The 57,671-nt window shown below is 29.2% G+C and carries 59 protein-coding genes (1 of these 59 running past the window's edge); 7 read left to right on the top strand and 52 right to left on the bottom strand.

Translation table 11 applies throughout. From position 1 onward, the window contains the following. The 9 genes from C7U54_RS07275 to C7U54_RS07245 all read right to left on the bottom strand — a co-directional run. A protein-coding gene (locus C7U54_RS07275; RefSeq protein ID WP_107029841.1) for a glycoside hydrolase family 1 protein crosses the window boundary here: on the bottom strand, positions 1–589 show its 5' portion. 779 nt of this gene lie to the left of the window's left edge; only the first 589 of its 1,368 coding nucleotides appear in the window; it begins with the start codon at positions 587–589; its stop codon lies off the left edge, out of view. Then, positions 582–1,871 carry a PTS sugar transporter subunit IIC gene (locus C7U54_RS07270; protein ID WP_107029840.1) on the bottom strand — a complete coding sequence of 430 codons (1,290 nt, stop codon included), beginning with the start codon at positions 1,869–1,871 and terminating at the stop codon, positions 582–584. Before C7U54_RS07270 ends, C7U54_RS07275 begins: the two co-directional genes overlap by 8 nt. A 136-nt stretch (positions 1,872–2,007) precedes the next feature. Next, the gene (locus C7U54_RS07265) at positions 2,008–2,808 is read right to left on the bottom strand and encodes a MurR/RpiR family transcriptional regulator (protein WP_107029839.1); all 801 of its coding nucleotides are present in this window, start codon (positions 2,806–2,808) and stop codon (positions 2,008–2,010) included. Positions 2,809–2,886: 78 nt separating this feature from the next. Then, positions 2,887–3,069: a hypothetical protein gene (locus tag C7U54_RS14455; protein ID WP_117574953.1), complete on the bottom strand. Its 183-nt coding sequence runs from the start codon at positions 3,067–3,069 to the stop codon at positions 2,887–2,889. Beyond that, positions 3,017–3,250: a hypothetical protein gene (locus C7U54_RS07260; RefSeq protein WP_107029838.1), complete on the bottom strand. Its 234-nt coding sequence runs from the start codon at positions 3,248–3,250 to the stop codon at positions 3,017–3,019. The genes C7U54_RS14455 and C7U54_RS07260 overlap by 53 nt, the downstream gene beginning before the upstream one ends. A 160-nt stretch (positions 3,251–3,410) precedes the next feature. Beyond that, positions 3,411–3,581 carry a nucleotidyl cyclase domain-containing protein gene (locus tag C7U54_RS14575; protein ID WP_155522449.1) on the bottom strand — a complete coding sequence of 57 codons (171 nt, stop codon included), beginning with the start codon at positions 3,579–3,581 and terminating at the stop codon, positions 3,411–3,413. Further along, positions 3,578–3,994 carry a diguanylate cyclase gene (locus tag C7U54_RS07255; RefSeq protein WP_162297498.1) on the bottom strand — a complete coding sequence of 139 codons (417 nt, stop codon included), beginning with the start codon at positions 3,992–3,994 and terminating at the stop codon, positions 3,578–3,580. Before C7U54_RS07255 ends, C7U54_RS14575 begins: the two co-directional genes overlap by 4 nt. Before the next feature lie 169 nt (positions 3,995–4,163). Next, positions 4,164–4,673 (bottom strand): Gx transporter family protein, encoded by a 510-nt coding sequence (locus tag C7U54_RS07250; RefSeq protein ID WP_107029836.1) that lies wholly within the window; start codon positions 4,671–4,673, stop codon positions 4,164–4,166. Continuing rightward, entirely contained in the window at positions 4,657–5,016 is a 360-nt protein-coding gene (locus tag C7U54_RS07245) for a NusG domain II-containing protein (RefSeq protein ID WP_107029835.1), read from the bottom strand. The genes C7U54_RS07250 and C7U54_RS07245 overlap by 17 nt, the downstream gene beginning before the upstream one ends. Positions 5,017–5,055: 39 nt before the next feature. Here C7U54_RS07245 and C7U54_RS07240 point away from each other — a divergent pair, with 39 nt between their 5' ends. After that, complete coding sequence (locus C7U54_RS07240) at positions 5,056–6,027, top strand: FAD:protein FMN transferase (RefSeq protein ID WP_022002170.1); 972 nt, start codon at positions 5,056–5,058, stop codon at positions 6,025–6,027. Positions 6,028–6,046: 19 nt separating this feature from the next. On the opposite strand, the gene C7U54_RS07235 is transcribed toward C7U54_RS07240, so the two are convergent. The 30 genes from C7U54_RS07235 to C7U54_RS07090 form a co-directional block, all read right to left on the bottom strand. Beyond that, complete coding sequence (locus C7U54_RS07235; RefSeq protein WP_241522585.1) at positions 6,047–6,823, bottom strand: RnfABCDGE type electron transport complex subunit B; 777 nt, start codon at positions 6,821–6,823, stop codon at positions 6,047–6,049. 11 nt (positions 6,824–6,834) lie between these two features. Then, positions 6,835–7,407, bottom strand: a complete 573-nt coding sequence (locus C7U54_RS07230; RefSeq protein ID WP_107029833.1) for an electron transport complex protein RnfA — start codon at positions 7,405–7,407, stop codon at positions 6,835–6,837. Then, complete coding sequence (gene rsxE / locus C7U54_RS07225) at positions 7,404–8,102, bottom strand: electron transport complex subunit RsxE (RefSeq protein WP_107029832.1); 699 nt, start codon at positions 8,100–8,102, stop codon at positions 7,404–7,406. Before rsxE ends, C7U54_RS07230 begins: the two co-directional genes overlap by 4 nt. A gap of 4 nt (positions 8,103–8,106) precedes the next feature. Further along, on the bottom strand, positions 8,107–8,709 hold the full coding sequence (locus C7U54_RS07220; protein WP_107029831.1) for an RnfABCDGE type electron transport complex subunit G: 603 nt from the start codon (positions 8,707–8,709) through the stop codon (positions 8,107–8,109). Continuing rightward, positions 8,706–9,623: an RnfABCDGE type electron transport complex subunit D gene (locus C7U54_RS07215; protein ID WP_107029830.1), complete on the bottom strand. Its 918-nt coding sequence runs from the start codon at positions 9,621–9,623 to the stop codon at positions 8,706–8,708. Before C7U54_RS07215 ends, C7U54_RS07220 begins: the two co-directional genes overlap by 4 nt. A gap of 9 nt (positions 9,624–9,632) precedes the next feature. Next, on the bottom strand, positions 9,633–10,940 hold the full coding sequence (gene rsxC, locus C7U54_RS07210) for an electron transport complex subunit RsxC (protein ID WP_107029829.1): 1,308 nt from the start codon (positions 10,938–10,940) through the stop codon (positions 9,633–9,635). A 164-nt stretch (positions 10,941–11,104) separates the two neighbouring features. After that, on the bottom strand, positions 11,105–12,079 hold the full coding sequence (gene bsh / locus C7U54_RS07205) for a choloylglycine hydrolase (RefSeq protein ID WP_107029828.1): 975 nt from the start codon (positions 12,077–12,079) through the stop codon (positions 11,105–11,107). Positions 12,080–12,187: 108 nt separating this feature from the next. Next, positions 12,188–13,618: a pyruvate kinase gene (gene pyk / locus C7U54_RS07200; protein WP_022002178.1), complete on the bottom strand. Its 1,431-nt coding sequence runs from the start codon at positions 13,616–13,618 to the stop codon at positions 12,188–12,190. A gap of 207 nt (positions 13,619–13,825) precedes the next feature. Next, on the bottom strand, positions 13,826–14,584 hold the full coding sequence (locus C7U54_RS07195) for a Nif3-like dinuclear metal center hexameric protein (protein WP_107029827.1): 759 nt from the start codon (positions 14,582–14,584) through the stop codon (positions 13,826–13,828). Beyond that, positions 14,571–15,260 (bottom strand): tRNA (adenine(22)-N(1))-methyltransferase, encoded by a 690-nt coding sequence (locus C7U54_RS07190; protein ID WP_107029826.1) that lies wholly within the window; start codon positions 15,258–15,260, stop codon positions 14,571–14,573. Before C7U54_RS07190 ends, C7U54_RS07195 begins: the two co-directional genes overlap by 14 nt. Next, on the bottom strand, positions 15,260–16,501 hold the full coding sequence (gene rpoD / locus C7U54_RS07185; RefSeq protein ID WP_107029825.1) for an RNA polymerase sigma factor RpoD: 1,242 nt from the start codon (positions 16,499–16,501) through the stop codon (positions 15,260–15,262). The genes C7U54_RS07190 and rpoD overlap by 1 nt, the downstream gene beginning before the upstream one ends. Before the next feature lie 3 nt (positions 16,502–16,504). Further along, positions 16,505–18,256, bottom strand: coding sequence for a DNA primase (dnaG, locus tag C7U54_RS07180; protein ID WP_107029824.1), 1,752 nt, complete (start codon positions 18,254–18,256; stop codon positions 16,505–16,507). Between the two features lie 14 nt (positions 18,257–18,270). Beyond that, the gene (locus C7U54_RS07175; RefSeq protein ID WP_107029823.1) at positions 18,271–19,644 is read right to left on the bottom strand and encodes a glycine--tRNA ligase; all 1,374 of its coding nucleotides are present in this window, start codon (positions 19,642–19,644) and stop codon (positions 18,271–18,273) included. Between the two features lie 121 nt (positions 19,645–19,765). Further along, on the bottom strand, positions 19,766–20,680 hold the full coding sequence (locus tag C7U54_RS07170; protein ID WP_107029822.1) for an alpha/beta fold hydrolase: 915 nt from the start codon (positions 20,678–20,680) through the stop codon (positions 19,766–19,768). Further along, positions 20,677–22,509 carry a YgiQ family radical SAM protein gene (locus C7U54_RS07165; protein ID WP_107029821.1) on the bottom strand — a complete coding sequence of 611 codons (1,833 nt, stop codon included), beginning with the start codon at positions 22,507–22,509 and terminating at the stop codon, positions 20,677–20,679. The genes C7U54_RS07170 and C7U54_RS07165 overlap by 4 nt, the downstream gene beginning before the upstream one ends. 78 nt (positions 22,510–22,587) lie before the next feature. Next, entirely contained in the window at positions 22,588–23,337 is a 750-nt protein-coding gene (gene recO, locus C7U54_RS07160; protein WP_022002186.1) for a DNA repair protein RecO, read from the bottom strand. Continuing rightward, positions 23,327–24,223, bottom strand: a complete 897-nt coding sequence (era, locus tag C7U54_RS07155) for a GTPase Era (protein ID WP_107029820.1) — start codon at positions 24,221–24,223, stop codon at positions 23,327–23,329. The genes recO and era overlap by 11 nt, the downstream gene beginning before the upstream one ends. Next, positions 24,220–24,615 carry a cytidine deaminase gene (gene cdd, locus C7U54_RS07150; protein ID WP_022002188.1) on the bottom strand — a complete coding sequence of 132 codons (396 nt, stop codon included), beginning with the start codon at positions 24,613–24,615 and terminating at the stop codon, positions 24,220–24,222. The genes era and cdd overlap by 4 nt, the downstream gene beginning before the upstream one ends. A gap of 1 nt (position 24,616) precedes the next feature. Beyond that, positions 24,617–25,078, bottom strand: a complete 462-nt coding sequence (gene ybeY, locus C7U54_RS07145; protein WP_107029819.1) for an rRNA maturation RNase YbeY — start codon at positions 25,076–25,078, stop codon at positions 24,617–24,619. Beyond that, the gene (locus tag C7U54_RS07140) at positions 25,056–27,116 is read right to left on the bottom strand and encodes a cysteine peptidase family C39 domain-containing protein (protein WP_107029818.1); all 2,061 of its coding nucleotides are present in this window, start codon (positions 27,114–27,116) and stop codon (positions 25,056–25,058) included. The genes ybeY and C7U54_RS07140 overlap by 23 nt, the downstream gene beginning before the upstream one ends. A 66-nt stretch (positions 27,117–27,182) precedes the next feature. Then, positions 27,183–28,367, bottom strand: coding sequence for an aspartate aminotransferase family protein (locus C7U54_RS07135; RefSeq protein ID WP_107029817.1), 1,185 nt, complete (start codon positions 28,365–28,367; stop codon positions 27,183–27,185). Between the two features lie 2 nt (positions 28,368–28,369). Then, a complete protein-coding gene (locus C7U54_RS07130) occupies positions 28,370–29,500 on the bottom strand; it encodes a M20 metallopeptidase family protein (protein ID WP_107029816.1) in 1,131 nt (376 codons plus the stop codon). Between the two features lie 9 nt (positions 29,501–29,509). Further along, entirely contained in the window at positions 29,510–30,214 is a 705-nt protein-coding gene (dapD, locus tag C7U54_RS07125) for a 2,3,4,5-tetrahydropyridine-2,6-dicarboxylate N-acetyltransferase (protein ID WP_022002193.1), read from the bottom strand. An 11-nt stretch (positions 30,215–30,225) separates the two neighbouring features. Further along, complete coding sequence (dapF, locus tag C7U54_RS07120) at positions 30,226–31,056, bottom strand: diaminopimelate epimerase (protein ID WP_107029815.1); 831 nt, start codon at positions 31,054–31,056, stop codon at positions 30,226–30,228. Positions 31,057–31,449: 393 nt separating this feature from the next. Next, complete coding sequence (locus C7U54_RS07115) at positions 31,450–33,051, bottom strand: ABC-F family ATP-binding cassette domain-containing protein (protein WP_107029814.1); 1,602 nt, start codon at positions 33,049–33,051, stop codon at positions 31,450–31,452. Positions 33,052–33,512: 461 nt separating this feature from the next. Next, positions 33,513–34,457, bottom strand: coding sequence for an NAD(P)H-binding protein (locus tag C7U54_RS07110; protein WP_022002196.1), 945 nt, complete (start codon positions 34,455–34,457; stop codon positions 33,513–33,515). Between the two features lie 84 nt (positions 34,458–34,541). Beyond that, positions 34,542–34,970, bottom strand: a complete 429-nt coding sequence (locus tag C7U54_RS07105; protein ID WP_270440285.1) for a flavin reductase family protein — start codon at positions 34,968–34,970, stop codon at positions 34,542–34,544. A 647-nt stretch (positions 34,971–35,617) separates the two neighbouring features. After that, a complete protein-coding gene (locus C7U54_RS07100) occupies positions 35,618–36,034 on the bottom strand; it encodes a type II toxin-antitoxin system PemK/MazF family toxin (protein WP_107029812.1) in 417 nt (138 codons plus the stop codon). 528 nt (positions 36,035–36,562) lie between these two features. Beyond that, positions 36,563–37,006 carry a sigma-70 RNA polymerase sigma factor region 4 domain-containing protein gene (locus tag C7U54_RS07095; RefSeq protein ID WP_107029811.1) on the bottom strand — a complete coding sequence of 148 codons (444 nt, stop codon included), beginning with the start codon at positions 37,004–37,006 and terminating at the stop codon, positions 36,563–36,565. 147 nt (positions 37,007–37,153) lie between these two features. Further along, the gene (locus C7U54_RS07090; RefSeq protein WP_107029810.1) at positions 37,154–38,524 is read right to left on the bottom strand and encodes a PTS sugar transporter subunit IIC; all 1,371 of its coding nucleotides are present in this window, start codon (positions 38,522–38,524) and stop codon (positions 37,154–37,156) included. Between the two features lie 240 nt (positions 38,525–38,764). Between C7U54_RS07090 and C7U54_RS07085 the strand changes: the two genes are divergently transcribed. From C7U54_RS07085 to C7U54_RS07075, 3 genes are all read left to right on the top strand, one after another. After that, complete coding sequence (locus C7U54_RS07085) at positions 38,765–39,484, top strand: 6-phosphogluconolactonase (RefSeq protein WP_022002201.1); 720 nt, start codon at positions 38,765–38,767, stop codon at positions 39,482–39,484. A gap of 128 nt (positions 39,485–39,612) precedes the next feature. After that, positions 39,613–40,200 (top strand): RDD family protein, encoded by a 588-nt coding sequence (locus C7U54_RS07080; RefSeq protein WP_234697827.1) that lies wholly within the window; start codon positions 39,613–39,615, stop codon positions 40,198–40,200. Positions 40,201–40,246: 46 nt separating this feature from the next. Further along, positions 40,247–41,026 (top strand): MurR/RpiR family transcriptional regulator, encoded by a 780-nt coding sequence (locus C7U54_RS07075; protein WP_107029809.1) that lies wholly within the window; start codon positions 40,247–40,249, stop codon positions 41,024–41,026. A gap of 37 nt (positions 41,027–41,063) precedes the next feature. Here C7U54_RS07075 and C7U54_RS07070 read toward each other — a convergent pair whose 3' ends face one another. Both C7U54_RS07070 and C7U54_RS07065 read right to left on the bottom strand, forming a co-directional pair. Next, entirely contained in the window at positions 41,064–41,651 is a 588-nt protein-coding gene (locus tag C7U54_RS07070) for a histidine phosphatase family protein (RefSeq protein ID WP_107029808.1), read from the bottom strand. Beyond that, on the bottom strand, positions 41,651–44,596 hold the full coding sequence (locus C7U54_RS07065; RefSeq protein WP_107029807.1) for a glycoside hydrolase family 2 TIM barrel-domain containing protein: 2,946 nt from the start codon (positions 44,594–44,596) through the stop codon (positions 41,651–41,653). The genes C7U54_RS07070 and C7U54_RS07065 overlap by 1 nt, the downstream gene beginning before the upstream one ends. Before the next feature lie 181 nt (positions 44,597–44,777). Between C7U54_RS07065 and C7U54_RS07060 the strand changes: the two genes are divergently transcribed. Beyond that, positions 44,778–45,593 carry a PocR ligand-binding domain-containing protein gene (locus C7U54_RS07060; protein WP_158548265.1) on the top strand — a complete coding sequence of 272 codons (816 nt, stop codon included), beginning with the start codon at positions 44,778–44,780 and terminating at the stop codon, positions 45,591–45,593. Between the two features lie 294 nt (positions 45,594–45,887). Here the strand turns inward: C7U54_RS07060 and C7U54_RS07055 are convergent, their stop codons facing one another. From C7U54_RS07055 to C7U54_RS07015, 9 genes are all read right to left on the bottom strand, one after another. Beyond that, a complete protein-coding gene (locus C7U54_RS07055; protein WP_107029805.1) occupies positions 45,888–46,127 on the bottom strand; it encodes a hypothetical protein in 240 nt (79 codons plus the stop codon). A gap of 3 nt (positions 46,128–46,130) precedes the next feature. After that, positions 46,131–46,322: a hypothetical protein gene (locus tag C7U54_RS07050; protein WP_107029804.1), complete on the bottom strand. Its 192-nt coding sequence runs from the start codon at positions 46,320–46,322 to the stop codon at positions 46,131–46,133. Between the two features lie 450 nt (positions 46,323–46,772). Next, a complete protein-coding gene (locus C7U54_RS07045; protein WP_107029803.1) occupies positions 46,773–47,069 on the bottom strand; it encodes an RNA polymerase sigma factor in 297 nt (98 codons plus the stop codon). Between the two features lie 427 nt (positions 47,070–47,496). Further along, positions 47,497–49,380 carry a BglG family transcription antiterminator gene (locus C7U54_RS07040; protein ID WP_107029802.1) on the bottom strand — a complete coding sequence of 628 codons (1,884 nt, stop codon included), beginning with the start codon at positions 49,378–49,380 and terminating at the stop codon, positions 47,497–47,499. Positions 49,381–49,480: 100 nt separating this feature from the next. After that, a complete protein-coding gene (locus C7U54_RS07035) occupies positions 49,481–50,515 on the bottom strand; it encodes an SIS domain-containing protein (protein WP_241522584.1) in 1,035 nt (344 codons plus the stop codon). A 1-nt stretch (position 50,516) separates the two neighbouring features. Continuing rightward, positions 50,517–51,794 (bottom strand): 6-phospho-beta-glucosidase, encoded by a 1,278-nt coding sequence (locus C7U54_RS07030; RefSeq protein ID WP_107029800.1) that lies wholly within the window; start codon positions 51,792–51,794, stop codon positions 50,517–50,519. Positions 51,795–51,809: 15 nt separating this feature from the next. Further along, complete coding sequence (locus tag C7U54_RS07025) at positions 51,810–53,045, bottom strand: PTS sugar transporter subunit IIC (protein ID WP_107029799.1); 1,236 nt, start codon at positions 53,043–53,045, stop codon at positions 51,810–51,812. A gap of 442 nt (positions 53,046–53,487) precedes the next feature. Then, on the bottom strand, positions 53,488–53,643 hold the full coding sequence (locus C7U54_RS15535) for a transposase (protein ID WP_396129921.1): 156 nt from the start codon (positions 53,641–53,643) through the stop codon (positions 53,488–53,490). 188 nt (positions 53,644–53,831) lie between these two features. Beyond that, positions 53,832–54,311: a hypothetical protein gene (locus C7U54_RS07015; RefSeq protein WP_146137619.1), complete on the bottom strand. Its 480-nt coding sequence runs from the start codon at positions 54,309–54,311 to the stop codon at positions 53,832–53,834. Between C7U54_RS07015 and C7U54_RS15530 the strand changes: the two genes are divergently transcribed. Then, positions 54,295–54,636: a tyrosine-type recombinase/integrase gene (locus C7U54_RS15530; RefSeq protein ID WP_107029796.1), complete on the top strand. Its 342-nt coding sequence runs from the start codon at positions 54,295–54,297 to the stop codon at positions 54,634–54,636. The two genes, C7U54_RS07015 and C7U54_RS15530, sit on opposite strands and share 17 nt — an antisense overlap. Before the next feature lie 89 nt (positions 54,637–54,725). Here the strand turns inward: C7U54_RS15530 and C7U54_RS07005 are convergent, their stop codons facing one another. Together C7U54_RS07005 and C7U54_RS07000 are read right to left on the bottom strand one after the other, a co-directional pair. Then, positions 54,726–56,387 (bottom strand): DAK2 domain-containing protein, encoded by a 1,662-nt coding sequence (locus C7U54_RS07005; RefSeq protein ID WP_107029795.1) that lies wholly within the window; start codon positions 56,385–56,387, stop codon positions 54,726–54,728. A 12-nt stretch (positions 56,388–56,399) separates the two neighbouring features. Further along, positions 56,400–56,756 (bottom strand): Asp23/Gls24 family envelope stress response protein, encoded by a 357-nt coding sequence (locus tag C7U54_RS07000; protein WP_022002208.1) that lies wholly within the window; start codon positions 56,754–56,756, stop codon positions 56,400–56,402. A gap of 286 nt (positions 56,757–57,042) precedes the next feature. On the opposite strand from C7U54_RS07000, the gene rpmB reads away from it, so the two are divergent. Then, positions 57,043–57,228, top strand: coding sequence for a 50S ribosomal protein L28 (gene rpmB / locus C7U54_RS06995; RefSeq protein WP_022002209.1), 186 nt, complete (start codon positions 57,043–57,045; stop codon positions 57,226–57,228). Positions 57,229–57,671: the final 443 nt, after the last annotated feature.

The raw sequence follows: 57,671 nt of genomic DNA, 5'->3' as shown, positions 1-57,671 counted from the left end.
TCATTACTTTCTTTTCTGCTAATGAAGCATGATATGACATTTGATACATATTTTTTGTTTGTAATACTTTATCATTTTCATGATTTCCATTTAGATCACTTGCTGCCATAGCAATCAATTGTTCATTGATTGTCACCCAATGCTTGATCGTACCTTGCCATTTTTGAAAGCAGATTTTAGCATATTCAACAAAAGCATCGATACATTTTCTACTTTTCCAACCACCAAATTCGTCAACTAATGCTTGAGGCATTTCAAAATGATAAAGTGTTGGAATCGGTTCAATATCATTTTCTAAACATAATTGAATAATTTGATCATAAAATTCAAGACCCTCTTGATTGACATGATGTCCATCTGGCATAATTCTTGCCCAACAAAAAGAGAAACGATATGCTTTTAATCCCAATTCTTTCATCAAAAGAATATCTTCTTTAAAATGATGATAATGATCACTTGCTACTTTTGTATCAGCAATACCTTCTTTAACATGACGTACATCTGTTGTTGAAAGTCCCTTACCACCTAAATTGTAGCCTCCTTCTACTTGAAAGCCACTGGTTGAAGCACCCCATAAAAATTTATGCATGTTGATCTCCTTTTTCATTCATTAATGCTTGATTATCAAGTGTTTTAAAGAATGGATAATAAATAATAATCGAAATAACAACAGCAACTAATTGGAAAATACCCCAAGATAAACTACCTTGCATAATTCCTGAAATAAGTGGTGGCATTGAACCCAATCCTAAAATTCCAATTGGAGCGGTCACAATTCCAAATTGAATTAATGCATATCCTAAACAAACCAAAACAATTGGACAAAGAATAAAAGGAATAAGCATAATTGGATTTAAAATAACTGGTAATCCAAAAATAACAGGTTCATTAACACTAAAGATTCCACATGGTAATGTTAGTTTTCCAAATGATTTATATTGTTCACTTTTAGCTTTAAAGAACATTAAAATAACAAGACCAATTGTAGCACCTGAACCACCTAAATTAGCTAAATCCCATAATCCAATATTTAATACATGAGGAATTGCTTTCCCTGCAGCCATGGCTGCTGTGTTATCTCCAATATAACTAAGCCAAATTGGAAATAAAATAGGTAATACTGTCATTGATCCATGAATTCCAAAGAACCATAATAATTGTGCAATTAAAATAATAATGATAAATGCAGGTAAATTCCCTGTTAATGATTGAAGCGGTGTTTGAATAATTGTATAAATGCAATCAGTTGCATTTCCATAAGCTGTCATTGCAAATAACGCTCTTAATACTAAAAATACAATGGTAATGATAACTCCTGCTAATAAAGATGATAAAGATTCACTGACCATTTCTGGTACAGAATCAGGTAATTTAATAACAATATTTTTTTCAGTAATTAAAGCTAATAATCTAGAAACCACTAGTCCTGCAAGTAATGCTACGAAAACTCCTTTTGTTCCTAAATAAGCTGTATTAAAGAAACTAATTCCACTATCTGCTAAAGTTGTACTATCTAATGGAATAAGTAACATATAAGCAAATAAAGATAAAAAACCTGATGTTAAAGTATATTTTTTATTTCCAAATACAGTTGCTCCACGATATCCTACTGCAAAAGCCATATAAACAGCTAATAAATTTGTAGTAACATTTTGAACTCCTGTAAATAACTGACCTAACCCTGTTTTAGCAAGTAAATCTGTATAAGGTTGCCATGAAATATTCGTTAAAATTGTAAAAACTGCACCTAACATGATTATTCCAAGAGTAGACATACATCCACCACTAATTGCATTTAAATATTTGTTTTGTGATAATTTATTAGCAACTGGAACAAGTGTTTTTTCTATAATAGATATTAATTTTTCCATTTCCTATTCTCCTTTATGTATCTGACATTGGCCTTTGTCTACATTGAGTATAACAAGAAAAAGAAAAAAATAAGTCATCAAAAAACCAGTGCTATTTTCAAAAATAAACACTGGTTTTCATAATCTGAAAATTTTATTAATAAGTAAAATAAATACAATAATACATGATGATTATTTCTAGTGTATAAAGTAATGATATGCGAGATTCAGTATTTGTATTATCTTGACTGCATAAAATAACTTCTCGATCAATAAATTCATTTATCATTTTTTGATGTTCATTCATTGTTAAAACAACAAGTTTAACTTTCTTTTCAAGAAGAATTTGTATAACTTCATTATGACGATAAAAATAGCCACCTTCAACACTTAAAATAATAACAGTACTACCTTCTTTTAAATCATGTGCACTTTCTAACTGTTCTTCATTAGAAATAGCTACAGAAATATACTTATTCATTAAAGCAAAACGATTTTGTACATGTTGAGCTAGTAAAGTTGAAAACTCTAATCCAAGAATTAAAACGTCATCACTATCGTGTATATAAGAACAAATACGATCTAATTGTTCAAAATCAAGATGATCATAAGAAAATTGAATATTATTTATTACACGATTTGTATAATGCTGAAGAATTTCCTTAACATCATTTTTATTTGCTTTTATCACTTTAGGAGAATAATCAGTTTTTGAAATATCCAATGTATTCAAACAGGCGTTTTTAAATTCTTGAAAAGAATGAAATCCAATAAGTTTAACAAAACGTGAAATTGATGCTGGTGAAACATAGCATAAATCTGATATTTCATTAATTGTTTTTTTAGGAATCTCACTATAATGTGTTAAAAGAGCTAGTGCTATATCATAATTTGTATCTTTTTTATATTGACCATTAACATATCTTAATAATATTGATAATACTGAATTTGTATCCATAACTACTCCTCTATATCATATGATGATATTATTTTAACACATTTTTTTATTTTTATAAATTTTCTGCTAATAATTCTACTAAATGAATCGTTCTATACCACCTATTTTAAGTCCTTTTTCACAACCATTACAATAAACTAATATATTATTTTTATAATGTTTGACCCATTCTTTCATTTTCTTTTCTTGAATATTTTGTGGTAAAAGTTCAATATAGTGTTCTTTTAATCTTTGCATTGTTTGAGGTGCAATTTTGAACAAGTATATCTCCTTCCTTTAAAAAATCATCTTTACTTCGACAACACTTATCAATAATAGCGCCTTGTTCTTGCATATATTTTGTAATTTTATGAATAGCTTGTTCATGATTTTTTCTTACATCATAACCTCCTTCATATTGATTAGCAGCACTTGTTCCACCCCATAAAAAATCTTTATTCATCTTTTAACTTCCTCGTTTTTTTATTTTATATATTACTTTAATATATTAAAAGAACGGTTATAAACTATGGTATAAGATTTCGGTTTTTATTTAAAATAACAAAAAAAAGCGAAATTTAAGTTCGCTTTTAATCCAATTCATTAATAATGAAAGATTTTCTTCATACATCCTTTGCTTCATACATAGACTTATCTCCTAAACGAATTAATTCTGTATAATCTGCATCCTTACCTTTCATAATAGCAATACATATACTGCAAGATACTGAGATAGTTTGTTGACTATTATTATCATAAAAACCACTTTTTAATAATTGAAGAAGTCTATTCATCTCTTTTTACCAACAAAACAAAAAATAAATTCATCTCCACCAACACGCCCTATTTTACCTTTAAGTTGTTCTTTTAAAACAGCCGATACAAATTGAAGTACCTTATCTCCAACTTGATGTCCAAAATAAGTATTAAAATCTTTAAAATGATCAATATCTAAAAACCCTAAAGTAATTTGTCCATCTTTTTCTGCTTGAGCTTGCAATATTTTTTGTTTTTCTTGATCTCGATTTTTTTCTTTTTCTATGTAATCTAATAATTCATTAATACTTATAGCAAGTTTACTAAATTCATCTTTTTGATTGATTTCTAATCTAATTGAATAGTCTTGTGTACGTTTGATTTGTTCAAAAGCTTGTATTTCTTTTTGAATAAGAAAAGTTATCTGTTTAGCAAAGAAACTTTGAATCAATATTGCTCCTATAACTAATAAAATAAAGACCAATAAATAATATATTCTAAAAGATTGAATACTTTCTTTTTGTCTTGTATCACCTTCTTATCAAGTATAAAGTTTGCTACTTACTTTTGGGAAGTTAATAAATGTATTGTTTCTAATTTTTGAATAATTGACATGATTTTCACCCCATTTTGGTAATTCTTTGACCTATTTTTAAGTAGATTAGTTCACCTATCATTCCGATACCTACCCCTGATAAAATACCAAATAACATTAAATAGGGTAAATAATAAATAAATACAGAAGAATTAAAGAAACACATAGCAACGAGTAGTTGTCCAATATTATGAAATACACCACCCATAATTGAAATAATAAGATGTGAAAATAGTTTTATTTTATTAAATATAAACATTATGAATAATGATAAAATACCACCTGCTAAACTATAAAGAAACGTATAAAGATTTGTAAAAGCCATAGCTACAATCATAATTCTAAGTAATAAAACAATTAAAGCTTCTTTAAAACCAAAACATAAAAGCAACGTAAGGGTAACAACATTAGCAAGACCTATCTTAGCTCCTGGAATTCCTAGATAAAAAGGAAATAGTGTTTCAATATAACTTAAAACAATTGCAATTGCACAAAACAAAGAAAGATAGCATAATTTTCTAATAGACTTTTCCATCTTGTACTTCCTCTTTTCCTTCTTTTATTTCTATTATTAAATGATGTGGTAAACAAACAATTGTTGATCCTTTTTTATCAATTGTTCCTTGTTTAATACATAAATGATCTGGACAAGTAGCTTGTATCATTTTTACTTTTTGATTTTTTATTTGAATTGTATTTTCTTGATCTATTTTTATGATTTGATCTTCATTTAAAGAATAATAACCATATATTTGATTATCTTTTGTTATTTCTATTAATTGACCTTGTTTTCTTGATTTAAAGAAAAACAATCCTTCAATGATTAAAAATAAAATAACAATAACAATCAAATCATTTCTTAATGTTTTATTTTTCATTTTTTCACTCCATGATATAATAAGATAAAGGTGGTCTATATGAAAAAAATACTTATTTCTATCATTATTTTTTCATTTTTATTATGTGGTTGTCAAAAAACAACACCGCTATCTCATAAAGAATTTTGTTTAGATACAATTGTACAAATTACTTTGTATGATTCATCCTCTAAAAATATTTTAAATAACTGTTTCAATTTATGCAAGAAGTATGAACTTGTCTTTTCAGCGAATAATAAAGAAAGTGAACTCTATAAAATCAATCATGCTCATCACAAATTAGATGAACAACCTCTTTCTAAAGAACTTTTTAAAGTCATTAAAGAAGGTCTTTATTATAGTCAACTTTCTCAAGGTGCTTTTGATATAACCATTGGTTCTGTTTCTTCATTATGGAACTTTAAAGAAAATAAACTTCCTGATGATCAGCAAATTAAAACTCATTTAAATGATATATCTTATCAAAATATTATATTAGATAATCAAAAAATACGCTTTTTAAATGAACAAACAATGATAGATTTAGGTGCGATAGCTAAAGGATATATCGCTGATCAAATTAAAAGTTATCTATTAAAAAATAAGGTTAACAGTGCTTTAATTAATTTAGGTGGTAATATTTTATGTGTTGGTCAAAAAAATAATAATCCATTTTCTATAGGCATTACTGATCCTCAAAATACAAATCATTCAATACTTAGTTTAAATATTAATAATTTATCGATTGTAACAAGTGGTACGTATCAAAGATATATTGAAATTAATTCAAAAAAATATCATCATATTTTAAATCCCTCAACTGGATATTGTTATGATAATGATTTATCTTCTGTTACTATTGTATCTAAAAGTTCTTTACAAGGAGATGCTTTAAGTACGGTTTGTTTTGCTTTAGGTAAAGAAAAAGGATTAGCATTACTCAATTCAATAAAAAACGTTTCAGGATGTTTTATTGATGATCATAATCAAATAAGCTATAGTAAAAATTTTAAAAAATATCTTTCAAATTAAAAACTCCTTTTGGGAGTTTTTATTCAATAATCTTTCTAGGACATTTTTCTTTACATTTTCCACAATGAATACATTTTGTATAATCGATATGTGCTAAAAAATCATCTACTGTAATTGCTTGAGTTGGACATACCTTTGTACATAGCATGCATCCAAGACATCCTGCTTTACAATTTTTATTAACAATAGCTCCTTTATCATGACTATTGCATCTAACATGACTATTTGCTTCATAAGGTACCATTTCAATAAGATGTTGTGGGCAAACATCCATACATTTTTGACATGATTTACATTTATCCTGATCTACTTGAGCAATACCATCAATAATATGAATAGCATCAAAAGCACAAGCTTTAACACAACTTCCATACCCAATACAACTAAAACGACACTTTTTATCACCACTACCAGGAACAATGGCGGCACTTAAACAATCATGAATACCATCATATTGATATTGTGTTTGAATTTGATCACAAGTCCCTTTACATTTTACATAAGCTACTAAATGTACATGGTTTTCTACTTCTAGATGCATGATTTCACCTATTTTTTTAGCAACTTCTTCGCCCCCAACAGGACATTGATTGATGGGTGCTTCTTTTTTAGCAATGGCACAAGCAAGTCCATCACATCCTGGATAGCCACAAGCCCCACAATTATTACCTGGAAGAACTGCCCTTATTTTTTCTTCATTTTCATCTACTTTCACTTCAAATTTTATACTTGCTAGCGAAAGTAAAATTCCAATCAGTAAACCTATTATTCCTACAACAAGAATTGAAATAATCATATGCATTCCTCCTAAATTAATCCTGAAAAGCCAATAAAGGCAATTGCCATAAGACCGGCAGTAATTAAAACAATAGGTGAACCTTGAAGTACATGAGGAATATCATTATCAGCAATTCTTTCTCTTATACCAGCTAATATTGTAATAGAAATTGTAAATCCTAAAGCTGTTCCAAATCCAGCAACAACGCTTGTAATAAAATTATAATGATTTTGTACATTTGTTAAAGCAACACCTAAAACTGCACAATTCGTTGTAATCAATGGTAAGTAAACACCTAATGCATTATATAAAGCTGTTGAGTATTTTTTTAAAAACAATTCAACAAGTTGTACTAAAGCAGCAATAATAAGAATAAAAGTTACTGTTTCTAAGTATTCTACATGTAATAAAACAAGTAAACGATATAAAACGTGAGTAACTGCAGAAGCAATCGTAATAACAAAAATAACTGCACCACCCATCGAAAGAGCTGTTTTTGTTTGTTTAGAAACGCCTAAAAATGGACATAATCCTAAAAATTGTGATAAAACAACATTATTAACTAAAGATACACTAATGAGTGTTAGTATAAGTGTTTTCATTTTTTATGATCCTCCTTTAACAAGGATTTATTAATTTGGCATTGACTACCATGACAATGTAAACAATCCCCTCCACATTTTAAAGATGAATTTTGTACATTTGTTGCACTAGGTAGCTTTAATTTATTTTGAATAGCTGTTAATAAAGCTAAGATAAAGAATGCTCCTGGTGCCATTACAAAAATAGTAATTGGTTCAAAGGAAATAGGTAAAGTCATTGAAAATGCTGTTCCAGAACCTAAAATTTCTCTTACTAAACCTATTGAGGTTAATGCGAGAGTAAAACCTAACCCCATTCCTAATCCATCCATTATAGAAAGAAGCGGATTATTTTTAGAAGCAAAAGCTTCTGCTCTTCCTAAAATAATGCAATTAACAACAATTAAAGGAATATAAATACCTAATGTATCATATAATGAAGGAATATATGCTTGAAGTAGTAATTGAACAACTGTTACAAGTGATGCTACAATCACTATATAAGCAGGTATTCTCATACGACTAGGAATTATTTTTCTAAGTAATGAAATAACAAAATTAGACATAATTAAAACAGTCATAGTTGTAAGTCCCATTCCCATACCATTAGTAGCTGAGGTTGTAACCGCAAGAGTTGGGCACATACCAAGCATTAATACAAAGGTAGGATTTTCTTTAATGATTCCATTATATAAAGGTTTTAAATACTTCTTCATATTTTCATCTTCCTTTCAATAAATCATAAAAATCTAAGGCTCCATTGATTCCATTTGTCATTGCTTTAGAAGTAATGGTTGCTCCTGATAAAGAATCTACTTCATCTTCATTTTGTTTACCATTTTTAACGACTTGGAAATGATCTACTTTTTTCCCTACATACTGATTTCTAAACTTTTCATTTTTAGCATTCATTCCAAGTCCTACTGTTTCATCAATTGATAAAATTTCAACTCCTGTAATTTCTTTTTGAAGGTTGATACCAACAATGATTTCAATATCTCCACCAAAACCATCATGATCAACAACTTGAATAATATAGCCTATACTCTCTTTTTGTTTAAAAGATTTTAAAGCTTTTTCAATTGTTATCCCATTTTTACCATAATTATTTTTTAATTGTTTAGCTAATTTATTGATTTCTTTTGAATTAATTTCTTTAAATGATGTTGCTTCTTTCATGACTTCTAAATAAGCATCTTGTTGACTTTGTTGAGCTTGTTTTTCAATAGGGCTTAGAGTAATTTGGTAAACATAACCTAAAACACCACCACATATGACCGTAATAATACATAAAATAAGAATATCTTTTATTATTTTCTTCATTGATAAACACCGCCTTTTAAAGTGAATTTATCAATTAACGGAACAAGTAAATTAGAAATAATAATTGCATAAGAAACACCTTCTGTACTAGTTCCAAAAAAACGAAATAATCCCGTTAAAACACCTAATAAAACTCCATAAATTATTTGTCCTTTTTGATCCATCGGACTTGTTACATAATCAGCAGCCATAAAGAATGCCCCTAAAATAAGTCCTCCTCCACAAAGCTCACAAGCTAAATAGTAAAAATCAAAAGAACAAGGTGAAAATAATAATGTAAAAATAGAAAAAGTTATGATATAAGTCATTGGAATTGTTAATTTAATAACTCCTTTAATAAGTAAATAAACAACTCCTATAAGCAAAGCAACCGTAGAAGTTTCCCCTATTGTTCCAGCAGTATTTCCAATAAACATCCTTATTAAATCAAAGCTTTCTCCATTTTTTAAAATTGCAAGTGGCGTTGATGAAGTCATCCCGTCAAATGCAAAATTTGTCATTCTTCCAGTAAAGGAAATCAATAAAAAACATCTTGCTGCTAAAGCTGGATTCATAAAATTTTGTCCTAAGCCTCCATAAAATTGTTTAACAACAATAATAGCAAAGAGACCACCAATAACAGGAAGCCATAAAGGAACTGTTGATGGTAAATTTAAAGCAAGAATAAGTCCTGTGACAACTGCTGATAGATCTTTGATGGTAATTGTTTTTTTCATAAAACGTTCATATAAATATTCTGCTAAAACACATGTTGTTATCGTTGTTACAATAATCAATAAAGCATTTATTTTAAATTGAATAATTCCAAATAAAGTAGCTGGTATTAAAGCAATAATGACATCTAGCATAATAGAAGATGTTGTAACACGATCTTTAATATGCGGTGAAGCAGAAACATGTAGTAATTGATTCATGAATAACACCTACTTTCTTTTATTAATAGAGACTAAATATTTCATCTTCTTAAATGCCTGTGTCATATTTCTTTTTGCTGGACATGTATAGCTACAACAACCACATTCTATGCATTCCATTCCACCATTTAAAATAAAGGCCTCTGTATCATTTTTTGTTGCTATTTGATAAAGTTTTTGAGGAACTAATAAACTCGGACACACGTCTTTACATCGACCACAACGAATACATGCAGAAGGTTCAAAAAGGGATACTTCATCTTGTACAAGTGCAAGTAAAGAACTTGATGTCTTAGTTACAGGTATATCTAAATGAATAAGGGCACTTCCCATCATTGGACCTCCACAAATAAGTTTTTGAACTTCAGATTTGAAACCTCCTAATTGTTCAACGATCCATTTAAAACTCGTTCCTATAGGAACTTCAATATTGCTAGGTGTTATTCCATCACCCGAAATCGTCATTACTTTAGAAATTAAAGGTTGATTATAACGAACCGCTTGATTAATAGCAATCACTGTTGCTACATTATCAACAATACATCCTACATCTAAAGGAAGCATTTTAGAATTTAATGTCTTTCCTGTTAAAACCTTAACAAGCATTCTTTCTCCACCTTGAGGATATTTTGTTTTTAGTTCTTTCACAGCAATTCTTTTTTCATATTTACACTTTTCTTTTAATAAATGAATAGCCTCTTTTTTATTATCTTCAATGGCAATATAACAAAGAGCTTTTGGAAACATTTCTAATAGAACATGAATTCCTGCTATTAGTTCATCTGTTTTTTCAAGCATCAAGCGATAATCACTTGTAAGATAGGGTTCACATTCCGCACCATTAACAATATAATATTGAACTTGATTTGAATCTTTAACAGATAATTTTACATGTGTAGGAAACCCTGCTCCTCCTAGACCAACTATACCTGCTGCCTTAATTCTTTCAATTTTTTCTTCATAAGTTAATTCTTGTTTATTATTATTATTTTCAACTTTTTGATATAATCCATCATTAGCAATAACAATTGATTCTTGCATTTTCCCACTGACATCCATTCTTTCTTCTATTTTTTTTACTACACCTGAAACTGAAGAAATAATAGGACTTGATACAAATTGATCTGAAGTAGCTATTATTTGTCCTACTTTTACATTATCTTTTATTTTTACAATTGGTTGACAAGGTGCACCAATATGTTGTTTTAAAGGAAATACAACTTCATCACTTGCTTTTATTTTAATAATAGGTAAATCCTTTGTATATTGTTTTTGATCTTTTGGATGTATACCTCCAATAAATGATTTTAAACTCATAACTTCCATCCCCTTTAACCCTATTTTAGTCCTATTATTTTCAAATTGAAAGCGTTTACAACAAGTTAAAAAATTAACTTGTTTTCTTTGAAATATATGAAAATTATGTGATTTTAATCACATTTAAATATAAAAAAAAGATAGCTTTCGCTATCTTAAAAATACTAATTTTGTTCATAAAATTCTTCGTCATCTAACATTGGATAAGTTGTAAGTTGTTGTGCATCTAAATTTACTTTATGCATATTAACTGCTGTAATTTGTCTTCTATTATAAGTTGTGTAATAATAGATTCCTTTTTGACTATTCCAACATGAAGTATAAATTGTAATTTCATATTTACCATCTGCTACTTCACAACATCCTCTTTGTTGTTCAACTGAACCTAAAATATGAAAAAATTGATTAACACTATCTCTTTCATTATCCCTTGATTGTCCGTTCATTTTAGTAAATGCAACACGTACAAAACGTGACATTGAAGATAAATCACCAGGTAAACCAAGTGCTCCCATACCTCTTGAATATGTTTGTAAATCTAATTCTTTAGAAAAAAGATTTTGCGGTTGTTTTGGAGAAAGCGACATGTAATTATTTAAGTTGAATAATTGTTTATCAAATGAAGGATTATTTGCAAGAACTCCTACAGGATTTTCATAAATATTTAATCCTTCTTTTACTGATTCAACTGTTATTGAACCACTTTGATCTGCAATAATCCAATGTAATGAAGCTACAGGTAATTGTTCATTATAAGGAGTATTCACTAAATTCATTGTTTGAATAAGTTTTTTAGCTTCATTTAATGAAGCACATTGACTTAATATCCAAGGAATGAATTCATATTGAGCAACGTTGACTGCTCCTTCTTTAACCTCTTGATAACAAGCATTTCCGACAAAATTTAATCCTGCCATTCCTAAACCTTTTTCATTAACAGCATCATAGTATAATGGATAATCTTCAACTACATGAGCCATACCAATCATGGCATAATGTTCAATATTTTTTAATCCATGTCTATATTGTAAAGGATAGTTTCTCGGCATAATAGCTATTTTTTCACCATAGGAAAATTCATAATCCAAAGTTCTACCCATATAAAAATCTTTTGTTTGATAAGTTGCTGCTGTACACATATAAAATCTCTCCTTCTTTTCATTGTTTTGCTATTATATAGTATAACCCATTTATTTCATCTTTATGAATTAGAAAAGAAAAACACTCCTAAGAGTGTATTTCGAATATTATTTAACTTCAACAAGTTCTAAATAGCTTGTTGCACCTTTAACTCCTGGTGTTCCACCAGTAACTAAGATTTTTTGACCAGGTTTTACACCATTTTCTCTAGCAATAATACTTGCATAATCAATCATTGAAATACGTGAATTTAATGGTTTACAAGGAACAGCTTTAACACCCCAGTTTAAAGCTAATGCTTTTACTGTTTTTATAGATGGAGTTGCTGCTATAATACGAGATTTTGTACGATAACGCGCCATTTTACGAGCAGTAAATCCTGATTCTGTAAAGGCTATAATCGCTGCTACATTAAATTTATAAGCAATTTCAGCAACTGACATACAAATAGCTTCACTTGTATCATCTGGTGCTGTACGAATAGCTTGTCTTTGTAAGCTTTGATAATCCAAAGTTCCTTCTGTTTTTAAAGCAATTTTAGACATCATCATGACTGCTTCTTGAGGATATAATCCACTTGCAGATTCACCAGATAACATAATTGCATCTGTACCATCATAAATCGCATTAGCCACGTCAGATACTTCCGCACGTGTTGGTCTTGGATTTTGTTGCATACTTTCTAACATTTGAGTTGCTGTAATAACAATTTTACCACGTTGTTTACATTTTTTAATAATTGATTTTTGGATAAGTGGTACATCTTCTGCAGGAACTTCAACTCCTAAATCTCCACGAGCAACCATGATACCATCAGCAATATCAAGAATTTCATCAACATTTTCAACACCTTCTTGATTTTCAATCTTAGCTAAAATTTGAATATCATTTCTACCATTTTCAATTAATAATTTTTTGATATCAATAATATCTTGTGCTCTTCGACAGAATGAAGCAGCTACATAATCAAAAGGTTGGCCTGCTCCAAATGTTAAATCTGAAATATCTTTAGGTGATAAATAATCAAATCCTAATTTAATACCTGGAACATTGATTCCACGTTTATTTTTTACTTCTCCATCATTTGCTGCAACACAAACAATATCAGTTCCTTCAATATGATCAACTAATAATTCTACTTGACCATCGTTTACTAAGATATAACCACCAGGTTTAACATCTTTATATAAATCTTTATAAGTGATTGTAAATCTTTCACTTGTACCTTCGATATCTTCTACACAAATAATAGAAGTTTGCCCTTTTTTAAAAGTAGTTTTACCACCAACAAAATCACCTGTACGAATTTCAGGTCCTTTTGTATCTAATAAAATAGCAACATTTGTAGATAATTCTTTATTAATTTCTAATAATGTAGTAATTTTTTCTGCATGTTCTTCATGTGTTCCATGTGAGAAATTTAATCTCATGACATTCATTCCAGCTTTTACTAATTTTGTAAGCATTTCTTTGCTTTCAGATGCTGGTCCTACAGTACATACAATTTTTGTTTTTGACATAATCTCGTTTTTCTTCATAACTTTTGCCTTCCTTTACTCTCTACAATTTTAAGTATAAACCTATTTTTTTACTTTAACAATGGTCAAAAGTAATGTAAGCACATCCACTTGAAAATATTTACTTTAATGTAAATTTGTTACATCTATTTATATGATTTATCAAAAATAAGAAAATATTTTTCTATTAAAAAAACCTTTTAAAGTAAGCTCTAAAAGGTTTAAATATTATTGGTATTCAAAATAATCTTTACTATGATGTACTGCAATTTCTAGAGGTAAAGTTTCTAATAATTCTGGTAATTTTTCTTCAATGATCACTTCTAAATGATGCCCTGGATCTATTAATAAACAATCATGATCTATCGCATATTTAGCATGACGATATTTAGTATCACCTGTAATATAACAATCTACTTGATCAGCAAGAATTTCTAAGTCGTCTGCTGCACTTCCCCCGCAAATAGCAATTGTATGTATCATTTTATTTGTATTTTTACTATATTTTAAATGTTCTATATGAAAAATGTCTTTTACTTTTTCAATGAAATCTTTTCCATTTATAGCTTCATTTAAAATAGCTTTCTTTCCAACTTCATAATGATCATAACAAGTAACATCATGAACACCTAACTTTTGAATCAACCAATCATTCATTGAAATACCATTTTGTCCTCGATCTAAACATGTGTGTAAACTATAAACAACAATATCATGTTTCATGGCTGTTGAAATAAATTTTCCTTGATGTAAAGAAGTATCTAAATTTTTAATCTTTTCTAATAAAAAAGGATGATGTGTAATTAACATTTGACAATTATTTTCAATACAGGCTTGTAATGTTTCATTATCAGCGTTTAAAGCAATATAAACTTTTTTAACTTCCTTTTCTCTACTTCCAATTTGTAGACCACAGCAATCAAAATCCATTTGAAGATTTAAAGGAAAATATTTCTCCAAATGATTCATAATTTCATAAGCTTTCATTAAGTTCACCTTCAATTAATTGTTTTTGTTTTTCTAATTCTAAATATCTCGGATGATTTGATGGCAAATCTTTCATAATCTTTAAATATGTTTGATATTGTTTTTGCCAATAACGAATAAATAATTCATCTTTATTTTTTCTTAAAACTGGACCAAACATCATATCTTCTTGATTATATTGAATATCTTGATTTGTATTTTCTACAACCATCATTTCATAAATATGATGACCATCTTTAATCATCTTTTCATCAACAATTTTAAAATGATTTTTAAATAAATATTTTCTTAGATGATCCGTATTAGCGTTAGGTTGTAAATAGAATTGTTTAACTTTGTTTAAATACGCTTTATTTTTTTCTAATATTTCTACAATTAGAAATGATCCCATTCCAGCAATCGTTACCATATCAACTTCTTTATCAAGAATAGGATCTAATCCATCTCCTAATAATGCTTCTACATTTTCTTCAAAATGATATTGCTTAATAGTAGAAAGTGACGCCGCAAAAGGACCTTTTGCGACATCACAGGCATAAGCTTTATCTATAATATTTTTTTCAACTAAATAACATGGCAAATAAGCATGATCTGTTCCAATATCTGCCAAGATATTTCCTTTTTTATGTTTTTCTACCAAATAAGCAAGTAATTCTAATCTTTTTGATAGTTTCATTAACGATCTAAGAAATCCTTTAATCTTTTAGAACGAGATGGATGTTTTAATTTTCTTAATGCTTTTGCTTCAATTTGACGAATACGTTCACGTGTAACGTTAAATTCACGACCTACTTCTTCAAGAGTTCTTGTTCTACCATCATCTAATCCAAAACGAAGTCTTAAAACTTTTTCTTCACGATCAGTAAGTTCTAATAAAACATCATTTAATTCATCTTTTAATAATTCATTTGCTGCATAATCATTTGGTGACATAGCGCCTTCATCTTCAATAAAATCACCTAAATGAGAATCATTTTCTTCACCAATTGGTGTTTCTAATGAAACGGGTTCTAAAGAGATTTTTTGAATTTCACGTACTTTTTCTGGTGTCATACCATCCATTTTTTCAGCAATTTCTTCAGCAGATGGTTCTCTACCTAATTCTTGAATTAATTGTCTTTGAATACGTGTTAATTTATTGATTGTTTCTACCATGTGTACTGGAATACGAATTGTACGGGCTTGATCGGCAATTGCACGTGTAATTGCTTGTCTAATCCACCAAGTCGCATAAGTAGAGAATTTAAATCCTTTTGTATAATCAAATTTTTCTACTGCTTTAATTAACCCCATGTTTCCTTCTTGGATTAAATCTAAGAATAACATTCCACGTCCAACATATCTTTTAGCGATGGAAACAACTAATCTTAAGTTTGCTGCAGCAAGTTCTTTTTTAGCTTGTTCATCTCCTTCAAGAATTCTTTTAGCTAATTCAATTTCTTGATCATGATTTAATAATTCAACTCGCCCAATTTCTTTAAGATACATTTTTACAGGATCATTAATTTTAACATTACTTCCAAGTTGAGTGCTTTCGCTTTCTTTATCATCATCATGTTCTTGATACATATGTAATGTATCCCCTGTCATCATATCGAAATCACCATCAAAATCTAAATCAGGAGTATCGTCTGCATCATCTATATCAAGGTCTAAATCATCATCCATTGTAGGAACGCCTGCAAGTAACATATCATCATCTACATCTAATGAATCTAAATCATCATCAGAAATGGTAATTTGATTTTGTTGAATATATTCAAGTAATTCTTCTGCGAGTTCATCACTTAAATCATAATTCATTAAATATTCATCAATTTGTTCTTGGGTTAATACATTGTTATTGTTTTTTGCTTCATTTACAACTAATTTTTTTAAATCATCAAATGAAACTGCTTGTACTTTTTTCTTTGCCATAGTTTACTCCTTATCTTTTGATTCTATAATTTCTTGAAGAATTTTTGCTTGTTGACGAGGATCATATGTTTGTGATAGCTCCTGTTCAAGTTGTTTAATTCGTTCAATTTTAAGTTTTTCTTGTATTATTTTGATATAATCATCAATTGCTTGATTTGATTCTAATTGAGGTAAATGTAAAGATGATATTTCTAAAATTCTTTTAACAATATCTTGATCATCAATCATATTAATCAAATCAGCAACTTCTAAAATGACGTACTGACGATAATAATCAATAATATAGGAAGCAATTAAGCGATTAACTTTATCATACATATAGCCTGCTTTTGCTTCATATTCCATCGCATACTTTTTATCCTGCATCATATAATATAACAAATCTCTTTCAGCCTTTTGATACTTATCAATCAATCTTGAAACATGATCATAAGTCACTGGTCTAAAAGGTATTGGTTTTTTTACAAGAGTTTGTTGACTCATTAAATGATGAATTGTTTCTTTAGAAAATCCTGATTTTTTTTCAAGTTGACCAATATAATAATCTTGATCAACAATATCATCCAATTGCATGATGACTTTAACCATGGATTCTAAATAATTTTTTCGATCTTCATAATTATCAACATTGATACGTTCATAATAATAATTTAATTTAAAATCAACAGCACTTATTGGATTTTTAAAGAGTGCTATTAATTCATCTTTTCCTTTAGCTTCTAGAAATTCATCTGGATCCATTGCATCAGGAATAACCACGATTGATGTATGAAATCCTTCATTATTTAAAGCATCCACACATTTTATCATCGCATTTTTTCCAGCTTGATCACCATCAAGACATAAAACAATATCATTTGATAATCGTTTTAACATTTTTAAATGTTGTGAAGTTAAAGCTGTTCCCATAATTGCGACAGTATTTTTAATACCCGCTTTATATAATGCTATTACATCCATAAAACCTTCTAGAATAATAACTTTACCTTCATTTCTAACATCATTTTTTATACGATGGTAATTGTATAAGGTCTCTCCTTTAATAAAAATTTTAGATTCAGGAGAGTTCATATACTTGGATTCTTTTTGATTTTTTTGATAGATACGACCACTAAAGCCAACAACACGTCCTTCACTATTATGTAAAGGAAACATAATACGATTGGAATAGCGATCATATCCCACTTCAGATTCTATAACAAGTCCTGATTCATAAGCTTGCATTCTTGAAAAACCAGATTTTTCAAAAGCTTTTAATAAAATATTTTGTTCCGGTGCATAACCAATTTCAAAATAGTCAATAATATCTTTAGATAAATGTCTTTGACTTAAATAACTATTTGCTTCTAAAGCAAGCTTCGTCGTTAAATAATGTTTATAAATACGATTAGCTTCTTCATGCATTAAATAGTATGGTTCTAATTCTTGATTTACATGTGGTTTTTCTTCATAAAATGTAAAATCACCTAAATCAACATTTCCCATTTGAGCCACCATTTTGACAGCTTCCATAAAGGAAATTTTTAAGTAATCTTGTAAGAAAGTAAACACATTTCCACCGTGTGAACATACAAAACATCTATAGATCTGCTTTTCAGGTGAAACAGACATTGATGGATGATCATCATTGTGAAATGGGCACCTTGCTAAATAATTACGTCCTCTTCTTTCTAAAGGAAGATAATTGCCAATAACATCAACGATATCAACGCTTTGTCTTATTTCATTGATTTTTTCATTTGAAAGTCTTGGCATAATAATCTCCTTTATTAGAATGTAATTTTATCTTGAATATAACCTACTAATTGATCAATTGGTAAACGTACTTGTTCCATGGTATCTCTATCACGAACAGTAACAGCATTGTCTTCCATTGTATCAAAATCAACAGTCACACAATATGGTGTTCCAATAGCATCTTGACGACGATATCTTTTACCAATTTGACCTGCAACATCAAATTCAACAGAGAAATGTTTAGCAAGTGTTGCATAAACTTCTTCAGCTTTTTCACTTTGTTTTTTAGTAAGTGGTAAAACTGCTACTTTATATGGAGCAATGGCAGGATGTAATTTCATCACTGTTCTTGTATCTCCATTTTCTAATGTTTCTTCTTGATAACTATCACAGAAAATAGATAAGAATAAACGGTCTGCCCCTACAGATGGTTCAATAACATATGGAATATATTTTTCATTTGTTTGAGGATCTAAATATTCTAAAGATTTTTTAGAATGTTCCATATGACGAGATAAGTCATAATCTGTACGGTCTGCAATACCCCATAATTCACCCCATCCAAATGGGAATTTATATTCAACATCACATGTAGCCTTAGAATAGAAAGATAATTCTTCTTTTTCATGATCTCTGAATTTTAAATTTTCTTCTTTTAATCCTAAGTCTAATAAGAATTTTTTACAATAAGCTTTCCAATAATCAAACCATTCTAAATCAGTATCTGGTTTACAAAAGAATTCTAATTCCATTTGTTCAAATTCTCTTGTTCTAAAAATAAAGTTACCTGGTGTAATTTCATTTCTGAATGATTTACCAATTTGACCAATACCAAATGGTACTTTTTTACGAGAAGTTCTTTGAATATTTTTAAAGTTTACAAAGATTCCTTGTGCAGTTTCTGGACGTAAATAAACAACAGATTTATCATCTTCAACAACACCCATATGTGTTTCAAACATTAATTTAAATTGTCTAACATCAGTGAAATTACTTTTTCCACAGTTAGGACAAACAATATTATGTTCTTTAATATAAGACATTGTTTGTTCATTAGACCAACCTTCACTATGTACAGAAGGATCATATGCTTCAATTAATTTATCTGCACGATGTCTTGTTTTACATTCTTTACAGTCAATTAACGGATCAGAGAAACCACCAACATGTCCTGAAGCTTCCCATACCTTTGGATTCATGAAAATAGCTGAATCTAAACCAACGTTATAAGGAGATTCTTGAATGAATCTTTTCCACCATAAACGTTTAATATTGTTTTTCATTTCAACCCCTAATGGTCCATAATCCCAAGTATTTGCTAGTCCATCATAGATTTCTGAACCTTGATATACAAAACCAGTTGATTTTGCATGATTTACTAATTTATCCATATCTTTAGTTGCCATAATTTTCTCCTTTTTTACGATATAAATGAATAAAGACTTGGCTTTCCAAGTCTTCTATCTTCTTTTCGCGTACAAATAAAATACCCTTATAGTGGATATTTGTCAACCAACTATAAGGGTACTATATATAGGTTTTTTCGTCTAACCAATGCATAATATCATGATAGACATCTCGATAATTATTATCATGTAAAATATCTTGTCTTTTATTATCATAAATCTTATATTGGAGATCTTTTAGACCATTTCCTTTTAATATTTGATAAAGTTTTATAGTATCTTTTCCATTTTTAGTAAGATTATCAAAACCACCTGATAATAAATAAACAGGTAAATAATCAGGTATATGTTTTAGATGATCTTCATCACTTACATATTTTATGTATTCCAATATATCATGATAGGCTTGATTTGTATAAACAAAATCACTTAAAGGATCTTCTTGATAAAGCTGTACTTCTTTTTGATTACTCATTTTATAACAACCATTTAAATTTTTTTGTAAAAATAAATCAACTGCTTTTTTTATTACTCTTGAACGGTTCATTTGTCCATGTAGTAAAATATTTAAATCAACAATCGTTTTCATACGATAATAAAAATTATTTTTCATACATGTTCCAAGCATAATCATTCCATTAATATAATTTCCATACGTCATGGCATATTTAAGTAATACGAGCGAACCAAAATCAACACCAATCATAAAATAAGGAAGGTCTTCATATCTTTTAGCGATAATATGTCTTAAACGTTGCATATCTTCAATCAAAGTATCAAGCGCATTTCCGCTTCCAAAATAGCCTTGTTCAAAATGATAAAGTGATGTACCATGCCCAGGAAAATCAGGCACGACTACAATAAAACCTTCATGACTTAAATATTCCGCAAATTTTTGATAACGGTCTGAATGTTCACATAATCCATGATGAAGTTGAATGATTCCCTTATATCTTAATATCACATTTGGTTGATAAATATCAAATTTAATATGTGTTTGTGTTAAGGAGGTATACGTTTCTGTAAGTTTCATCATTTATGCCCCCTTGTATAAGATCTGTTATAGTTTTGCCTTTTTGTACGTGGTTTAATCAGGCATTTTTTACCAAATCCAATCAAATCTTTTCGATTAGCTTTGATCAAGGCTTCATATACAAGGTCATAGTTTTTAGGATTCTTATATTGAATCAAGGCTCTTTGCATCGCTTTTTCTTTAGGATCTTTTGGCACATAAACAGGTGTCATATCACGAGGATCCAACCCTGTATAATACATCGTTGTTGAAAGTGTTCCTGGTGTTGGATAAAAATCTTGTACTTGTTCTGGTTGATGATGAATATCTCTTAAATATTCCGCCAGTTCGATAGCATCTTCTAAACGGCATCCTGGATGAGAGGACATTAAATAAGGCACTAAGAATTGTTTTTTATTATATTTTTCATTAATACGATAATATTTATCAACAAATTTTTCGTAAAGCCCACGTCTTGGTTTGCCCATCTTATCTAAAGCATGATTACTGATATGTTCAGGGGCAACTTTTAATTGTCCTGAAATATGATGTTGAACAAGCTCTTCAAAGAAATGATCATTTTTATCATACATGAGATAATCGTAACGAATTCCTGAACGTACGAAAACTTTTTTAACGTTTGGAAGCTGTCTTAATTTTGTAAGTAATGATAAATAATCTTCATGATCAACTTTTAAATTTTTACAAGGTTCTGGCCATAAGCATTGTTTTGTAGGACAAGCCCCTTTGGTTTTTTGTTTATCACAAGCAGTATCTCTAAAGTTAGCTGTTGGGCCACCAACATCATGAATGTATCCTTTAAAATCAGGATCCCAAACCATTTTATTTGCTTCAGCAATAATTGATTCATGACTTCTTGCTTGAATAATTCTTCCTTGATGGAACGCTAAAGCACAGAAATTACATGATCCAAAACACCCTCTATTTGAAATAAGTGAGAATTTAACTTCATCAATAGCTGGAACGTGTTGATAACTTGGATGATAATCACGATTGTAATCATAACCATAAGCTCTATCGAATTCTCTTTGGGTAAGTGGTCTATTCGGTTTATTTTGAACCACATACCATCCTTGATAAGGTTCAACTAAGATTTTAGCATTATAATGATCGGTATTTAAATATTGTTTTTGGAAAGATTCAGCGTATTTTCTTTTAGATGTTGTAATTTCTTCGTAACTAGGAAGCATTATATAATCAGCTTCATTTAAATCATCGATATTTTTTGTTTTATAAACTGTTCCATCTAAATACGTTAAATATTTAATATCTAACCCACTATCTAATGCTTCTGCAACTTCAATAATACTGTTTTCTCCCATTCCAAACATTAATAAATCTGCATTGGCATCAATAATAATCGATTTTCTAACCTTATCACTCCAATAATCATAATGAGCTAAACGTCTAAGAGAAGCTTCAATTCCTCCAATTAAAATATTAGCATCAGGAAATGCTTGTCTTGCCATTTGACTATAAACAATCACTGCTCTATCAGGTCTTTTAAAACCTTCGCCACCTGATGTATAAGAATCTTTATGTCTTCTTTTTTTAGAAACAGTATAGTGATTGACCATTGAATCAATATTTCCTGAAGAAATTAAAAAACCTAAACGAGGTTTCCCAAATTGCCTAAATTCTTCTACCTTATGCCAATCTGGTTGCGATAAAAAAGCAACCTTAAAACCATTTGCCTCTAATGTACGACAAATAATAGCTGCTCCAAATGAAGGGTGATCTACATAAGCATCACCACAAATATAGACAAAATCTACCTCTTGCCATCCTCTTTCTTCCATTTCTTTTCTATTTATCGGTAAAAATTGTCCCATCTATAAATCCTCCCCTTACTTTTGTTTCTATTATAGTCAAAATATGTTTATAAAAAAAGACAAAAGTGTCTACTTTTGTCATATTTTTGAAAGACTTTGAATCATTTTCTTTGTTTTAAATAAAATCCCCGTCATCTCATCAACATAATAATCCATAATTTCCATTAATAAATCAATAGATTCATCCGGTACTTTAAGTTGATCAATAGAATCAATCGTTAATTTATTAATATGACGAAAAGCCTTTAATGTTACCTTATCTAATTGTTTATCATGAAGTGATAAACAATCATGACAGACAAAGCCCCCATCTTCTAAACTGATTCCTGCTATATGATCTTGTCTTAAACATCTTACACAGCCATCAACTTGTAAAGCCATCCCGCATCTTTTTAAAATAAATGCATTATATAATAGATAAACCAATGGATAGGGATAACCATGATTTAGAGCATCTAATGATTTTTTTAAAGTATCAAAGATTTCTAAATCCGGTTGATTATCCTCTTCATTCTTTAAAACAAATTCCATAAAATAACTTGCATACGCTTCTAATTCAAGATTTTCTTTAATATAGCGATAAAAATCAACCGAACTTGCTTTAATCATCGTTGATAAACCATTTCTAGGTATAAAAGTAAACTCTGAAAGTGTAAGACTTTGACAAGCCGAAGCATTTTTACTTTTTAATTTTTTTACACCCCGAGCAATCAAAGTCATTTTTCCATAATCTTTAAAATACACAGTGACTAAAGAATCACTTTCTTTATAAGGATGCGTCTTTAAAACAATACCTAAAGAAACAACTTCTTCTTTTTTAATAGTCATCTTCGTTATAACCAAATTCTTTTAAATATTTTTGTTTATTACGCCAATTATTTTCAACTTTAACAAATAATTCCAAATGCACTGTTGTTTGTAAAAAACGTTTCATTTCTCTTTGTGCATTTTGACGAATTTTTTTGATCATACTTCCTTGTTTACCAATCAAAATACCCTTTTGAGATTTACGATCGACAACAATTGTCGCAATAACTTCTACACTGCCATCCTCTAATTCTGCCATTCTTTCAACAACGATTGCAACACTATGAGGAACTTCTTCTCTTGTAAAATAAAGAATCTTTTCTCTAATAAATTCAGCCATCACAAATCTTTCTGGATGATCTGTCATTTGATCTTTTGGATAATACATCATTCCTTCATTTAAATATGTTTTAATTGTAGAAATCAATGTATCCACATTTTGATCTTCTAAAGCTGAAATAGGAATGATTTCTTTAAAATCAAAAAGTTCTTTCCATTCTGTTAATTTTTTAATAACTTCATCTTTAGAAACAAGATCACATTTATTAAGTAAAAGGAAAACCGGTCCATCCGCTTCTTTTAATCTTTCAATAATAAAACGGTCTCCTCTACCAATCGTTTCATTTGCTGGTGCAATAAATAAAACCATATCCACTCCATAAATACTATTTAAAGCCGTCGTATTCATAAAGTTTCCTAAACCATCTTGAGGTTTATGGATTCCTGGTGTATCCATAAAAATGATTTGTGCTTCATCATCTGTATAAATACCTTGAATTGTATTACGTGTTGTTTGAGCAACATCTGACATGATTGCAAGCTTTGTTTTTAATATTTGATTTAATAAGGTAGACTTTCCAACATTTGGACGTCCTACAATACTGACAAATCCTGATTTAAAACTCATAAACTCTCTCCTATAAATACCATTGGTAATAATTCACCAATTGTATGTTTTTCTACTTTTTCTTTATTTGCTAGAAAGATGGGCATCTCTAAATCAACAAGTTCTGATAATACTTGGCGACATGCCCCACATGGAGAAGCAATCGGACTACAATCAGCAACAATTGCTAGTCCAATAATATCTTCTTTGCGATAACCTTTACAATAAGCGCCAAAGACAGCATTTCTTTCTGCACACATTGTTGACCCATAAGCAGCATTTTCAATATTACATCCTTGAACAAATGTTCCATCTTTTAAAGCAATACAAGCTCCTACTTTAAAATGACTATAAGGAACATACGCATTTTCTCTTGCTTTCCAAGCTAAATCGATTAATTTATTTTGGTCCATATTATTTCCTTTCAATATTTAAAGCATTCAATATTTCTTTTTGTCTTGAAAACATCACTTTTTCATCCTCTTCATTCATATGATCAAATCCAAGCAAATGTAATAAACCATGTGTAAATAAAAAACACATTTCTCGATAAAATGAATGACCATATTCTTCTGCTTGCATTTTAGCATGATCAATTGAAATAAAAATATCTCCTATTTCTCTTGGCATACCTTCAATATAATATTGTTCACTATCTTCTAAAGCAAAACTAATAACATCTGTACTACGATCAATTTTACGATATTCCTTATTGATTTCATGAATACGCTGATCATCTACAAAAATAACTGATAATTCTAAATCATCATGAATACCTAATTGTTTACATGCTTCTTGAATAATTTCTAAATAAATACTTTCATAATCTTCTTTAAAATCTTCTACTTCATTATTAAGTGCTAAATCTATTTCCATAATCTTCCTCACCCACTATTTTTCCTGAATCAATTATAACACAGTCAAACTGGCAGTTCATCATATTTATTTGATGAGAAACAATAATCACGATGATCTTTTGAAAACTTAGATAATTGATCAATAATTGTAATCTTTCTTGATCTATATTACTAAATGCTTCATCTAAAATCAAAACATCGGGTTCACTTAATAGTGCACGAATAATCATCACGAGCTGTCCTTGTCCCGATGATAAAAAGCCACCCTGTTCATCAAGCTTTAAATCTAAACCATTTACTAAATCATCCAACATAAAATAATGCAATAATTCTATCATTTTATCCTCTAAAAACAAACGATCAAAAATTATATTCGTTCTTAATGATTCTTTATAAAAAACGGGAGTTTTATTTAAATATTTAATATGACTATAATAACTATTTAAATCAAGTTCTTGTAGATTGATTCCATTAATAACAATTTCTCCTTTTGTTGGTTGTAATTGATTCATGATCAGTTTTAAAAGTGTTGATTTACCACTTCCTGTTTTACCTTGAATAAATAATGAACGTTCTATTTTCAGTTGAAAATGATCAAAAAGAGGTCGTGTATAACCATAACTAAAACTTACATGTTTTAATTCAATGCTTTTTATCTTTTTGATTTTCTTTTTCCTCTCTCTTTTTTCAGGTAACATTTCTTTATATCTTTCAAAAATAATTTGTAATTCATCATGCATCGCAATAAAGACTGATATTTTCATTAAAGGATTGATCATATAAGAAAGTAATAAATAAACAAGCATCACTGTTCCAAGGGTCATTTGTTGCTTTTTATAAATGATGATTGCCAATAATAAGACAGCCATAATCATGATTTGAATCAAGGCTTCTAATTGAACTTGATGAATATTGGTCATTTCATCATGATGATAGACATTCATAAAGTAAGTATCATAGAGATATCCTAGTTTATTTTTCATCATTTTTTTAACTTTAAACTGAATTGTTTGAAAATAGTTTTCTTGAAATTCTAACAAACCATCATTTAAATGTTCTTTTTGTTCTAATATTTTTTTATTTTCAATATGTAACTTTTTACTATAAAAATAAAATACTAAAAAAATAATAACCATCATCAATAAAACAATCAAAAACAAAAAGAATTGAATCGATAAAATAAAAATCAAAATGAAAAGCATTAAAATACTATCAATAAAGATCACATGATAAAATTCTATAAAATATTGACTTAATTCAAATAAATTTTGTGATCTTGATAACAATGTTCCTTTTTCTAAACCATCCATGTAATCATAATCTTGATAAATAAGATTTTGCATGGTTTTTAAAGCATATTCTTGATTAAGTTCTCTGCTTAATTCTAAAATTTGTTGTCTTCTTAAATAATCTAATAAAAGTTTAAAGGCATAGAGCACTGTAAAGCCAAGAGAAATGAAAACAATTTGATAGATTGGATACTTTGAAAAAGAATCAATCATCAATTGATAATAATAAGAAAAAATCATTGTAAGCATTGAAATAATAATGGTTTTAATCATCATCTTAATGATTGTTTGATAATGCTGTTTAAAATGATCTTTTAGAAAATTTTGAAAAGTATAGTTATTTCTTTTAGTAAGTGGCATTCCTACATGATCAATCATGATAATAATTCCTGTAAACTGCTTTGAAAAACTTTCATAAGACATTTTTATGAGTCCTTTGGCTGGATCTCCCACTAAAAAATATTCATCTTTGATTTTATACAAAACAACATAATGATAGAGATCATCTTGTTTTAAATGAATGATTACTGGGCAATTGACCTCTTCAAATAAATGTTTAAACTCACATTGATACGCTTTTGCTTCTAGATGATATTTCTTTAAAACTTGTATCAATCCATAAACCGTAACGCCTTCTTTTGTAAGACGACAACACTTTTTAATATTTTTAATTTCATCATCTCTTTTATAAAAGCTTAAGAGCATTTTAATACAGTATGCCCCGCAACTGTTTTCATTATCTTGTAAAAAAATAGGATATTTCAACATATATTTATCACCTCATCATTATATATGTCAAAAACATCCTATTTTTCTTTTAATTTTTTAAAATTTTTAAATATTTTTTTCAATTGCTTGATCTAAAATAGCAATTGCTTGATCAACATCTTTTTCAGTTGTAATAAATGGTGGTAACATTCTTATAACATTCGCTCCTGCCATGACAACAATAAGTCCATTATCTAAACAAGTTTGAACAATATCTTTAACTGGTCGATCAAATTCTAAACCAATCATCAATCCTAAACCACGTCTTTCTTTAATACAAGAATATTTATCTTTTAAATCATCTAATTTTTCAATTAAATATTCACTGATATCTTGAACATGATCAAGCATTTTTGTTTCTTCTAAGATTTTAAAGACTGTTCGACATGCTTGTCCAGCCATTGGATTTCCACCATAAGTAGAACCATGATCTCCAGGTTCCATCGCTGCAGCAAACTTTTTATTTGCGACAAAGGCTCCCATTGGAAAACCTGCCCCAATTCCTTTAGCTAAACATAAAATATCAGGTAAGATATCGTATTGGAAATAAGTCATAATTGTTCCTGTACGACCCATACCACATTGAACTTCATCTAAAATCAAAGCAATATCTTTTTCATCACAAAGAATTCTTAAACCTGTTAAGAATTCTTTTGTACAAACGTAAACGCCACCTTCACCTTGAACAGGTTCAACGATGATTGCTGCTGTTTTTTCACTTATTAATGCTTTTACGCTTTCTAAATCATTGATATTTGCATATTTTACACCTTCAATTAAAGGTCCAAACGCTTCTTGATAATGTGCATTTCCTGTAAGTTTAACAGATCCTGTTGTTCTTCCATGGAAAGAATGATTTAAAGAAATAATTTCACTATCCGCTTTTCCATGTTTTTGATAATAATATTTACGTGCAAGTTTTAAAGCACCTTCTGTTGATTCAGCTCCTGAATTTGTAAAGAATACTTTATCTAATTTTGTAGCTTTTTTAACACATTCAGCTGCTTCAATTGTTTCAACCGTATTAAAGTAGTTAGAAATATGCATTAATCTATGTAATTGTTTTTCCATGGCTTCTACATAAGCTGGATAATTATAGCCAAAAGAATTAACACCAATTCCTGAAAAGAAATCAATATATTCTTTTTGATTTACATCATATAAATGAATGCCATCTCCATGATCAAATGTGACATTATATCTTCCATAGGCATGCATTAAAGCATCCAATGATCTATCATAATAATTCATTTTTAGTCCCCCAATTGTACATTTCTTGCAAGTTTTTCATAAAGTTCAACAGCTTGTACTAAAACTTCTTCATGAAAATTGAAAGTTGGTGTATGTAAACCTGAAGTATATTCTTTACATCTTGTCCCCACATAAAAGAAAACACCAGGAATCACTTTTTGATAATGAGCAAAGTCTTCTGCTAACATCACAGGCTCTTCAAGTTCTTCGAAGTTTGCGCCAACATTCTTTTTAAGTTCTTCATATAAATGTGCATCATTTAAAACAGGTGGGTTAAAAGGTTGACAGGCAAAATCAATTTGACAATGATATGCTTGTTCCATTCCTTGATTAAACCCTTTCATTGCTTCTACAATACGTGAAAAGACTTCTTCACTATAAGTTCTAAGTGTTCCATGGAAACTTGTTTGACTAGCCACAATATTTCTGACCGTTCCCCCATGTATTTCACCTATATTTAAAACACAAGGTTGCATTGGCGAAATCATTCGTGAAATGATACTTTGATAATTACTAATCAAAAAACTCGCAATCACAATCGAATCAATTCCTTCATGATACTTACCTGCATGTGCACTTTTACCATGAACCGTTACATCCAATTCACCACTTTCAGCCATTAAAGGACCTTTACGACAAGCAATTTTTCCTTCATCAACATCTGGGAACATATGTAAACCATAAATTCCTTTAACATGATATTTTTCAAAAATACCTGTATTAATAATTGATGGTGCCCCATTGACCACTTCTTCTCCTGGTTGAAAAATAAGCAAAACATTATGTGGTAGATCTTGAACATCTTTTAGCTTATAAGCAAGTCCAAGAAGTGCTGTCATATGTCCATCATGACCACAGGCATGCATTTTTCCTTGATGTGTACTTTTAAATGATACACCTGTTTGTTCTTCAATTTCTAAAGCATCGATATCGCTTCTAAAAGCAAGTGTTTTTTCTTTATGAAAATCAAGATAAACAGCGATTCCCGTCTCTGTTATTTTTAAAGGCTGATACCCCATTTTTTTTAATTCTTCATAAAGATACTTTGATGTTTTATATTCTTGAAAACCGATTTCAGGAATGGCGTGTAAATGACGACGCCATGTCCTTATTTGATCTAATAATTGTTCCATAATCGTATCCTAGATTTTACGTAAATCATCCATTAATTGTGTTTTACCTTCAGTTTTTTCATCTTTTTGTTCCTTGATGATTCTTGCTGGATTTCCAACAACAACCGCACCAGCAGGTACATCTTGAGTAACGATACTTCCTGCACCTACAACTGCACCTTTACCAATATGAACACCTTCGATAACAACCGCATTTGCACCAATTAAAACATCATCCTCTAGAATAACAGGTGAAGCACTAGGTGGTTCAATAACACCAGCTAACACTGCTCCAGCTCCAACGTGACAATGTTTTCCAACTTCAGCACGTCCTCCTAAAACAGCACCCATATCGATCATTGATCCTTCACCAATTTTAGCACCAATATTGATAACAGCACCCATCATGATAACGGCATTATCTCCAATAGAAACATTTTCACGAATGAAGCATCCTGGTTCAATACGAGCGTTGATATTTCTCATATCTAACATTGGAATCGCACTATTACGACGATCTTGTTCAATAAATGAATCTTTGATTAAATCTTTATTTTCTTCAACATAAGCATTAATAGCATCTAAATCTCCAATAGCAATTTTAAAATGACTATCTCCAAATAAATGGAATGCATCTGTATCAGGTAAATTTTCACCTTTTAAATACATTTTAATTGGTGTTTGTTTCTTTGCATCACCAATATACTTAATAATTTCTTCTGCTGTTTGTAACATAAATTTCCTCCTTATATTTTTATTTTTCCTTCAAACACAGTTGTTGCTGGACCTGTCATAAAAATATGTCCCTCTTGAAGTTCAATTTCTAACTTTCCTCCAAGAAGCTCAACTGTTGCTTTTTCTTTACAATAACCATTCAAATAACTTGCATACATAACGGCACAAGCACCTGTTCCACAAGCCATTGTTTCACCGCTGCCTCTTTCCCATACACGCATTTTTAAATAATGATCATTGATTACTTCAACAAATTCAGTATTGACTGATTCTGGAAATATTTGATGATGTTCAAATTGTTTTCCTATTGTTTCAATATCAAAATCTAATGAATCAACATATGTAATGACATGGGGATTCCCCATAGAAACAGCTGTTAAAGCATATTCTTGATCTCCAATCATCACTTTTTCATTAATCATTTTTTCTTGATCAAAAATAACAGGAATGTCTTTACAATTTAAAATTGGTTCTTGCATATCTACTTTTGCGCCAACAACTTCATCTCCATCAAAAATAAGTTCTACAATACGTAAACCTGCCTTTGTTTCAATATTTAAAACCTTTTTATCTGTTAAATGATGGTCATAACAAAATTTAGCAAAACAACGAATTCCATTTCCACACATCATTCCTTCACTACCATCTAGATTGAACATACGCATTTTAAAATCATATTGATCAGACTTTAAAATAACGATCATTCCATCTCCACCAATACCAAAATGGCGATTTGAAATACGGCTAATAAATTCTGCATCCATCGGTACCTCTTGATTGATTCCATCAACATAAATATAGTCATTTCCAATACCTTCCATTTTTGTAAAATGTAATTCCACTTTATCACCTCACATTGTTTAAAACAATTTTACCAAAATGATAATTTTTTTCAATCTTCTTTATCATTTAATTTTACGACATCACATAAAAACACATGATCGAACGATTGTTCTATTATAGTTTTCATCTATATTATAACCATGAAAGATCAATCATCTTTCGTTAAATAATAAATTCATATTCCTTTCCCAATTATTATTTAAACAAAAAAGTCTTTAAAAAAGGCTTTTTTTGTTTAATAAGAAATATTCAGTTCACAATTGTTTATTATGATAATAGCAAGAAAGATAAATAATATTTAAACATCTTTCTTAGAAAAAATTTTTTTCAAATTTCCTTCCCTTATAAAACATTATATATCGTAAACGAATAAAGGATCCTTCTTGGATCCTTTATTTTGTTTCTAATTCTTCTTTATATTCTAAATATTCATCGTATGTTGATAAACGATCAATCATACCATCTTTATTAAATTCAATAATTCTATTAGCAATTGTTTGTACAAATTGATGGTCATGACATGTAAATAAAATATTTTCTTTAAATTGAATAAGACCTTGGTTTAAAGCTTGAATTGATTCAAGATCCAAATGGTTTGTTGGTTCATCAAAAACAAGAACATTTGCATCTTCCATCATCATTTTAGCCAGCATACATCTTACCTTTTCTCCTCCAGATAAAACATTTGCTTTCTTTAAAGCTTCTTCTCCAGAGAATAACACTCTTCCTAACCATCCTCTTAAATCTTGTTCATAAACCGTTCCATCTGTAAATTGTCTTAACCAATCAACAAGTGATAATTCACAGTCATTAAAATATTTTGAGTTATCTTTAGGAAAATAAGATTGGCTTGTTGTCACACCCCATTTAAATTCTCCTTCATAATCTTCATCTTCACCCATAATAATTTTAAAGAACGCTTCTGTTGCTTTATCATCTCCTACAAAAGCAACTTTTTCATTTGGTTGAATAGAGAATGAAACATTATTAATAAGTTTTTCTCCATCAACTACTTTAGTAAGACCTTCAACATTTAAAACGATATTTCCTACTTCTCTTCCTGGTTTAAAACCAATAAATGGATATCTTCTAAGAGATGGTTTAATATCGACCATTTCTAAGTTATCTAATAATTTCTTTCTAGAAGTTGCTTGTTTGGCTTTTGAAGCATTGGCACTGAATCGTGCAATAAATTCTTCCAATTCTTTTTTCTTTGCTTCAGCTTTTTTATTTTGATCTTTCGCTTGTTGAATTTGCATTTGACTATATTCATACCAGAAATCATAGTTTCCAACGTATAATTGAATACGGCTATAGTCAATATCAGCAATATGTGTACAAACTTTATTTAAAAAATGGCGGTCATGAGAAACAACAATAACAGTATTTTTGAAATTTAACAAGAAGTTTTCTAACCAATTAATACTTTTTAAATCCAAGTGGTTTGTTGGTTCGTCTAATAATAAAATATCCGGATCACCAAATAAGGCTTGCGCTAATAAAACTTTTACTTTTTGATTTCCATCTAAATCTTTCATATACATATCATGAAACTCAGAAGTAATTCCTAAACCATTAAGCATTGTTTCAGCATCAGCTTCAGCATTCCAACCATCCATATCCGCAAATTCACCTTCTAATTCACCAAGTAAAATACCATCTTCATCATTAAAATCTTCTTTTGCGTATAATCTTTCTTTTTCTTGCATGATTTCATAAAGTCTTTTATTACCCATAATAACAGTTTCAACAACTTTATTTTTATCATAAGCAAAGTGGTCTTGTTTTAAAACAGATAATCTTTTATGAGGTTCAATAATAACTTCCCCTTTATTAGGTTCAATTTCTCCTGCTAAGATTTTTAAAAATGTAGATTTACCAGCACCATTGGCACCAATAATTCCATAACAGTTACCTTCTGTAAATTTAACAGAAACATTTTCAAATAATGCTCTATCTCCATATCTTAATGAGACATTTTGTGTTGATATCATATCGTCATTCCTTTCTTTTAAGTAGCTTTGGTATTATGACATAAAACACAAAAAATGTCTATTAAAAGTAGATAAAATGGATTTTCAATATATTTATTTAATTACAAATGACAATCTTGAAATATTTTTCTATGACTTTCCATATCATCAAAGATGGGTTTTCTTTATAAAATTGATATCCTCTATAATTTAGCGTATCCACTTCTTTCTTTCATCTCTCATAATATTTTTCCTGCTTGTCTTTCATTAATTAATAAAAGTTTCCTATTTGAACTTTCAAGTCATTTTCTAACAACAATCTAACCCTTTCTATAAATGAAGGAACACTTTCATTTATGCTATATTGCCCCGTTTTTCTAAATTATGACATTAAAATAAAACATCCATTATTTATATATAGAAATTTATTTTTTGAACATAATAAAAGTGAATCCTTCATCGATTCACTTTTATTAGATATCTTATTTATCTTGAGAATGTCTTTCACCAATTTGGAATTCTTCTTGATGATCAAACATATATCTTACTGAAATAGGTGTATCTCCTGTAAGTATTGTAAAGTCTTTTGTATGAATATCCATTTTACCTTCTCTGATTGCTTGAGCAAATGTAACCATTCCATCTGATGAAAATGGTGCTTCTGAATCTTTTTGGAATACACCATCTGTTGTTCTAGGAACACCCATAGCATCCCAAATTTGATAGTTTTCTTCATCAGTCACATTCACAAATGGAACATGATTTCCTGTACTGACATCTCCAATAGCACAGAATGTTGAAATTGTCATTAATTCTAAACCATTAATGTTCCATACTTTTTGATGGAATTCATTTGATCTATGTAAAGCATAAGCTAATGCTTTCGCACAGTCTTTACGTGAAATGTAAGCCATTAAACCATCACCTTGTGAATTTGTAAGTGGTGCATTCATATGTGCATAAGTAAAGTAGTTTGTGACCATTGCTTCAGCATATTGAGAATTTCTCATAAATTGATAATCTAAACCAACTTCTTGAATATATTTTTCAGTATAAATATGATCTTTCTTTTCTACTGATGGATTTGTTTCATCATCCGCATTGACTAAAGATGTATAAATAATTTGTTTAACACCTGCAGCTTTAGCAGCATCTACTGCATTTTTATGCGCATTTTGTCTTTTAGCACCAACAAATGGCATAGAAATCAATGCTAGAGCATCTGCTCCTTTAAAAGCTTCAGCTAATCCATCAGGATTATTAAAGTTTGTGACATGTGTTTCAATTCCTTTTTCAGCATATTTCTTTAGTGATTCTTCACTATATCCACAAAAAATTAAGTTTTCTACTGGTTCTAGTGTTAATAAAACATCAGCAGTTAATTGACCTAAGTTACCATCAACACCAGTTAATAATAATTTACCCATGATTCTTCCTCCTATTTTACAGTAATATGATAACATTTTCACAAGATAATCATAGTCCTTATTTATTAATAAAGACTATAAGTTTTACTTATAGTCTTTAACCAATACTTTTACAATTTCTCCATAATATTGACTATGAACCCCTTCTTCTTGGTACCATTCATAAACATTTTCATCAACACTCTTTTGATCAAAATCACTTTTACCCATAACCTTACATAAAATAACGACTGAACTCTCTTCAAAATAAGGAGCAACATCTTGATTATTAACAGTCATTCCACACTTTTCCATTTTATTTTCATCTCTACCAGAAACACGTCCAAAATAACCTAATTGATTTTTATGTTCTTGATCCATAAAACAAATCGAATAATATTTAGCATGATCGAAAATATGTTTTGAATAACGTGTTTTATGTACATAAACTGTAGCCATTGGCTTTCTCCATAAAACACCAAATCCAGCCCAACCAATTGTAAGCCCATTGGTTTCTTTTCCATCACTAGCAATAGCTGGTTTTAAAAGGATTAATATATTTGATTAAATCTTTTACTTCTATTTCTTTCATCCAACTCATCTCCTTAAACACCTTTATTAATACTTATAATAAACAAAAATAGGCAATGGATTTTTCAGGTATATTAAATTATCCGGTACGCTATAAATTATCGTGGGGAATGTTACGAAATAATTTAAAATCGTAACATCCGTTTTTTATAAAATCTAACTAAAAAATAGGATATTGATATCTTATCAGTAATATTTATTTCTTACCAATTAATTCCTCAAACGTTATGTTTGAGGAATTATTGTAATTAGAAACAATTGCTTCTTATAGTAGTATAATTTTATTATATAGATATTTAAAATTCCTATTTTTATTTTACAAAAGAAAAGACTGTATGAAATTAATTATTTAATTTCGTAACAGCTCCTTTTTAAATTGAATTATTCTTAAATTATAATCATTTAACACTAACAAATAATAATGTTATAAAGACATTTGAACATTGGAAAGAAGAGATACCCAACTTTTTTACATGGATAAATGACGGACGTATATCCAATGGACCACGTAAAGGTAAAAATAATTATTAAAAAAAATCTTATCCAATGTCAATGACATGTCCTATTTTCAACGCGCAAGAAAAAGAATCTTATATTCTCAAAATAAATTGGATTGTCAACACATTTATACTTAATGAGTCATCAAAGCATCCTAAACTTACGCTCAAAGCCTCTTCAACTTCCTCCATCTCATACTCGTCTAACCGATCTAAACATCTAATTAATCTTGATTTATCAATCGTTCTTATTTGCTCGCACATTATTATAGAATCATGTTCAAGATCTTCTCGGCTGTTAATAAAGACATGTGTTGGTAAATTTCCTTTTTTTGCTACGTGAGATGTCAGTGATGCAACTATAGTAGTGCTACTAAAATAATTTCCTGCATCATTTTGTAAAATAACTACAGGTCTTATCCCACCTTGTTCAAAACCTTGATACGGATTTAAGTCGGCTACATATATTTCACCTCTACTGATTTTTTTATCATTGCATACTCCTTTCATATAATTCCAATACTATTTAGTGTTCAACTCGCATAAATATGTTAAAAAAATCTCCTTAAATATAAGGAGATTCAATAAAGCATTTTTAAGTTATGATCTTTGAATTAATCATTAATGTTATAACTATTTTTAATAACAATTATAAACAAATAAAAAAGATCATTTAAGGGGAATGATCTTCTTTATTTTTATAGGGAATTCGTGTAATAAAAAAATTAATATCTTGGGAAACTATTACTTAAAATGTAAATATATGAGATATAAATATATATGGGTTATCTCATTCTTTTACATGTTAATTTTTATTACAATTTCATTATAATGAAATATAACAAATTGAGTAGAGACAAGCATTCTAAATTAATCATTAGTATTTGTGCAATGTGCACAAATGATGTGAAGCGTTAAGAGCTTGTTTTTATTAATAAAATAATTTAAAAAAGACTGTCAACTTCATATTTGTCAACAGTCTTAAATCTCCTTAAAATAATGAGATTTATAAAACATTTTTAAGTTACGATATTTAAATTAATCATTAATGTCATAACCGTTTTTAATTAGAACTTCTTTAATTTTTTCCAGTATTATTTTAATAGAATAGTAAACCGCAGGCATACTACAGTTTTCTTCAATAGCAATTGATTCTAGGGTCTTACATTGAACATATTTTTTTAAAATACGTTCTTTTTCTTTGACTGGTAAATCTTTAATTGTTAACTTAATAAAACTTATCAATTCTTTCAACAATAAGTTTTCGTTAACATCAAAGCCTTCTTTTTCTAATTCTAAAAATGGACTTCGATCTAACGAAAAATATCCCTTATGATAATCTACTTTTCTTTTATATGCTGCATCAATATGATCATATTTATTCATTGTCTCATAAACATCCTGATCAACTTCAACAAAGCAATCTTGATTATAATATTTAGGATACATTTCTCTCAGGTTTACCCTAACTTTAGTTGACATATTATCCCTCCCTTCTTCATAAACTGAGAGAAACAACTGTCGAACTTTAAGTTTTATAAAAAAGCTCTAATGATTTTGGGGTCTCATTAGAGCATACTTAAGTTATTCAATTTTTAAAAGATTGATGTGTGAGTTAATCTTCTTTTTTTAATTTGTTTGTACTGAATTTTCTTCTTCTAATTTTTGTTTTTCTAATAATTTAAAGAATGGATAGTATAAAACCATGTCTAAAATAATTAAACCAATAACCATGATTGCTGCTTTGAAATCCATACATCCAAGTGCGGCTCCAAGTGGCGCTGGTGTTGTCCATGGTGTTTCAATAATTCCTTTTCCTACAATATGGAAGGCCATTAAACCATAAGCAATAATTGAATTGATTACTGGTACAAAGATAAATGGAATCATCATTAATGGATTTAAAACCATTGGTAAGCCAAAGATAATCGGTTCATTGATATTAAAGATTGCAGGTCCAATTGATAATTTTCCTAATGTCTTTAATTCTGCTGATTTAGATTTCAACAACAAGATACAAAGTCCCATTGTAGCTCCACCACCACCAAGTGTAATAACATATGACCAAAATGGTTGAGTAAAGTAATGTACGATTGGTTGTCCAGCAGAGAATGCTGAAAGATTAGCAATCAAATACATTTGCATAAATGGTAAACGGATTGGTTGAGTAATACTTGCTCCATGTAATCCAAAGAACCAGAATACTTGAGCAATCATGGTAATTAAACAAATACCAACTAATGAATCAAGTCCTGAAATTGCAGGTGCTAAAACTGTCATGATCATACTTGGTAAAAGTTGTCCGCTAAAGTTTTGTACAACTAAAGAAAGACCATAAAAAATGATTACACAAATAAATAATGGTAAAATTGCATCAAAAGATGAACTGATTGCTGGTGGAACACCTTCAGGCATTTTAATACGAATGTCTTTTTTAAACATAAAATGCATAATTTCCACACAACCTATAGCAACCAAGATTGCTGTAAAGATACCTTTGGCATCCAAATAGGTCGTTGGTATGTAATTACCAGCTAAAGATAATAAGTCTGTGGCACTTTTTCCATCAACAATAAGATTTGATGCTACTGCTGAAGTTGTTGGTGCAGAGACAATTAAAAATACGGCAGTTGATACGATTGCTGAATTTAATTTTGGCATTTCGTATTCATCTGCTAAATGATAAGCAATTGCAAATGCAATAAATAACCCCATTAATGCCATTGTCATATTATAAGGTAATTGCAACATTGCTTTGTTAGCTTGCGCCCAATTATACCAACCATTTAACATATCAGAAACAAATCCCCAATTTGGCAACGTTTCTGGTTTAAAAGGTGGTGTGGAAATAATTAAACATACCCCTCCTAAAATAGATAACGGAATTGCTACTACCATTCCATCACGAATAGCAGCCAAATGTCTTTGATTCCCTAATTTGTTAGCAATTGGTACAAGTGTACGATTTGCAAGTTCATTAAATTTTTCCATGAAATTCATGAAAGTTCCCTCCCTTCTCTTGCTACAGTGAAATTATATAACTGTAACCGCTTAAAATTCTTTTGATTTCCACAACAAAAAATATCTTTCCAATTGCTTGAAATCTTTTCCAAATCGTGGAAATAAATTGTTTTATTTTTTTTATTGGCATTTATTTTTTTATGTTGACACTCCCTTTTTATTTTTTATAATGAAATTGTGTGTGAGTTATATCTTCTTATAAAATAGGAGGATATATTTATGAAATTAATCATTGAAGAAAATGAACAAAAAATGAGCGAAAGTGCAATGCACATTTTACTTGGAGCAATGATGCAAGATAAAAGAGTTAATATCTCTTTAACTGCTGGGCGTTCTCCAATCAATCTTTATAAGATGATGGTTCCTTATGTTAAAGACCAAGAAAAATTCAAAGACATTCAATACTATCTTTTTGATGAAGCACCTTATCAAGATAAACCATATGGCCCAAACTGGGAAGAAATGCAAGAACTATTCTTTAAAGATGCAAATATCCCTGATGAAAGAATCCATACAACAACTATGGAAAATTGGGAAACTTATGATCAAGAAATCAGAGATGCTGGTGGTATTGATGTTATGTTGATTGGACTAGGTTGGGATGGACATTTCTGCAGCAACTGTCCAAGATGTACACCTATGGATAGTTATACTTATCCAATGGATCGTAAAACAAAAAATGCAGCTAATCCAACATATCCAGCAAGAGATCATCTACCAATCACTTTATCAATGGGACCAAAAAGTCTAATGAGAGTGAAACATCTTGTAATGATTGTTACTGGTAAAGAAAAAGCTCAAATTTTAAAACAAGTGTTAGATTCACCTATTTCAGATGAACTACCAGCAACTGTTTTAAAATTACATCCTAACTTCACTGTTATCTGTGATAAAGATGCTGCATCTTTATTAAATATGGATGATTATAAAAGATTATAAAATCTTTATAGAAAGCTTCGGCTTTCTTTTTTTATTTCCAATGTTTGGAAATAATTTCTACCTTTTGGAAAAGAAAAAGTAAATAAAGCGTTCATTTGTTATAATTTTTCTATCCTGGAGGACTACTTATGAGAAAAAATAAAACAAAAAATAAAAAAAGCAATAAAAACAGAAATAATATGGATATTATCGAAACACGTGTTAGAAGATTTGTAGCTATGATCATCGATTGGTATCTTACTAACATGCTGGCTGTTATCCCTATTACCTTCTATTTAAGAGGAAATGACTACTTAAAACCTTATATGTTTGATTTAACACACTATGATTTTTCTATAGGTCTTGCTTTAGGTCTTTATGGTGTTTTGATTGGTATTATTTACTATGTATTTATTCCAACATATCTTTTTAAAGGACAAACACTTGGTAAAAAAATATGTAAGATCAAAATCATTAAAGAAAATAATGAATCAATCAATTTAAAAGATATGATGTTAAGAGAACTTCTTGGAGCATCCTTACTTGAAGGTGGGATGATTATCATCCCAACCTATATAAGAAAGCTACTTCCATTATTTAAACTTACAATGATTGTTGATCCTTTAAAATATATTGCCTATGCTTTAACTATCGGTTCAATTATCTATGCTTATTTCCAAGCAAATACACAATCTTTTCATGATAAAGTAGCTAAAACTATTGTTGTTAAACAATAATTAACTATGGTATAATTATGCAAAATATACATAAAGGAGATTCTTCATGTTTAACCTAATAATTATACTTTTATCAACACTTAATGATGAACCAAAAGGTTCAAATAACTATAAAATAGCTAAATATATGATAGAAAATATGCGCGATTTAGAAGAATATTCTCTCACAGATCTAGCTCAGGCTTGCTATGTGTCAAATTCTAGTATTTCGCGCTTTTGTCGTGATATTGGACTTAAAGATTTCAATGCATTGAAAAATCAAATCGCAAAGTTTTCTGTTGAGTCTGCTCGCTTAAAAAGAAAGTTTGACTATGAAAAACATGAATCCTCATCAATGTTTCAATCATATGTAAAAAATGTTATTTCCAATTTAAATTACTTCTTAGAAAATGATATTGAAAAACAAATCAATACACTTGTTCAAGAAATCAGTTCTTATCAGAAAATAGCCGCTTTTGGCTATATGCAATCTGAAAGTGTTGCCTGCAATTTACAGTTCGATCTGCAAACAAGTGGTAAACTTATCTTTTCTTGTTTTAATATCAAAGATCAGGCAGACTATATTACTGACGCTGATGAAAATAATCTCATTATTATTTTTTCAGAATCAGGAACCTATTTTGATCGTATTTTTCCAAGAGCCAAGCCATTCAAAAGTAACAAAAAGAAACCAAAGATATGCATGATTACTTCTGACCAGTCAATAGAATATCCATTTATCGATTTCTACATCCGTTATAACAGTAAAGGTGGCTACGCAAGTCATCCCTATCCGTTACAGCTTATTTCTGATCTAATCAGTATCAGATATTCTGAAACTTTATAAATAATAAACAGGTTTACCATCGCAAACCTGTTTATTTTTATATAATAGGGTCTAAAATTTGTTCGAGTTTGAAATTTCCATTTGAATAATCAACAATCATTGCTGAAGCATTATTAGGAAATTTAAAAGATTGTTGAGGTAATAATGATTTGATAAATCCATATAACAAACAGCCGTGCCCTACGATTAAAACGGTATCCTTTTCATTACAATCCTCTATGATTTCTTGAAGTGCATCATGATGTTTTGAAATAACATCATGAATGTCTTCTCCTTCATAAGGTCTGTAATCCATATCCAAATCTTCTAACCAGTTTGGTGATTCAATATTGAGTTTTCTTACAAGTTCTGTGGATATTCCTTCAAGTATTCCAAAATTAACTTCTTTAAAACGTTCTTCATAAATCGGTTCGACTTCTTTTTTACTTAGAATAATATTTGACGTTTGTACTGCCCTACCCAATGGAGATGTGTATGCCTTATCTATTTGGTATTGTTCTAGCTGCTTTGAAATACTTTCAACTTGTCTGATTCCCACTTTTGACAAAGGAGAATCACACCAACCCTGTGTCAGATTGATTTCATTAAAATGTGCCTTTCCGTGTCTTACAAATATAAATCTCATTATAACTTACCTTTAAAACTAAAACGTAAATGATGTTTTTCTTTATCTAATAAGAATTCATCATGTGTCTTAGCACCCCATGTATCATCACCAGCAACACCCATTTGTTTTTCATTGATACATAAAACCGTTTGATAAACATTTGGAAGTTCATCTTTGTGACGCGCATTTTCTAATTCATAAGGTGTATAGTGTAAAGCTGTAAATTCAAAATCTTCACCTTTGACTGTTAATTTTGTATTTTCACCTGCAACTGATAATTCTCTGACATGCGTTCTGTTACCACATTCTTGTGGATATAAATAAGGTGTTAAATTGTCTGTTACTTGATAAGTATATTTTCCAAGAAGTGCCCCTTTGTTTCGATCAATATAGTTTTCTTCTGGACCAAATCCATAATAATTTACTTCTTCCATATCTTTATATAATTGGAAGATAAGTCCAAATACAGGCATTTCAATTTCAAAAACAACCGGTTGATAAGACATATCTACAATGATTTTACCATCACCATAGACTTCATAAACTAAATGAACCTTTTCATCTTGTAAATTTGGCAAATCATAAGCATATTCAATCTTGCAGGAACAGTCTCCTTTTGAAATACCAACAAACTCACATTTTGCATATAGACTGGCAGTTAACCATTTACCATAGCGATAACCATATTTATTTTCAACATCATTATTTGTAGCGGCTCTAAAGAAATTTGGTCTGACAGGTACTCTAATATATTCTTGTTGATGATATCTATAAGAAACCAAACCTTTTTGTTTTGAGAAAATCGCATTGAAATCTTTTCCTACAACGCCTACATTCAAATAGTCTTCAACGATATCTACGTGTTTTGTTGTATGAATGTTATGTGTTTTATTTTTTACTTCATAGATATATTGTTCTTGAGCGTATATTTCATGATTCTTTTTCAAATAAACTGTTACAGTATATTCTTGGTCTTGATCATTTATTTTAAATGGATTTTCAACAACAACTGATGATAATGGTTTACAATCTACTGTCATTGTTTTGGTTTGAACAACATTACCATTGCATAACAGATCCATTTGTAATTGATATTCATTTAAATCTGTAAACAGATAATTATTGTTGATATGAATATCATTTTCATCTATTCTAAAATCTACATATTGATAACAGTATTTGACTTCTTGCATCTTTGGAGTATTTGTACGATCTGCAAAAACAATACCGTTTCCACAGAAATCATAGTCACTTGGTCTTTCGCCAAAGTCCCCACCATAACATAATTTTCCATCATGGTATAATGCTTGATCGATGTAATCCCAGATGAATCCACCTTGATACAAGGAATATTTCTTTTCTAAATCAATATATTTGAATAATGCTCCATTACTGTTTCCCATAGAATGGGCGTATTCGCATAAAATAAATGGTTTATCTTGATGTTCCTTTAAGTATTTTTCAACATCAACTGCAAAAGTATACATTTGACTTTCAATGTCACTTGTTTCATTGTAGCGACGATCATGTGAAAGTCCTTCATAATGAATCAAACGAGAAGTATCTTTTTGTTTCATAAACTTAGACATTTCATAAAGATTTTTACCACCATAAGATTCATTTCCTAATGACCAAATAATAATCGAAGGATGGTTTTTATCTCTTTCATACATGGAATTGGCACGATCTAAAATAATATCTAGCCATTCAGATTTATCATCTGGTATGATATGTGTTTTATCAAAAAGTTCACTCCAAGTTCCATGTGTTTCAAGATTGACTTCATCAATGACATAAAGACCATATTCATCGCATAAATCATAAACAAATGTTTGATTTGGATAATGACATGTACGTAAGGCATTGATATTATTAGCTTTCATATTCAAGATATCTTTTTTAGTATCTTCATAAGAAACCGTTCTTCCCGTCTTAGCAGAAAATTCATGTCGGTTGACACCATGAAAAACAATTCTTTTGCCATTGATACACATGATACCATCAATAAGTTTAAATTCTCTGACACCCACATTGTATTGACTACATTCAACTAAACCCTTTTCATCCATGATTTCTACATATAATTGGTAAAGGTTTGGTTTTTCTGCTGACCATAAATGAGGATCATCGAATTCAAAATTGATTGGACTGCAACAATCTTTGCTTTCTTTTTGTCCAATAATTTCATCTTTATACTTTAAAGTATAGACTGCCTTAAATTTAGCCTCTTTTCTTACAATCATTGGCGTTACTTCAACAGTTGCATGATCATAATTTTCATTTAAATGTGTCAAAATCTTGATATCTTTTAAATGAACGTGTGATACCATTTGAAGTTCAACATCTCTGAAAATACCTGAAAAACGCCAGAAATCTTGATCTTCTAACCAGCTTCCACTGCTGAAACGATAAACGTTAACAGCAATTTTGTTTTCTCCATTAACAATCAAATCTGTAATATTAAAACTTGAAGGTGTAAATGTGTCTTCACTGTAACCAACAAATGTTCCATTGACCCATAGAGCCATGGCTGATTCAACACCATGGAAAGTAATATAAGTATCGACATTATCTTTGATTACTGAGCTGTCAAAATAAGTGACATAACTTCCAATTGGATTTTTATCAGGGAGTTCTCCAGGAATGATTTGTTGTGTTCCTGACCAAGGATAGATTTGATTGACATACATTGGTTTTCCATATCCTTGTAATTGAATATGACCAGGTACTTTGATTTCATCCCAGTGATCTACACAATAATCTTTATTAGAAAACTCCGGTATTAATTGATTAAATCCTGTTGCATAATGAAACTTCCAGCTCCCATTTAATGAATAATTGAAACTGCTTTGTTTTTCTTTTAATTCTTTAATACTTGCATATCTATGAATCGATGCTGTTGCTCTTAAACGATTGACATTAAAAATCTTTGGATCTTTGACCCATTCATTTTTCATTTCCATTTTTCTTTCCTCCTGACTATATTATAAATTAACCCTTAAAAATAGAAATGGAACAAAGTATAATATAGAGTAAAAAAGTATAAATATGTTTTTTATTCATTATATTTCTACCTATTTATGATATAAAAAGAAAGAAGTATAATAATTATAAGCTTATATTATATAAAGTATGGAGAATATTATGAATGAATTAGAAAAATTATTAAAAGATTTATATAAAATATCAGGTTTGAATATGTCTATATTTGATTTGAACCAAAATTTATTAGCTTCTTATCCTCATAAGAAATCAAAATTTTGTAATGAATTAGAAAAAAACAACAATGCTTTTCAACATTGTATTGATTGTGATTATAAAGCTATGGAACATGTCAAAAAAACGGGTGAACTTTATATTTATAAATGCCACTTTGGTTTAAATGAAGCAATTATGCCTCTTTATTCTTATGGAAGTTTAACTGGTTATTTAATGATGGGACAGGCCGTTATAGGAACATATAGAAATTATTCTGAAATCATTGAAAAATCTAAAGAATATTTTCAAGATAAAGAAATATTAAAAAAATATATCACAGAAATTACAATTTTAAACGAGGAACAAGTTTATGCTTTTGCGAATATTTGTGATGTATGTGCAAAATACATTTCACTTACAAACCGTATCCAAGCAAAACATGATCATCTTGCCCAAGAAGTTAAACACTATATCATTGCAAACTACAATAAACAAATTACAATTGAAGAATTATGTTCTTATTTTTTCTGTAGTCGTGGAACTCTACTTAATCATTTTAAATCAAAATACAATACAACAATCCATCAATATCTTTTGGATTATCGTTTAAAAAAAGCCACAGAACTTCTTATAAATGATGAGTTAAACGTTAAAGAAATTGCCTTTTTTTGTGGTTTTGAAGATCCTAATTATTTTTCTAAAGTATTTAAAAAAAGATATGGTCGATCCCCTCTAGAATTTAAAAACAATATAAACCAGTAAAAAAAGCCCTTAGATTTCTCTAAGGACCTTTTTTTCTTTATAATAATTTTATTCGACACCAGTTATGTCACCTTTTATCAGTCCTGTACTAATCATAAGTATACTTCTTTTTTATTGAAATAACTGTATAATACGTTATCATTACTTTTAAATCTTTATTTTAATTCATATATTTATAACCAATTTATTATTTTTTAAACGATGAATAAACCCTTTTTATAAAAAATTTTTTCAATAAATATGTATATTAACGTTTTCTAATTAAAGATATTAAAATTTGAATGTTACTGACGATTATGTAAATGCAGCATCTTTTATATAGACTGTTTTATTACTATCATCAATAATATATAAAATACTAACATTTATCTTATCTAAGTTGACTACACTCATAATATCTATATCATTGTATTTCTTATACCTTCTAGGATATATTTCAATAATCTTTTTTATTTCTTTTAAAGAGTTAAGCACTTTTAAATTATTTTCCTTAAAAAATAGAAACACACTTTCATCAACAATTACATTATACAATAGTTATAATCCTTCTTTTTGCATCATTTGTTCAAATTCATCAAATGAATAGCTTTTTCTAGTACCCGCTTTAATTTCCTCTACTTCTTTCATTTGTTTATTTATATATGTAAATTTTATTTTACTTAGCAAATGATCAGGTAAGTGATTATCATTCAATGAATAGAAACTACTAATATTAATCTTCTTTAGCATAATATCAACTCCTTCATTTGTTTTCTATTTCTTTAATTCTACTGTTTTAAATCTAAAAGTCAATTGCTCTAAATCATAATAATACAAACCTTCTTTTCATATAAATATTCTTATATCCTAAAAACATGAAAAGAGTATAGAAGAATTATTTTTACAATTCTCTATACTCTTTTTAACTAGGATACTGGTTCATTCCATAAAATATCATTGATTGGTGAATTATACAAATGTTCCATGGTTTTTGGATAATTGATATAAATACGTCTTCCTAATTTAAAATAATACACCTTATTCTCCTTAACTAGTTTCCTTACAGTATTTTCTTTTAATCCAGATTTTTTTACAAATTCATTAATTGTAATAACATCATTATTTTTTCCATTTTAGTTCATCCTTTTCTATATAATATTTTGATTACATTATTAATTATAGAAGATAATGAAAATTATTTTAAATGTACAAATATCTATTTATTTTTCTTCTTAGTTGAAATAGTGATTGATCTATTGATTTTCTTATTGCGCCTTCACTAACACCTTCTTTTTTTGCAATATCAACTTTCTTCATATTATTAAAATAATAATCATAAAGTCTTCTTTGTTGAATAATAGTTAATGAAGTTATACAAGAATATAAATAATCTTTAAATTCTTGCTGAATCATCATTAACAATGCATCATTATAATCAATCAATTCAATTTCATCTAACAGGTATATATTACTTCTTATCATTTCATAATAAATCATTTTTTCATTCCCTTTTATATAATTTATGTTAGTCGTTATGATTATAATATCAGTTACTGTTATATACCCAAAACAGTTCACTTGTTTAATAACAAATAGGTTTCATTTTGTTTTATCCTATATGATTTCTTTACGTGCGACGCTTTTAACGCTCAAGTTAAGACTAATCATGAGTATCACTATATTATCCGCTATCATATGCGCAACTAGGCTTGTCCTAATATTACCTTTATATGATTGTCAAAATTCTCATAAAGGTGAAAAAAACACCCTTCAATATATAAGAAAATATCTTTCTCATTTGTATTGGTTCTGGTAAAAAATTGTCATCTTAACTTAATGACATTGCATTGAACGCCTGTTTAATAGTGCCCAAATAAAAAAGTGTTTAAAATAGTCTATGAAACATACAAAAAGCATAAAAAAATTATTTCGTTATGGATTCGTTATATTCTTTAAGAATATATTGATACAATTTCTTCGTATTGGTTTCTTGTGACAAATATTCAATATTTTTATCATTTGATAAAAAAAATTGTAATCCCTCTAACAATTTTTCACTTTCTAACCCTAAATTTAATAGAAAAACAGTTTTCACTAATTTTGTATCCCATATAATTGGTTTTTTTAATAAATATACAGACATTGAACTTTTTTTATTATATAAAGGGACATAATAAATAGCTATCTGTTGATTTGTTTCAAATCCTAACAAAGGAGATGTATGATAAAAATCATCATATTTTATTTTTTCTTCTTTATACATTATATCGATGAATTCTATTTTTGAAGTTGCATCTTTGAGATAAATATGATTATGTTCGATATAATTTTTTAAATCAATAAAATGACTACGATTAAAGTATTTCTTCAATGTTTCAAAATTCTTATTCGTAATAATAGGATCAATACGAATCACAGGTATAGGAAGTTCTTGGTAAATTGGAACAGTCGTAATAATATAATCATAATTTTCTAATTTATAATTACTTAATTCACCTGCTGCAATTGTTTTTTCAATAATTAAAGAATCTTTATATTTCTTTAAAATAGAAAAATTTAACAACTCACTTAAAGCCACACTATACTCATTAACAAGCAATACTTTTTTCTTAGATATACGTCTTTTTCTTCTTTCTAAGGCATATTGAAAATGAATAGCAATATAGCCTATCTCATCTTCAATTTTTATATAATCTGTATAATTGGCAATAACTTTCCATGATTCCATCGCAAGAATATATGCAAATGTATATTTTTCTTTAATATGATTTAATAAAGGATTACGTAAATAAGTATTAAACTTCAAACGATTTTCCATCGGATAAATGTGTAACCCTAATGCTTTCTTTAAATAAACATCTCCTCTAAAATCAATTTTAAATATATTAAAAAGATGTTTAAAAATATAATCAATGATAACTGCAATTTCTTCCTTTAATTGATTATTCACACAACTTTCTATTGCACTTGTAGAATTACTTTTTTTACCCAATATATGAATAGCTAAGTAGCATTGTTCATTAACTGATAAATCAATTTGAAAATGTTTCTTAATTGCCATAGAAACATCCTTAGCAACCAAAAATTCATATTCATTAATAATATTTTTAATTTCTTCATCTTCAAAAGATATATATTTTCCTCTTTGAATACGATTTAACTGCACTTGCATATGAATGACGAAATTCGAAAAAACACGTTGTGGCATTGTAATACCATCATTAAAGATTATCTGTTTTAAATCATGTATAAAATCATCATTCTTCCCTATTTCAGTCACTAGCATTTCTGGCTTATGATAAATATATTCAGCCATACATAATCTATATCTAAATTCATTGCCTTCAATCATTAATCCCTTGCCTGTTTTTTGAATCATTTCTAATCCAAAATTATCTAAACATTCCCTAATATTCTTTAAACTTCGGCTCACAGAAGTTCTATCAATATAAAGCATATCTGAAATATCATCAATTTTAATAAAATCTTGCTTTTCCAACATTAATCCTAAAATATAGTATACTCTTTCTAACGGATTGGCAGGAACAAATTGACTCCATTCATTATTAAAAGCACAAATCCATTTTTCAAATTCATCATTTTCTAAGATTTTTAATTGATATCCCCTTGAAGGAATAGATATAATTACAGCAAAATCTTTCATTGTATCATTTAAAACCTTAATTTCATTTCTTACTGTTTTAGAGCTCACATGAAGTATTTGTGATATTTTTAAACCTGTTAAATGTTCATTAGAATTAACAAATAATTTTAAGATACTCTGTTGTCTTTTGGTAATTCCATTCATTCTATCCCTCCTTAAAAATCATAAAAATATTATAACATAGATCTTAATTTCTTTGTAAAATAATATAAGCAAAAGAAATCAGCTAATTAAACTGATTTCACTATGCAATACGTGTTCCAACAGTTGTAGCAAATTCTCCATAAACAGGATCCGAAGAATTCACACCATTAACTTGAGGAAAATATGTACACATGACTTGAAAAGGTATGACAGCATTTAACCAGGATGATGTTAATGGATAATTTCCAATATGAATTGTATGTTCATCTTGCGGTTTAAGTGTTGAAACAATGAAATAATTATCTGTTTTCGTTTTAGAAAATTCTATCAGATTATTCATTAATGTTTTTCCATACCCATCTGTATCAATAACTGCCAAATACGAATCTTTAACAATTGTTCTATGCGGACCATGCATAAACTCTTCCATATCAAAATTCATTACTGATATTTGCATTGTTTCCAAAACCTTTAAGCTTCCTTCTCTTGCAGTTGGGTAATTCACTCCAAATCCAACAATGCTCATTGCTTTTGCTTTTGACCAATTTTCATGTTCTTGACACCAGGCTTTCGCATCTTTAATATTTTGAGGGAGCTCATTTATACTTTCTCTATATTCTTTGATAACGTCTTGATATAAAGGAGAATGTATTATTTTCATGATAAAAAGATGTAAAGTCATAACTGTTGCACTAAATCCTTTTGTCTTTGGTCCTACAGGCTCATCACCACATCTCATGTTAATATGATAATCTGCTTCTTTCGCGATAGGACTATCGTTATACGCTGTGATTGCTATGGTTGGTATATGATTTGTTTTTGCAATCTTGAGACATTCTAATGTTCCTACACTTTTTCCAGTTTGTGACAAAACAATGAGAATAGCTTTTTTTTCTTGTTTTAAAAGTGGTGAATAATAACGTAATTGAAATGGATTTTCTATTATTATTCTTTTATCACTTTCTTTTTCACACATTGCTTTCACTAACATTGCTGCATTTAATGAAGATCCTGACGCTGTAATTATAATTTCTTCAATATCGAAAACATCCTTATCATAAGGAGAAAACATCTCCTTATGATAATCTAGAATGTTTGTAAGAACATCTTTTTGTTCATTGATATAATCCCACATCTTATTTTCCATTTTTATAAAACTGTGGAAGATAGTCTTTATGTGCTTCCAACATCTCCTCTAATAATGGTTTAGCAATATCATAGTCCCTAACTAATGGATGTGCAACAAGGGCTTGTAATGCTAAATCCTTATCTCCAGTGATTGCTGCTTCTACTGCCAATGATTCATAATTCTTAACAGCACTTACTAATCCTACAATTGCTTTTGGATAATCGGCAATTGTAAGTGGCTTCATACCATTTTTACTGACATAACAAGCTGTTTCAATTACAGCATCATCATCTAAGAAACGAACTGTTCCGTTGTTGGCAACATTGATAACCATCCATTTTCCTGTATCATTATAGATTGCATCCATAACACCAATGGCAACTTTTGAATAACCACCACCTCCACGTTTAGCAAGTGTTTTTGGTTTTTGATCGTTAGTTTCATCAGCATATTCTCTAAAGATTTGTTTCTCTAATTCAAGAATTGATTCTCCTCTTGTTTTATCTTGTTCCTTTAATTGTTGAACTCTTTCCTTTGTATGGAAATAATATTGTGTATATTGACTAGGAATTAAATGTAAAGTTTCCATCCAATCTTGAGAAACCGTTGTACATTTTTTAATAATATTACTAAATTCTTCATCTGTAACTGGTCTTCCATCAATTGTCATATTATAAGAGAAATTCATGTGATTTAATCCTAAATAGTCATAATAAATCTTTTCTTCAGGAACATTAAGCGCTTCTGCAGCCCACCATCTTGGACGCATTCCCCCTGCACATAATCCTGCAATTTTGACATTGCATACTTTATTTAATGCTTCTGTAACCAATCCTGTTGGATTTGAATAGTTAATAATCCATGCATTTGGACAATATTTTTCAACATCTTTAGCAATTTCAATCATGACTGGAATAACACGGAAAGCATTAAACATTCCACCAACTCCAGTTGTTTCTTGTCCAATCAATCCATATTTTAATGGAATTTTTTCATCAAAGATTCTTGCTTTATTACCACCGACACGAATTTGTGTAGAAACAAAATCTGCCCCTGTAAATGCCTCTTCTCTTGATGTCGTTGACCATACTTTCACATCATAATTTAAATGCTTTATATATCTTTTTACAAAGCCTTCCATAATAGAAAGTCTTTCTTCATTAATATCTAACAAAACAATTTCTTTTACTGGTAAAGTCTCTCTATGTTCAGACAATCCTTCAATTAATTCTGGTGTATAAGAGCTCCCAGCTCCTACAATCGCAATTTTTAATTCTTTATTCATTTTTTTGTCCTCCTTTTACTCAATTTCATTTCCTTCTAAACGTTGTTTTTCCATAGCTTTAAAAAATGGATAGTAAATAGCTCCTGCAATAAATAATTCAGCAATACCCCATATAACTGCTGGAATATTTCCACCAGTCACAAGATAATGAGAAAATAATGGTGGTATAGTCCATGGTATATTTGCAACTGGTCTACCAATAATATTAAACAACATCAATAAATATGTTCCAGCTGACAATGTTAAAGTTGATAATGTATAAGGAATCATCATATATGGATTCATGACTAATGGAACACCAAAGACAACAGGTTCATTAATTTCAAATAAACTTGCTGGTAAACATAATTTTCCAAGTGTACTAAACCCTTTTTCTTTAGAGCGAATCATCATCAGTACAAGTGGTAAAGTTGCTCCTCCCCCACCGAGGAAAACAAACATTGTAAATCCGCTTGCTGTAATATATGGTGGTAAAGTTCCAGCCGCAAATGCTGCAACATTTTCACCAAACATAGTCAAGAAGAATGGGTCAGCAACTGCTAAAACAGCACCTCCATGAATACCAACGCTCCATAACATAGAACGAATAAACATAAACACTAAGAATCCTGGTAATGTATTTAAGGCAAATATGAATGGTGAAAAACAATCCATCAATACTTGATTAACATTAATTCCAAGCACAACACGAATGATCCACACAAGTGTTAATACAACAAATGCAGGAATAAGTGACATAAATGACTTAGATACAAGTGGTGGTACAGTATCAGGGAATCGTATAACTAAGTTTTTCTTTTGGAAAAAATGAGTAATTGTTCCTGTTAATAAGGCAACTAAAATTCCTGTAAATAAACCTCTTGTTCCAAATAAACCTGTATCAATTGTAAATTCATCTGTTAATGTTGCAAGTAAGAATGCCACAACAGATACAAAAGCTGTAATTAATGGATCAATCTTTATATCAGTATATTCTAATGCAAAATAATATGCCACACTAGCTGCTCCAACTAAACCAACACTACCGATAGTCACTGTGTTCACAGTGGTGATCATATTCGCATAGGGTTCAAAAAAATTCTTTATAGCCGCAATTGGAATATTGGGAATCAATAGGAAAATACTTCCAATAATTGTAAGAGGCACAGTAACAATCATACCATTTTTAACAGCAGATAAGTGATGTTGTGATGCCATCTTATTTAAAGGTGGTGCTAATTTTGTTTCTACAAAATTTAATATCTTATTCATATTATCTCTCCTTTTTTTATTTTTTGTGAGCGCTCCGTTTGTACATTTTTATTTTATAATTTATACATTTCATTTTGAATGGTTAAAATGACTACTTCTTTGTGGAAATTTTTGCAAACTTATAAATATTGTTCGTTATATTTTACTACATATTTCTTAAGGGGAAAACAATTCTTTCGTATGTTTAAATCACAATAAGTTATAAACTTAACCAAAATTTTAGAATAAATAAAAAGAGAATTCTCTACTACTTGTAATTGGTTAGAAAGTAATTTCCCTTGAAAATCCGATTTAAGTTTCATTGTACTTAAACGTATATAATTTTTATAATAGCTTTTTTTACATTTTAGGCAGTAACATTAGTTAGGTCGCTTCTGATCATTGCTGATTTGATCAAATTGTGGTGGAGTATAATTCAGTATATTTCGATATAATAGAATCTTTATCTTTTAGTTAATGTTTGACATAATGCTATAATGTCGAATCTTGATGAAACAGATGGCAGTATGTGTTGCACAAATCTTCTTATGAATTTGCAAGCATCAAAAGTCATCTCTTTTTGTTTAGAATATTCCTCATAGTCTTTGTATTTGAATATAACTATATGGTAAGCGCCAAATTATGTTGATATGAACATAATTTGAAGCTTACCTTCTTTTTGTTTACTTGTAGAACTATTTTAAAAACAGACCCACAAACTAAGTTTTTATTCCTCCTATGGGTCTGTACTTTATTTGATAACACGAAACTTAAATGGAACTTATAATTTCTATCCGAAGAAGTTTCCTAATCCAGAATAAAGGTTGATTTATGATGATTGTCTAACATAATTCGTTTTTTAACACCTTTTCTTACTTTTACAAAATGGTGTTCTATTAATCCATCACAAATTGCTTCCTCAAATTCGTTAGTTATTTCTGGATATTTGTTTCCCCAAACTGTAGCAATATTTTTAATTTCTTCTACAAGAGTAATGTATGTAATCAATTCAGGAGCTGGAGAATTGTTATGAATTTTCGTAATTATCCATTGAACTTTTGCATCAGTAGAGAAATTACTTGTCAACAAATAGCCTAAAACTTCATCATTTAAGCAATTTGAATTTAAGGTCATTAGTTTTCCTGAATCATTCAACAATTCTACAAATTCTTTTTTGTACTTAAATTCAGCAAAAGATTCACAAATAAATTCAATATTTTCTTTAGACAGATTATCCTTCATCACTTTTTTAATAACAACATCTTTCTCCATGCTAATGTGTTTCAAAGAGACTCTTTTCCCTAAAGTTTCTAACAGTTTGAAAGCATTAGAATCTGATATGTTTGAATTTATCATCTCATACAATAAGTTTTCATTTAGTTCGTGTTCTAATAACATTTCTACAATAACAAATTACGAATATATTACTGTTCACTTCCTAAGACATGCAAATGCAACCTTATTGTTAAACAGTGGTATTGACTTAAAGATGGTATCTGCACATCTAGGGCATAATGACATCCAGACAACTGCTAATATTTATGCAGATGTACTTAGTTCACAGAAGCATAAAATAGCACAAATTATAGAAATAAACCTTGAAAATGAGTAAAATAAACTATTTTAAGCGGAGAATAAGCGATTTTTATAGGTGTTAACAAAAAAAACGTTGATATAATCAACGCTTTTTGGATTATTATTTTATTCGACACCCAAGATAAATGAGTAGACCGGTTGCTTACCTTCAATAACATCTACTTCTGCATCAAAGTTATCTTCGATATAACTTTCAACTTCTTCAACTTCTTCATCAACAACATCTTCACCTACAAGTAAGGTAATCAATTCAGAATCTTCATCTACTAATTTATCTAAACATACTTTAACCGCATCTAATTTATTTGGTTTACATGCAACGATATCTTTTTCGACTAAAGCCATGTAGTCATTTGCTTTAATTTCAACACCATCGATGTTTGTATCTTTGATTGCAAATGTTACTTGTCCAGTTTTAACATGAGATACTGCATCTTCCATTTCAGCAATATTATCTTCCAATGAAACTTCTGGATTATACATAACACACGCTGATAATCCTTGAGGAATTGTTTTTGTTGAAATAACAATAACATTGACTTCTCCTTCTAAGATTGTAGCTGTTTGTTGAGCAGTCATTACAATATTAGAGTTATTTGGTAAGATAATAACATTTTTAGCATTTACTTCTTTAACAGCTGCAACCATATCTTCAGTAGATGGATTCATTGTTTGTCCACCACTTACAACATAATCACAATGTAATTCTAAGAATGCATCTTCTACACCTTGTCCAGCACAAACAGAAATAATAGCTGTTTCTTTAGCTTCACGTTTTTGAGGTTTGCTATCATCAACACCTACAATACTTCCTTGATTTGCTGCAGCATTTTGTAAGTTATTTGCTTGTTCTTGCATATTTTCAATTTTTAACTTCACAAATTCACCAAATCTTTGTGCTAAGTTTAAAGCTTCACCTGGTTTTAATGTATGTACGTGTACTTTAACGATATCTTCATCTTGTACAACGACGATACTGTTTCCTGGAATTCTTTCTAATTCTTTCTTTAATTGGTTTTCTGAGAATTTATCAATTAATGAAGGTTCAAGACGAACAATAAATTCTGTACAGTATCCATATCCTTCTTCACCAGATTCTAATTCAGTTCCAGCATTGACTTGACCTTCTGATTTAATATCAACAAAATCAACACGATCACCTGATAAAGCAGCCATAAATCCAGTTAAAACCAACAATAAACCTGCTCCACCACTATCAACAACACCAACTTCTTTTAATACTGGAAGTAATTCAGGTGTTCTTTCTAATGAATTTTCTGCTTCTTTAACAAAATAAGAGAAAACATCTTCAATTTCCATACCTGGTTGAGTATATTCAACGATCTTTTCACTTGATTCTCTAATAACAGTTAAAATTGTTCCTTCAACAGGTCTCATAACAGCTTTATAAGCAACTTCTGCCCCACTTTTCCAAGCATTGGCAAAAGCAACAGCATCAACACTTTCATGACCTTCTAAGCCCATTGCAAATCCTCTAAAGATTTGTGATAAGATAACACCTGAGTTACCACGTGCTCCCATTAATAAACCTTTAGATAATTTTTTAGCAATATCATAAATATTGTCACTATCCATATCTTTGATTTCTGCTGCTCCAGCATTAAAAGTCATAGACATGTTTGTTCCAGTATCCCCATCAGGTACAGGGAATACATTTAAAGCATCTATTTCAGGATGATTATTATGAAGAGTATTCGCACCACATAAAACCATCTCTTTAAATAGCTTTCCTGTAAGTATTTGCATATTTTTCCTCCACTAATCGATATTACGAAGTCCTTGAACATAAACATTAACTGCCTCAACTTTGACATCTAATGTTGATTCAACAACGTATTTCACTTTCTTTTGAACTTCAACTAAAATTTCATTAATTTTAATTCCATACCCTAAAATGATATATAAATCTAAAATTAAACCAGTTTCTCCATCACTCGCAATAATTCCTTTAGAATAATTTTCTTTCTTTAATAATTCATAAAATCCATCTTTTAATTTCTTTTGGCTAGCCATACCTACTACACCATAACATTCAGTAGCAGCTCCACCAGCTACAGTAGAAACTACATCTAAAGAAATATTTACTGATCCTAAATTTGTATTTTTTTCAATCATCAAGTTATCCTCCTTAAAATGATTTCATGTTCAAACATTATTATACCTTAAAAATATAATATTTACAAATTATAATCACTCTTTTAGTATCTTTCCAACCGCAAGCCATCATATCACATATTATTAAAAAAAAATACAAATTAACTCATTTTTATCATCATATAAAGTATTTATAATCACAAATATTGATAAAAACAGCTTTTTTGTAAAAAAATGTTTGCTTTATACTATAAATAATGTTAATATAACACAGTACGTAGAACAACTACTAAAGGAGGGAAAGAACATGTCAAGAAAATGCCAAATCAGTGGTAGAGGTCCATTATCAGGAAACACTCGTTCTCATGCGTTAAACTCAAGTAGAAGAAAATGGAATGTTAACTTACAAAAAGCTACTATTTTAGTAGATGGTAAACCTACAAAAGTTAGAATTTCTGCTAAAGAGTTAAGAACATTAAGAAAAGCTGGATAATAGATGAAGACAGTACATAGTACTGTTTTTTTGTTTATAAACAACTTATTAAAAAATAAAACACCTGTAGAAAGTATAAACAATACAACAAAAGCAAAATCTTATTTTCAAAAAAAAAAGACATCGATCATTACCTTAAAAGCAATAAATCCGATGTCTTTTATCTTTAACTCCAAATTGACTATAAAAGTCTATAACACATTTTATTAAATCATAAATCACTATATAGCCATACATTTATATGTGTTATATAGCTTTTATTATTTAATCTTCTTTATTTCTTCTTTGAAGTGCAATATAACCCCCAGCTGTTGCCATAAGTAAAATATATGGTACAACTGACATATCATCACCAGTTTTTATATGAGAGTTATTTTTTGTTGATGATGTTTTATTGTCATCTTCTTTTTTAATACTTGTTTGTATTTGATCATTTGGTTTTT

This window comes from Faecalibacillus intestinalis (assembly GCF_003024685.1).
Taxonomy (GTDB): domain Bacteria; phylum Bacillota_I; class Bacilli_A; order Erysipelotrichales; family Coprobacillaceae; genus Faecalibacillus; species Faecalibacillus intestinalis.
This window is presented reverse-complemented; position numbering and strand designations above follow the sequence as displayed.

Bases quoted from the DNA above. Each gene is read 5' to 3' on its own strand.
- C7U54_RS07270 (WP_107029840.1), bottom strand. From the start codon at position 1,871: ATGGAAAAATTAATATCTATTATAGAAAAAACACTTGTTCCAGTTGCT.
- C7U54_RS07265 (WP_107029839.1), bottom strand. From the start codon at position 2,808: ATGGATACAAATTCAGTATTATCAATATTATTAAGATATGTTAATGGT.
- C7U54_RS07260 (WP_107029838.1), bottom strand. From the start codon at position 3,250: ATGAATAAAGATTTTTTATGGGGTGGAACAAGTGCTGCTAATCAATAT.
- C7U54_RS14575 (WP_155522449.1), bottom strand. From the start codon at position 3,581: ATGAATAGACTTCTTCAATTATTAAAAAGTGGTTTTTATGATAATAAT.
- C7U54_RS07250 (WP_107029836.1), bottom strand. From the start codon at position 4,673: ATGGAAAAGTCTATTAGAAAATTATGCTATCTTTCTTTGTTTTGTGCA.
- C7U54_RS07245 (WP_107029835.1), bottom strand. From the start codon at position 5,016: ATGAAAAATAAAACATTAAGAAATGATTTGATTGTTATTGTTATTTTA.
- C7U54_RS07240 (WP_022002170.1), top strand. From the start codon at position 5,056: ATGAAAAAAATACTTATTTCTATCATTATTTTTTCATTTTTATTATGT.
- C7U54_RS07235 (WP_241522585.1), bottom strand. From the start codon at position 6,823: ATGATTATTTCAATTCTTGTTGTAGGAATAATAGGTTTACTGATTGGA.
- C7U54_RS07230 (WP_107029833.1), bottom strand. From the start codon at position 7,407: ATGAAAACACTTATACTAACACTCATTAGTGTATCTTTAGTTAATAAT.
- rsxE (WP_107029832.1), bottom strand. From the start codon at position 8,102: ATGAAGAAGTATTTAAAACCTTTATATAATGGAATCATTAAAGAAAAT.
- C7U54_RS07220 (WP_107029831.1), bottom strand. From the start codon at position 8,709: ATGAAGAAAATAATAAAAGATATTCTTATTTTATGTATTATTACGGTC.
- C7U54_RS07215 (WP_107029830.1), bottom strand. From the start codon at position 9,623: ATGAATCAATTACTACATGTTTCTGCTTCACCGCATATTAAAGATCGT.
- rsxC (WP_107029829.1), bottom strand. From the start codon at position 10,940: ATGAGTTTAAAATCATTTATTGGAGGTATACATCCAAAAGATCAAAAA.
- bsh (WP_107029828.1), bottom strand. From the start codon at position 12,079: ATGTGTACAGCAGCAACTTATCAAACAAAAGATTTTTATATGGGTAGA.
- pyk (WP_022002178.1), bottom strand. From the start codon at position 13,618: ATGAAGAAAAACGAGATTATGTCAAAAACAAAAATTGTATGTACTGTA.
- C7U54_RS07195 (WP_107029827.1), bottom strand. From the start codon at position 14,584: ATGAAAGCTTATGAAATTATGAATCATTTGGAGAAATATTTTCCTTTA.
- C7U54_RS07190 (WP_107029826.1), bottom strand. From the start codon at position 15,260: ATGAAACTATCAAAAAGATTAGAATTACTTGCTTATTTGGTAGAAAAA.
- rpoD (WP_107029825.1), bottom strand. From the start codon at position 16,501: ATGGCAAAGAAAAAAGTACAAGCAGTTTCATTTGATGATTTAAAAAAA.
- dnaG (WP_107029824.1), bottom strand. From the start codon at position 18,256: ATGCCAAGACTTTCAAATGAAAAAATCAATGAAATAAGACAAAGCGTT.
- C7U54_RS07175 (WP_107029823.1), bottom strand. From the start codon at position 19,644: ATGGCAACTAAAGATATGGATAAATTAGTAAATCATGCAAAATCAACT.
- C7U54_RS07170 (WP_107029822.1), bottom strand. From the start codon at position 20,680: ATGATGAAACTTACAGAAACGTATACCTCCTTAACACAAACACATATT.
- C7U54_RS07165 (WP_107029821.1), bottom strand. From the start codon at position 22,509: ATGGGACAATTTTTACCGATAAATAGAAAAGAAATGGAAGAAAGAGGA.
- recO (WP_022002186.1), bottom strand. From the start codon at position 23,337: ATGACTATTAAAAAAGAAGAAGTTGTTTCTTTAGGTATTGTTTTAAAG.
- era (WP_107029820.1), bottom strand. From the start codon at position 24,223: ATGAGTTTTAAATCAGGATTTGTCAGTATTGTAGGACGTCCAAATGTT.
- cdd (WP_022002188.1), bottom strand. From the start codon at position 24,615: ATGGACCAAAATAAATTAATCGATTTAGCTTGGAAAGCAAGAGAAAAT.
- ybeY (WP_107029819.1), bottom strand. From the start codon at position 25,078: ATGGAAATAGATTTAGCACTTAATAATGAAGTAGAAGATTTTAAAGAA.
- C7U54_RS07140 (WP_107029818.1), bottom strand. From the start codon at position 27,116: ATGTTGAAATATCCTATTTTTTTACAAGATAATGAAAACAGTTGCGGG.
- C7U54_RS07135 (WP_107029817.1), bottom strand. From the start codon at position 28,367: ATGAATTATTATGATAGATCATTGGATGCTTTAATGCATGCCTATGGA.
- C7U54_RS07130 (WP_107029816.1), bottom strand. From the start codon at position 29,500: ATGGAACAATTATTAGATCAAATAAGGACATGGCGTCGTCATTTACAC.
- dapD (WP_022002193.1), bottom strand. From the start codon at position 30,214: ATGTTACAAACAGCAGAAGAAATTATTAAGTATATTGGTGATGCAAAG.
- C7U54_RS07115 (WP_107029814.1), bottom strand. From the start codon at position 33,051: ATGATATCAACACAAAATGTCTCATTAAGATATGGAGATAGAGCATTA.
- C7U54_RS07110 (WP_022002196.1), bottom strand. From the start codon at position 34,457: ATGGGTAAATTATTATTAACTGGTGTTGATGGTAACTTAGGTCAATTA.
- C7U54_RS07100 (WP_107029812.1), bottom strand. From the start codon at position 36,034: ATGAAAGGAGTATGCAATGATAAAAAAATCAGTAGAGGTGAAATATAT.
- C7U54_RS07095 (WP_107029811.1), bottom strand. From the start codon at position 37,006: ATGTCAACTAAAGTTAGGGTAAACCTGAGAGAAATGTATCCTAAATAT.
- C7U54_RS07090 (WP_107029810.1), bottom strand. From the start codon at position 38,524: ATGAATTTCATGGAAAAATTTAATGAACTTGCAAATCGTACACTTGTA.
- C7U54_RS07085 (WP_022002201.1), top strand. From the start codon at position 38,765: ATGAAATTAATCATTGAAGAAAATGAACAAAAAATGAGCGAAAGTGCA.
- C7U54_RS07080 (WP_234697827.1), top strand. From the start codon at position 39,613: ATGAGAAAAAATAAAACAAAAAATAAAAAAAGCAATAAAAACAGAAAT.
- C7U54_RS07075 (WP_107029809.1), top strand. From the start codon at position 40,247: ATGTTTAACCTAATAATTATACTTTTATCAACACTTAATGATGAACCA.
- C7U54_RS07070 (WP_107029808.1), bottom strand. From the start codon at position 41,651: ATGAGATTTATATTTGTAAGACACGGAAAGGCACATTTTAATGAAATC.
- C7U54_RS07065 (WP_107029807.1), bottom strand. From the start codon at position 44,596: ATGGAAATGAAAAATGAATGGGTCAAAGATCCAAAGATTTTTAATGTC.
- C7U54_RS07060 (WP_158548265.1), top strand. From the start codon at position 44,778: ATGAATGAATTAGAAAAATTATTAAAAGATTTATATAAAATATCAGGT.
- C7U54_RS07050 (WP_107029804.1), bottom strand. From the start codon at position 46,322: ATGCTAAAGAAGATTAATATTAGTAGTTTCTATTCATTGAATGATAAT.
- C7U54_RS07045 (WP_107029803.1), bottom strand. From the start codon at position 47,069: ATGATTTATTATGAAATGATAAGAAGTAATATATACCTGTTAGATGAA.
- C7U54_RS07040 (WP_107029802.1), bottom strand. From the start codon at position 49,380: ATGAATGGAATTACCAAAAGACAACAGAGTATCTTAAAATTATTTGTT.
- C7U54_RS07035 (WP_241522584.1), bottom strand. From the start codon at position 50,515: ATGTGGGATTATATCAATGAACAAAAAGATGTTCTTACAAACATTCTA.
- C7U54_RS07030 (WP_107029800.1), bottom strand. From the start codon at position 51,794: ATGAATAAAGAATTAAAAATTGCGATTGTAGGAGCTGGGAGCTCTTAT.
- C7U54_RS07025 (WP_107029799.1), bottom strand. From the start codon at position 53,045: ATGAATAAGATATTAAATTTTGTAGAAACAAAATTAGCACCACCTTTA.
- C7U54_RS15530 (WP_107029796.1), top strand. From the start codon at position 54,295: ATGCTAATGTGTTTCAAAGAGACTCTTTTCCCTAAAGTTTCTAACAGT.
- C7U54_RS07005 (WP_107029795.1), bottom strand. From the start codon at position 56,387: ATGCAAATACTTACAGGAAAGCTATTTAAAGAGATGGTTTTATGTGGT.
- C7U54_RS07000 (WP_022002208.1), bottom strand. From the start codon at position 56,756: ATGATTGAAAAAAATACAAATTTAGGATCAGTAAATATTTCTTTAGAT.
- rpmB (WP_022002209.1), top strand. From the start codon at position 57,043: ATGTCAAGAAAATGCCAAATCAGTGGTAGAGGTCCATTATCAGGAAAC.